Source organism: Actinoplanes sp. TBRC 11911 (genome assembly GCF_012933445.1).
GTDB lineage: Bacteria > Actinomycetota > Actinomycetes > Mycobacteriales > Micromonosporaceae > Actinoplanes.
This window is the reverse complement of sequence record NZ_JABBNC010000010.1, coordinates 114,050-170,953: the sequence shown is the minus strand read 5'-3', so window position 1 is coordinate 170,953 and position 56,904 is coordinate 114,050. Positions and strand designations below refer to the sequence as shown.

Below are 56,904 nucleotides of genomic sequence, written 5' to 3'. Positions count from 1 at the left end.
CAGACGGCATCATTGCGCGGTGGACGGACCATTTGTCATCGCGGCGATCCCGCAGGCGCGTTTGACCTCGGTCGAGGCGTTGCTGGACCGCTCGGTGCCTGCCTTCTACCCGCACACCGTCAACCAGCTGAGCGGGCGGCAGCCGTTCGCTGCGGACTGTCAGATCGTGCGGGCCGGGCCGATCACCGTCGCAGACGCCACGCCCGGCGCCGACATCCGGATGGACTTCTTCGAGGGCCGCACCGGGTACCACGTCAACATTCCGCTGTCCGGCGGCTTCCGGGCCCGCCACCGCGGTGTCGACCACGCCGCCGCGGCGCAGACCGCCGTGGTCTACCGGCCGGACGGCGAGGCGGTCGTCACCGACTGGACCGCCGGCACGCACCTCCTGGCGGTGAAAATCGACCGCGCCGCCGTTGAACGAACCCTTGACCACACCCTTCTCAGCCAGAGCGACATGGTCACGTCCAGCGTCGACGTGCGCGCCGGGCACGGCCGCAGCTGGTTACGGCTGCTGCGGCAACTGACCACGCAACTCGGTGACCCGGACAGCGTGCTGCACCAACCGGTCGCCGCGGCGCCGTTCGTGGAGACCGTCCTCAGCGGGTTCCTGATGATCGCCAGTCCGGCCTACCGCGAAGCCCTCGAGCGGCCCGCGGAACCGGCCCGGCCCGCCGCCGTACGCGACGCCACCGACATCATCGAGGCCGAGGCGCATCTGCCGTTGACCACCGCCGAGATCGCCCGCCGCTGCCACGTCAGCGTCCGCACCCTGCAGGAGGGCTTCCGACGCCACCTCGGCGTCGCCCCGATGGCATACCTGCGTTCGGTACGCCTCGCCCGGGCACACGCCGAGCTGAGCGCCGCCGACCCCGCCCGGCACACGGTCGGTACGATCGCCCGCCGCTGGGGCTTCACGACCTGACCCGCTTCGCCAACCAGCACCGCACCGCGTTCGGGGAATTCCCGGCCGCGACTCTTCGCCGCGCAGCCGTCGTGGATATCAGTGGCAAAGGGTCACCGTTCCGGAACCGGCGAGCGGGACCGCATCAACAGCGATGGTGATCGATACTGCATACATGACCGATTCCGCGGCCAAGTGGCACGGCCGTCCGTGGTGGCAGTTCGTCGGTGTGTTGCTCGCGGCCGCCGCGCTGGTGGTGGCGATCCTCCAGCTGGTGGCCACGCCCGGCGACAGCCCGCCACCGCTCGCCGCACCCGTGTCCGTGTCGGCGGCCACGCCGGTCGCCTCCGCGAGCGTGCCGGGCACCCCCGCCGCCGTGCCGGTCACCTCCGCGGCGACGTCCGCGCCGCCGGAGGGAACCGTCAGGTGGCAGGGGCCGATCACGTTCCGGGCCGAGTTCGACACCTCGACCGACCTCGACAAAGTGCCGCCCCGCAGCACTACGGTGGATGAGGAGGGCGACGTCCACGCGGGCGGGGTGAACGCGATGGAGGAGACTCAAGGGCCGGTCACCGACTACGACCAGGGGAGCCGGATCGCCGAGTGGACCGGGGACGGCCGGCCCGAATTCGCGGCCTGCCGGGATCGCGCGCTGGCCGGTGGCAGCACCGAGGTCACCGACGTCCACCGCGGCACCGTGTTGTGTGTGGCCACCGACAAAGGCAACGTCGCACGCCTCACGATCACCCGCGTGATCAAGTTCAAGGGTTTCGAGGCCGACGCCGTGGTGTGGAACGCCCCTCGGTAGGGCCGGATGAAGCCCCCCTTCACCCGGCCCTGCCGTCAAGCGGACAGAAGGGCCTTGGCCTGCTTCGCGTGGCCGTCGGCGAGGACCTCCTTGTCGCCCGCGGCGACGCCGTCCAGTCCCGCCTTCGCGATCGGGCCCGGGTCGCTCTTCAGCTCGTCCGGGACGAAGGCGGCGAGGTCGGTGAACATCCAGCCCATGAGCAGGGTGGTCAGGGTGATGCCGCGCGGTTCGAGCTCCTGGCGCAGCGAGTCGGCGGCGGCCCAGCTCGCCGCCTTCGCCGCGCCGTACGCGCCCTCGCTGACCGTGTGGTACCAGGACATCGCGGAGAGGACGTCGAGGATCGCCCCGCCGCCGTTGGCCTCGATCACCGGTACGAAGGCCCGGATCACCGCGAGCTGGGCGAAGTAGTTCGACTCCATCTCGGCACGGATCTCGTCCATCGTGCCGGTGAGCAGCGAGGTCTGGGTGAGGATGCCGGCGTTGTTGATGAGCAGCGTGACGTCGCCGGCGGTCGAGGCGGCGCGTTGCACGGCCGCCGGGTCGGTGACGTCCATCTCGACCGCGATGGCGCCGGTCAGGTCGAACGCGGCCGGGTTGCGCACGCCGGCGTACACCTTGGCGCCGCGTTCCAGTAGCTGGGTAGCGAAGTGGCGGCCGATGCCGCGATTGGCGCCGGTGATGAAAGCGACCGAAGAGGAAAGGTCCATGCCGGAAAAATTATGGCCGCCGGCCGTCGTGGTCGAGGCGACGGACGATCCGTGCAGGAAATGGCGCTGCCGACGAGAAAGTCATGCAGAAAACGGCGGCCGGTGGTCGTGCCGGAAACCGTCCGGCGTCGTCTCGAATCGCTGCTGGAAGGCGCGATAAAAAGTGCGGACGTTGGGGAAACCCGTCATCGCCGCGACCTGCTTTATCGAAAGCCCGGCCTGCGCCGGATCGGCCAGAATGTCGCGTGCCGTCCCGAGCCGCAGCGTGCGGACATAGGCGCCGGGTGTCGTGCCGGCGCGTTCGAAAAGGTGATAGATGTGCCGCGCCGAGACATGATGCAGACGGGCGAGATCGTCGACGGTGAGCGAATCCGCCAGATGATCGCGGACGTAGGCCTGCAGCAGATCCAGGAACACGGGATCGGACGCATCGGGCATCGCCGTCCGGGTGTCCCGCAGCGCCATGGTGAGCAGCACGATCGCCGCTTCGCCCGCGTCGGCCCGCTGCCGCGGGCTGAGACCGGCCGCGGACGCGTCCAGTTGGTGCAGATAGCGGCCCAGCAGGGCGGTCGCCGGGGAGCGGGTGCTCAGCCCGGGGCCGGTGTCGCCGACGTCTCGGGCCGCCGCCGGCAGCGCGTCGCGGGAGAATCTCAGGACCTGCGCCTGGCTGTCCCCGCGCATCTGCAGTTCCCACTCGTGGCCTGCCTGGTACAGAACCGCGGTCCCGGCGCTCAGCGAGGCGTCCCATCCGTCCTGACGGGCACGGAAGTCACCGCGCAGGCCCACCGATAAAATCATCATCTCGTTTCCGGTGGACGTCGCCGCGAGACGGGCGGTCCGCACCTTCCGGAAAGAACCGGTGGTCGACAATCGCGTCAGACCAATTGATCCACTGAGATCCTGATCCGTCATGCGAACGGTGCCGGCATCGCCGGTATACGCCACCACCGGAATGACGCATTCGCGAGCCTGCCGGTGGATATCGTCGTGGGAGAGGTACGCACTCTGCACGGCATCAAGAGTAGTCCGGCGGCGGCGGGTCACGGATTCTCGAGGCGGTCCCGTTGCGGCAGCACCGTGTACTTCGGGTCGCGCGCGGAATGCATGCCCGCTTCGAAGATGCCGAACCGCATCAGCGCGGACGCGGTCAGCAGCGACAGGCCGGACAACGCGGACACGACGCGGCTGCGGCCGCCGAGCGCGGCACCGGCCATCCCGGCCAGCGTCAGCGCGCGCCCGGTCCGCAGCAGCCGGCCCGCCCGGCCCTGGTGGTAGGGCTCGCTGAGCACGCCCTTGCCGGTCTCGATCTGGTGCATGCCGAGCAGTTCGAGCCCGCCGCCGAGCACCGCCATCCGCTTGGCCGGCGTCTCCGGCCCGGCGATCAGCCCGACGCCCGCACCGGAGGCGAGGGCGCTGCCGGCGAAGACGAAAGGCAGTTCCGGGTACGCCACGTGCCAGCTCGGCGTCGCGGTATCGGCCAGCAGCACCGCCGTATAGGTCGCCAGTGCCGGGGCGAGCCCGGCGGCCGCGTACCCGGCGGCCGACCCCACCGGCGGCAGCACCCGGCGCGCGAGGCCGAGCGTGCCACGCCTGGGCAGCATCGGCGCCGCCTCGGCGACCGCGGCCGCACCCGCCGCCGCGCCGAACGCGGACAGCACCCACGTGCCCACCGACATCGGCGAGGTCGGCTTGAACACCCGCAGCATGTGGTAGAACCGTTGCGGGCGGCCGAGGTCGTTGATCAGGAAGTACGTGCTCGCGAGCGTCCCGGCCATCGCGCCGGCCCGGCCCGCGCGACGCATCGCCGGCCGGCCGGTCAGCTGACCGCCCGCCGCGAGCAGCGCCGAACCCGCCGCCAGGCCACCGGCGAACAGGTACGCCGCGACGTCCTCGCGCCACGGTGCGGGCCGCACGATCGGACGGCCGTAGTAGGACCGGAACTGCGCCCTCGGCACCATCGGCCGGTCGCCGCCGCGGGGGCTCATCGACGCCGTCCCGCGAACGCGACGACCGCGGACGCCACCATCCCCAGCGCGGCCAGCCCGGCTCGTTTCCACATGTCCGGCAGATACTTCGTGGCCACCTCCGGGTCCGGCGGCAGCCCGTACACCTCCGGCTCGTCGAGCAGCAGGAAGAACGCGCCGTCGCCGCCGACCCCGTCGCCCTGGTCCTCGCCGTACAGCCGGGCGGTGGTCTCGCCCTGCTCCTGCAACGTGGCCAGCCGGGCGTCGGCGCGCTCGCGCAGCACGTCGAGCTCGCCGAACTGGATCGACTCGGTCGGGCACGCCTTCGCACAGGCCGGGGTCAGCCCGTCGCCGAGGCGGTCGTAGCACAGCGTGCACTTCCAGGCCCGGCCGTCGTCCTGGCGGCGATCGATCACCCCGTACGGGCAAGCGGGAATGCAGTAACCGCAACCGTTGCAGATGTCCTCCTGCACCACGACCGTGCCGAACTCGGTGCGGAACAACGACCCGGTCGGGCAGACGTCCAGGCATCCGGCGTGCGTGCAGTGCTTGCACACATTCGACATCATCAGCCAGCGGAAGTCGGTGCGTTCCCCGTCGCCGGAGCGGCCCGGCAGGTCGGACATCGGCATGCCGAGGAACTCGGGGCCGGCCGTGCCCGCGGCGGCGAGCGCGTCGACCGCGGGCCCGATCCCGGGCTCGGTGCCGGTCCGCACGTCGGTGCGCGCGGCGGCCACATTGGACTGCGGCGCGGCCGGCATGGTCGTGTGGGCCCGTGCGGGCTGCTCGATGAAGGCCACGTGCCGCCACGAGTTCGCGCTCAGCCCGCCGGTGTTGTCGTAGGACTGGCCGAGCAGGTTGAAGCCGTCGTCCGGGACCAGGTTCCATTCCTTGCAGGCCACCTCGCACGCCTTGCAGCCGATGCAGACCGAGGTGTCGGTGAAGAACCCCATGCGCGGCGGCGCGGCCTCGTAGCCGGCGTCGGTGGCCGGGTCGATCGGACCGAAGAGGCTATTGCTCGCCATGGTTCCCGTCCTCGCTGGTCGTCACGATCGGCGTGTGGTGGTCGGGGGCCAGGCCCGCCCGCTGCTGATAGTCGGCAACGTACCGCAGCAGCGCCGGACCGATGGGCCGCCGGCCGGGCTGGATGTCGCAGGTGCCGACCTTGCTCTCCTGGATCAGCACGTTCGGGTCCAGCGCGAGGCCGACCAGATCGTTCGCCGAATCGCCGGTCACCACGCCCTCGTTGCCCCAGTGGTAGGGCAGCCAGATCTGATGGATCGTGCGGTCCTCGATGCGCAGCGGGACCAGCCGATCGGTCACCAGCACCCGGGCCTCGATCGCGGTGCGCGCGGTGATGACGTGCGCCCAGCCCAGATGGTGCAGGCCTCGTTCCGCGGCCAGCTGCGGCGAGACCTCCACGAACATCTCCGGCTGCAGCTCCGCCAGATAGGGCAGCTGCCTGCTCATGCCGCCGGCCGTGTGGTGCTCGGTGAGACGGCTGGTGGTGAAGACGTACGGGTAGATCTCGGAATGGCGTTCCGGCGGGCTCGGGTTGGTCAGGTTGTCCGGCCGGTCGTAGACCTTACGGGTCGGGTTGGCCTGCTGTCCGTAGAGCGGATTACGCGCCGGTGACTCGGCGGGCTCGTAGTGCGTGGGCATCGGCCCGTCGATCAGCCCGCTCGGCGCGTACAGCCAGCCCTTCCCGTCGCCCTGCATGATGAAGGCGTCGTCGCCGGAGATCGCCTGCACCCCGGTCGCGTCCTCGGGCGGCCGGTAGGACGGCGGCTTCGTCTTCTCGAAGTCGGGCACGTCGTGGCCGGTCCACTCGTTGTTCTCGGTGTCCCACCAGACGTACGCCTTGCGCTCCGACCACGGGCGCCCGTCCGGATCGGCGGACGCGCGGTTGTAGAGGATGCGCCGGTTCGCCGGCCACGCCCAGCCCCACTCGGGGGCGACCCAGCTCTGCTCCTGACCGGGCCGGCGGCGCGCGGCCTGGTTGACCCCGTCCGCGAACACGCCCGTGTAGATCCAGCAGCCGCCCGAGGTGGACCCGTCGGGTTTCATCTGGTTGAACGTGGTGAGCAGCTGCCCGGTGGTCAGGTCGTACCCGTTGATCTCCTTGAGCACCTCGGCGGCGTCCGGTTCGTCGCCGCGCGCGCCGTGCATCGGGTAGTCCCAGGCCAGCTTGAGGATGCCCTCGTCGCGGGGCAGCGTCGAGCCGGCCAGGCGCTCACGGATGCGCCGGCCCAGGTGGAAGAAGAACCACAGCTCGCTGCGTGCGTCGCCCGGCGGTTCGACGGCCTGCTCACGCCACTGCAGCATGCGCTGCGTCTGGGTGAACGTGCCCTCCTTCTCGGCGTACGAGGCGGCCGGCATGAAGAAGACCTCGGTCCGGCACTCCTCGGTCTTGATCTCGCCGGTGGCGATCTCCGGGCCGCTCTTCCAGAACGTCGCGCTCTCGATCATGTACGGGTCGCGGACCACCAGCCAGTCCAGGTTCGCCATGCCGAGCCGCTGCGCCCGCCCGTGCGCGGACCCGACCGCCGGGTTCTGCCCGAGCAGGAAGTAGCCCTTGATCTTCCCGTCGATCATGTCCATGACCTGCTGATACGTGCCGTGGTCGCCGGTCATGCGGGGCAGCCAGCCGTACCCCCAGTCGTTCTCCGCGGTCGCCGCGTCGCCGAAATACGACTTCAACAGACTGACCGCGTACGCCTCGGCGTTGGCCCAGAAGCCCTTCTGCCCCGGATGGCGGATCGAGTCGACCCACTCCCGGAACGTCTCGTGCTGGTCGTACGTCGGCATCGGCAGGTAGCCCGGCAGCAGGTTGAACAGCGTCGGGATGTCGGTCGAGCCCTGGATGCTGGCGTGCCCGCGCAACGCCATTACGCCACCGCCCGGCCGCCCCATGTTGCCCAGCAGCAACTGGATGATCGCGCCGGTGCGGATGTACTGCACGCCGACGCTGTGCTGCGTCCAGCCGACCGAGTAGACCAATGCGGTCGTGCGCTCCCGGCCCGAGTTCCGCGTCCAGGCCTCGCAGACCTCCAAAAACTTCTCTTCCGGTACGCCGCAGATCTGCGCGACAACCTCAGGCGTGTAGCGCGCGTAGTGCCGCTTGAGCACCTGGTAGACGCAGCGCGGGTCCTGCAGGGTGTCGTCGCGCGCCACGTCACCGGGGATCGGCGGCCCGTGCGACTCCTGCTGCAGACCGGCAGCGGTCTCCCGCTCGGTGTGCGTCGTGCCGCCCAGCTCCTCCTCGTGCCCCTGATACGCCCAGCTGGACTGGTCGTACGTATTCGTCTCCGGGTCGTAGCCGGAGAACAGGCCGTCCAGGTCCTCGGTGTCCCGGAAGTCCTCGCTGACGAGCGTGGACGCGTTCGTGTACGCCAGCACATACTCCCGGAAGTCCTTCTCGTTGGTCAGGATGTAGTTGATCACCCCGCCGAGGATGGCGATGTCCGCGCCCGCGCGCACCGGCACGAAGGTGTGCGCCAGCGCGCTGGTCCGCGTGAAGCGCGGGTCGATGTGAATGACCTTGGCGCCGCGCAGCTTCGCCTCGACCACCCACTGGAACCCCACCGGATGGGCCTCCGCCATGTTGGAGCCCATGATGACGATGCAGTCGGAGTTGGCCAGATCCTGCTGGAAGGTGGTGGCGCCGCCACGACCGAAGGAGGTCCCCAGACCGGGGACGGTGGAGGAGTGTCAAATACGCGCCTGGTTCTCGATCTGGAGCGCGCCGATCGCCGTGAACAACTTCTTGATGATGTAGTTCTCTTCGTTGTCCAGCGTCGCGCCGCCCAGGCTCGAGATGCCCAGCGTGCGGTTGAGGGGGCGGCCGTCCTCGGCGTTGTCCTCCCAGGTCTGGTTGCGGGCGGTCAGGACCCGGTCGGCGATCATGTCCATCGCCGTCTCGAGATCGAGGCTCTCCCACTCCGTGCCGTACGGCCGGCGGTAGAGCACGTTGTTCACCCGGCGGTCGCTGGTGACCAGACTCTTGCTCGCCGACCCCTTCGGGCACAGGCGGCCGCGCGAGATCGGGCTGTCCGGGTCGCCCTCGATCTGGATGACCTTGCCGTCCTTCACGAAGATCCGCTGGCCGCAGCCGACCGCACAATACGGGCAGATCGACTTGGCGACCGAGTCGGCCTCCTCGGTGCGCGGGCTCAGCGCCTTGGACCGCGGTGACTGCGCCGCCGCGCCCCGGCCCAGCGGGTCGGTGCCCGTCAGCTGCCGGTAGACCGGCCAGCCCTCGATCCATGTCTTGACGCCCACGAGATCGACCATAGTCCAGGTCGCCGGGGGTCGCACCGCGTCATTTCTGTTCTGTGGATAACTTTCCGGGCCCCTCCGCCCGGCCCGCGTCCGCGGCGATGAGGGTGACCGTCATTTTTCCGCCGGCGTGGTCTCGACTCGTGTGATGAGCAGTTTCAGGCGTTCGATCTCCTGGGCGAGCGCGGTCCGGCCGGGCGCGGTGAGCGTGATCCAGGTGCGCGGGCGCCGGCCGGCGTAGCCCTTCTCGACCTCGACCAGGCCGGCCGCCTCCAGCACGCCGAGATGCTTGGACAGGTTGCCGGCGGTGAGTTCCAGCTGGGTGCGCAAGTATCCGAACTCGACCTGGCGTGCCTCGTGGGCGATGGTCAGGATGCCCAGGCGGACCCGCTGGTGCACCACGTCGTCGAGGCCGTTGACCGGGTGCGCGTCCGGGTCGGGTGCGTCGTCGACCGGGTGCGCGTCCGGGCCGGGTGTGTCGTCAACTGGGTGCGCGTCCGGGGCGGGTTTGCCGTTGGCCGGCTGTGCGTCCGGGTCGGGGGTGTCGGTCACGGCGGTCACCGGTGTCGCCGGCGGGCCAACGCGAAGCCGGCCGCGCCGAGCAGGAGCACGACGCCGTTGACGATCTGCGGCAGCGCGAACCCGGCCCGCAGGTTCCAGCCGGGCGGTCCCCACGCCACGTTCATCGGCGGCACCAGCAGCACCAGCGCGAGGTAGCCGGCGGCGAACAGCAGCAGCGCGACGTTGCGTTCCAGCCGGGCCAGCACCAGCAGCGCGACCCCGATCATGGCCCACGGCGCGAGCAGCCGGTCCAGCACGACCCCCCAGTACGGCAGCGGCTGGTCCGGCAACGGGTGGCGCGGGAAGTACAGCGCGGCGGCCACCCACGCGGCGGTGAACACGACCGTGGTGACGGCGCCGGTGATCGCGTACGGCAGGACCCGGGCACCCAGGCCCCGCGCCCGCGCGGCCCGCACGTAGAAGAACGCGATGGTGGCATAGGCGATCAGGAGTGCGGCCGGCCAGTAGTAGAGCACGCCCCGGCGCGCGAATTCGCAGCTGCCGTCGGGCCGGCAGTGCACCCGCATGCCGAACCAGTCGACGGGGATCCCGGCAAAGGTCACCGCGGCCAGAACCAGCAGCGCGACCCAGGTGAGGCGTTGGTCGAGGCGCACCCGATGGGCGAGGGTGCGCACGTCGGACAGGAGCCGGCGGGGGTCGCCGGTGGGCACCGATTCGGTGGTCATGCAAATAGGTTTCCATAGCAAACCTGTTTCCGCTAGTGCCCGCGAGCGACATTCGTCCACGACCGGCAGCCATCGACGCGCGGGTGGAGCCGGTCGCACGCCAGCCCGGGTCGCGGCCGAGAGCGGCTACGCCGACCAGTCCCACCTGTACCGCGAGGTCCGCGCGTCACCGGTCGCACGGCCGCCGCGGTGGCTGCCGCGCCGTGGCCGGCGACCGGGATCGCAGCGCGGGGTGGGCATTGCCGCGCTTCGCCGGGCAGGTCGCGTCAGTCGGCACCCGCCGTCGCCGTGCATCGCCATCATGTGGGATGCGCGTCCGTTGTGCGGGATTGGCGACCACATGGTGGCAGCGGGTCCACAACGTGAGAATGGCATCCACAGTGGAGCGCCTTTCCGCCGCTTTCATCCGCCTTTGGTCGGCCACCTTCTCTGTCGTTTCGTAGACCTTGGAGAGTTATGGCTCGCATATGGGCGCAAGTTTCCAAGGTCTCGACGAAATCCAGAATGTGGTCGGGATCGCCACATAGTGGGATGGATGGACGAGGAGCACGTCCCGCCAGGCACGCTGCGCGTCGACCGGCAGACATGTGCGGCTCGTCGGGCATGTCGGCGGCGGATGCCAGTCTCGGGCCGCGACTCGCAGAACTATTGCGGGTTGCTCGGCCCGTCCGGCATCGAGATCGGCCGCGGCCCGGCTTGGGAACAACGCGGACTCGGACCCCGACCCGGAAACCCTCTCTAGGAACGCATCGGCGGCAGCGGCAGCGGCAGGCCCGGCAGACCGTCCAAACTGGTCGCCACGTGCTCCTTCTTCTCGAAGTACGCGCCGAGTGACTCGTCGTCCTCCCGCTCGAACCGCCGGGCGTGCAGGTCACGGTCGCCGTCATAGGTCATCAGCGGTACGGCGTACCCGCACGTGTCCCGGATCAGCTCGGCGTGCACGACGATGATCGCCCGCAACCCGTGCAGCGACGCGTCGATCGACGGGAAGTGTGCGAGCAGCCCGGCCCAGCGCGGATCGTCGCGGAACACGGGCTCGCCGCGCCCGTGCACCCGCACGATGTTCGGCGGGCCCTGGAACGCGCACCACATCAGCGTGATCCGCCCGTTCTCCCGCAGATGCGCGATGGTCTCCGCGTTACTGCCGGCGAAATCCAGATAGGCCACGGTGAGCTCGTCGAGAACCACGAACGACCCGGTCAGCCCCTTGGGCGACAGGTTGACCGTGCCGGACGCGGTCAGCGGCGCGGTGGCGGTGAAGAACATCGGCTGCGCCTCGATGAAGTCGCGCAGCCGCCCCGAGATCGCTTCGTACGTCTTGCCCATCAGCGTTCCCCCAGCGACGGCTTCACGTCCACGATAGGCGTCCCGTCCAGCGCCTCCAGCCCGGAAACCCGCAGCCGCAGGCCGTCGATCTCCAGCACGGTCACCCGGTGCAGGCCCAGCGGATTCGGGCGGTCCGGCGAGCGGGTGCTGAACACCCCGGTCTCCGGGCGGTCCGGGTCATCTCGCGGCCGCGTCGACAACACATCCCGTACGGCGCGGTCCAGCCACGTGATGACCAGCATGTCCTGCCACTCGATGATGTCGCGCAGGCCCTCGGCGTACGGCTGATGGAATTGCAGCCACGCCTCGGGCGCACCCTCGTCACCCTGCTTGGGCGCGGCAGCCCGGTCCGTCAGCGGCGACTCGACGCGCCCGATCTCGACGAGCTCCATCACCGCACCTCCAGGGTCACGCCGCCGGACCGGGCGGGCACCAGCTCACCCACCACCGGATGGCCGGGCAGCTCGCCCGCCACCAGCAGCCCGCCCGAGGTCTGCGCGTCGGCCAGCAGCAGTAATTCGCCCTCGTCCGCGGTGCCCGGGTCGAGGTGCGGGCGCACCCAGTCGAGGTTGCGGCGGGTGCCGCCGCTGACGAAACCGTCCGCCAGCGCGGTACGGGCGCCGTCCAGGTAGGGGACCGCGGCCGCGTCGATCCGGGCGGTCACGCCGCTGGCCCGGGCCAGCTTGTGCAGATGCCCGAGCAGCCCGAAGCCGGTGACGTCGGTGGCGCAGCCGATCCCGGCGGCGAGGGCGGCCTCCGAGGCGGCCTTGTTGAGCGCCGACATCGCCGCCACCGCCTGTTCGAACACCTCGCCGGTCGACTTGTGCCTGCTGTTGAGCACGCCGATGCCCAGCGGCTTGGTCAGCGTCAGCGGCATGCCCGCGCGGCCGGCGTCGTTGCGCATCAGCGTGGCGGGGTCGGCGACCCCGGTGACCGCCATGCCGTACTTGGGTTCCGGGTCGTCGACGCTGTGCCCGCCCGCGACGTGACAGCCGGCCTCCCGCGCCACCGCCAGCCCGCCGCGCAGCACCTCGGCGGCCAGCTCCATCGGCAGCACGTCCCGCGGCCAGGACAGCAGGTTCACCCCCACCACCGGTTCGCCGCCCATGGCGTACACGTCGGAAAGGGCGTTGGCCACGGCGATGCGACCCCAGTCGTACGCGTCGTCGACCACCGGGGTGAAGAAATCCGCCGTGGCGACGATCGCCGTGCCGTTGCGGATCCGCACGACCGCCGCGTCGTCCCCGTCGTCGAGACCCACCAGCAGCTCGCCGGGCCCCTGCGGCAGCTCGGCGCCGATCAGCCCGGACACCACCGTCTCCAGCTCCCCGGGCGGGATCTTGCAGGCACAGCCGCCGCCGTGCGCGTACTGGGTCAGCCGAATCGTCTCTGCAGTCGTCACCCACCCCACTTTTCCACGATCAAGCCCGGTTAGGGTGGTTGGTGGAGGCGTTCAGGTGGCTGGTGCCCCTCGCAGTCTTCAAAACTGTTGCGGCCCGGCATCCGGGCCGGGCGGGTTCGATTCCCGTCCGCCTCCGCCAGCCAGCTCCAGGATGAGCTGTGCACATATGGCTCAGTCGTCATCGTGAGGGCCTTCCTGACCGCGGCCATTGCTGCGTTGTCAGCGCTCAAGCTCCTCAACCCAAAGCCCGACGTCAGTGGGCATACGATTGCGGCCCCGGCATCCGGCGGGTTCGATTTCCCTCCCTCCATATCTGCTCAGGGGGCCGAGGCCATAATGTGGGATCGGTGTCCGCTGTACGGGACCGGCGACCACATCGTGGCAGCGCGTCCACAATGTGAGATACGCGTCCATAGTGGAGCGTCTTTTCTCCGCTTTCGCGCCCTTTGTTCGGCCGGTTTTCCCGACGTTTCGTAGACCTTGGATACTTCGGGCTCGCATGTGGGCGCAACTCTCCAAGGTCTCCAGAAAGCCCAGGATGTGGCCGGGATCGCCACATAGTGGGATAGCGGGACGAGGCGCAGCGACGCGAATTCGGACCCCGACCCGGAGAGGTCTATTGCGAGGGCAGCTTGCAGCGCTGGTCGGCAAAGTTCAAGTAAGCAGCCAGCGCCTCCACGGCGTGGCGGGACCCTGCTCGTGGAGGCGCGAACCCGGGGCAGTCGGGACCGCTCAGGCCTTCCAGCAGCCGGATGATCTGCGCAAGACCTGACTTGATTTCGGAAGCATCGGCTTTGTGCTTGCCGTAGTGCTCGAGCTGAGTTTTGCGCAGCGCTGACAGCGCCCGAGTGTGTCCGCTCAGCTCAGCGCGATGCTCGGCAGTGTCCCTGTCGGCCGCGGCCTCCTGGCGTACAACGATTGGTTCGGCCTCCATCGCCGCGGTTCGCTGTTCAGGCTCTTCGAGACTGGCCACGACCAGAATTATTCTCTAACTACCGCTGACCCTGGACACCACCCTTAGTCCAAAGGGCTCCGCACCCGCGCGCGTCGCGGCGATGAAGGGCTGTATCCCTAAGGATCGCTGCCCTCCGCGCAGATGCTCGCCACCCGGTTGCCGGGCGGCGCACCGCCGTACGGGAAAACTCAGTTGATCGGTGGCAACTGCTGCGGGTGGTCGAGGACCTCGCGGAAGAGGTCACCCTGCGACGCGAGGCGGGGCAGGATCGTGCGCATCGTGAAACCGTCGGGGCGCAGGGCGGGGTCGTCCAGCTCGTCCCACGCGATCGGTGCGGAGACCGGGGCCTCGGGGGCGGGGCGTGGGCTGTACGGCGCGACGAGGGTCCGGTTGATGGCGTTCTGTGTGTAGTCGAGCCGGGCCAACCCCCCACGCTCGTCCTTCTGCCACTTCCAGCTGACCAGCGCGGGCAGGACGGCCCCGACCGTACGGGAAAGGTCATGCGCCCAGGCCCGGGTGTCGTCGAAGCTCAGCCCGGGCTCGACCGGCACCCAGATCTGGATGCCGCGCCGGCCGGTCACCTTCGCGCGGGCGGACACACCCAGATGCTCCAGCGCCGTCCGATGCAGCCGGGCCAGCGAAAGCAGGTCCTCCCAGCTCGTCCCGGTCCCGGGGTCGAGGTCGAGGAGCGCGTACGTGGGCTCGTGCGGCGAGTCGATCCGGGACGTCCACGGGTGCCATTCGAGGGCGCCGAAGTTCGCCGCCCAGATCAGCGCGGCGGGCTCGTCGACCACCAGGTAGGTCTGGGTCTCGCCGCGGGCGGCCTCGGGATTCGTCCAGCGGGCCAGCCACTCGGGTGCGTGCGACGGGAGCTCCTTCTGCCAGAAACCCTTCGTGCCGGCGCCGTTGGGGTAGCGGTGCATGTTCAGCGCCCGTCGCGTCAGGTAAGGGGTAACGGTGGGGGCGACACGGGCCGTGTAGTCGAGGAAGTCGCGCTTGGTGATCGGTGGGGAGCCGGGGAACAACACCTTGTCGAGGTTGGTGACGCGCAGCCGGCGCCCGAAGATCTCCCAGGTGCCGTTCGCGCCCAGGGAGTGCAGCGCGGCCAGCTCCTCCGCCGCCGCCTTGAGTGGAATCGACGCCCGCGCGGCCGGCAGGTCGGAGCGCCAGATCCGGTCCGGGTCGGCCTTCACCTGGTCGTTGGTGCGGCCGCTGAGCACCGAGTCGGGGTGGTCCTCGGCGTCCCAGCCGCTGACCGCGTACTCGTCGCGCTTGTGCAGCATCAGCCACTCGTCCTGCCCGGCCCGGCCGAAGCGGCCGCCGCGGGTGCGGACCAGCACGAACCGGCCGCGCAGCTTCGAGCCGTGGACGTCGAAGTGCAGCTCGCCGTTCTCGACCGCCCGGCCGGGGTCGGCGGCGTCCTGGTCGCGCGGCTCCCACGTGCCGGCGTCCCACACGATGACGTCGCCGCCGCCGTACTGCCCGGACGGGATCACCCCTTCGAAATTCTCGTACGCCATGGGGTGGTCCTCGACGTGGAAGGCGGCGCGGCGTACGGCCGGATCGAGCGTCGGGCCCTTGGGTACCGCCCAGCTGACCAGCACCCCGTCGATCTCCAGCCGGAAGTCGTAGTGCAGCCGCCTGGCCCGGTGCCGTTGCACGACGAAGCGCTTCTCAGCCACGTCGGATCAGATACCCCCTCAGCGGGCCGCGGAACGCCGGCCCGTCATACGTTGCCAGAGCCACCCCGACGGGACCACGCGTCCGGACAGCACGTATTCGCTGACGGTCCGGTCGGTCATCGTCTCCAGCAGGGCTCGCCGCGCCGACGGCTCCCCGGCGAACAGGATCTGATCGCCGGGCGCGAGGGTGACATCACCGTCCGGACCGAGCGTGACGTCGTCGCCGCGCAGCAGGAGCAGCGGTACGGCGGGTAGCGTCCGGCTCCGGTCGTACGGATCGTTGATCAGGTCCCCGAGCCGCGCCTCGCCCGCGTTCAGCCAGTGCAGGAGAGCGGGCGTGTCCTGCGGATTGAACGCCACCTTCCACAGCGTGCCCAGCCGGGTGCCGCAGTGGTCGAAGAGCTTGTCGATGATCCGCGCCGCCCACTCGTCGCCCTGTGCGGGCATGTCCTGCAGGAAGCGCCACAGCAGCGGCGTGCTCAGCTGCGCGTAGATCTCGCGCGTCACCACCTCGGCCGGCACCAGCAGCCAGTCGATCTCCATGGCGGCGAACAGCGGCGCGTTGTCCGGACGGTTCTGCCGGGCCGTGACGTACAGGCCCGGGTTGATCCGGCGGGCGGCGGCGACCAGGGACAGGTTGGTGGTGTCGTTCGCGGTGCCGGCGACGAACCCCACCGCGTCGGCCAGCTCCGCCCGCGCCAGCACGTCGGGGTCCGAGGCGTCGCCGACGACCAGCGTGAATCCCGGCTCCTCGCGGGCGTGCGGGTCGATCACGGTCAGTTCCAGGCCGCCCTCACGCAGATCCTCGACCAGCTCCCGCCCGAACCGTCCGTAGCCGCACACCACCCAGCGCCCGGTAGTCGGCGGCCGCTCCGGCTCGGGCAGCTCGACATCCGGCCCGCTCATCAACCAGGACATCAGCCGGTACGAGGCGGGCGCGTGCAAGGCCAGCCGTACGTGGTCACCGAAACGGTCGAACGGGTTCACCACGACCGGCGAGCCGACGGCGAGCATCCGGTGCTCGATCGCGGGCGAGACGGTCCGCGCCACCACCGGCAGCTCCGGCCGGACCAGCGCCGCCGTCATCGAGACCAGCAGGTTGGTCTCGTCGTCGTCGGTCAGCGCGAGCACCCCCTCGCACCACGGCTGCTCCAGCCCGGCCACCGCCAGCATGCGCGGATCCTGCACGTCGGCCACCAGCGCGGGCACATCGGCGTGATAGGCGCCGATGTCCAGCGAGTCGATGTTCCCGCTCGCCGTGTCCAGCACGACCAGCCGCCGTCCGATCAGGTCCAGCCGCTCGGCGAGCAGCCGCCCGGTCTGCCCGAACCCGACCATCAGCAGGAACGGCTCCCGCAGCCGCGCCACCGTCCGGGTGAACCGTTGCAGCGCCAGCGCCTGCCGGAACGTGCGGTCCTGCACCAGCGTCAACAACGACCCGATCCCGTACGCCCAGCCGATGACGGTCAGGTAGATCGCGAACATGACCCACATCCGCTGCGCCGCCGTGAACGGGTGCGGGAGCTCGCCGTACCCGATGGTCGTGGCCGTGTAGCTCATGAAGTAGAAGGCGTCGAACACGCTCATCCGGACGCTGTGCCCGGCCGCGTCCCGGCCCGGGATGAGGGTCAGGCCGAACACGCTGACCGCGAAGATGACGATCAGGACGATCAGCGGCGCCCGCATCCGGCGCAGCACCAGGAAGATGGTGGACGACGTCTCGGTGGAGGGCCCGAGCACGACCCGGCGGCGGTTCATCAGCGCCGGTGGAACGACACGGTCTCGATCACCAGCAGCACGACCGAGACCAGGTTGGCGAGCAGCGCGCCGCCGGACAACGACACCACGCTGGCCGTCGCCTTCTCGTCCAGCCCGGCCGACGAGATCTGCGTGGCGTACGCCCAGGACACCGACGCGGCGATCAGCTGCAGGTCGGCGACGAGGCTGGTGGCCAGGTGCACGGCGCCGATCTGGGTGCGGTCGCCGAACTTCAGCACCGTGGCGATCAGGCTCACCACCACGGCGGCGAACAGCTCGTACACGTTGTGCTTGGCCGGGTCGGAGAGGTCACCCAGGAAGAACCCGAAGTTGAGCGTCGCCGCCAGCAGGACGAAGAACCCGAAGACCACCTTCTCCATGCTCATGCCTGGCCGTCACCCCGAGAGTCACGCTAACCCGCGGTCCGGGTCGCTCGCAGCGTCATCGTGTCAGGTCCGGGGCCAGGACGTCGTGTACGTAGGTGTTCGGGTGCTTGCCGGTGAAGCGTTCGGCGCCCGGCCCGTACGCGGTTATCGGGACGTCCACGCCGGTGTGGCCGGTGGTGGCCCAGTCCAGGGTGAACCGCAGCGGGCTGCCGTGGATGGGGAATCGGGTGCCGCTTTCGATGGTGAGGCCGCCGGTCTCGTGGTCGCCGGTCACCACCATGAGGGTGCCGCGATGGGCCTGGGCGAAGTCCCGGGCCACCGCGACCGCCTTGTCCAGCTCGCCCATGGCCTGCAGCATCGCGCGACCGTCGTTCTGGTGTGCGGCCTCGTCGATGCCCTCCTCCTCGACGAACAGGAAGAAGCCGTCCGGGTCGGTGGAGAGGGTGGTCAGCGCCGTGCGGGTCATGGCGGCGAGGCCGTTGCCGGTCATCGCCTCGTTGGCGAACAGGCCGAGCAGTTTCCCGGGCTTAGCCCCGGCGAGCTGCGCGGTGTCGGTGACGTAGCGGTATCCCGCCTGGCGCGCCTGGGCGATCAGGTCGCCGTGGGTGCCCCGGCTGCTCTCGTCGTCGGCGGGCCGGTCGGGGTGGGCACCCGGGCGGCCGGCGGGCAGCCACCAGTCCTCGCCGCCGCCGAGGATCACGTCCGGGCGGGACACCTCGAGGTACTGCCGGGCGATGTCGTCCTGCGCCGCGCGGTCGGGGGCGTTGGCGAAGAACGCGGCCGGGCTGGCGTCGGTCACCTGCGCGGTGGTGACCAGGCCGGTGGCCTTGCCGGCCGCCTTCGCCCGTGTGCCCAGGGTGGGCAGGGGTTTGCGGTTGACGTCCACGCTGATCGCGCCGTTGTACGTGCGTTGGCCGGTCGCCCAGGCGCTGGCCCCGGCGGCGGAGTCGGTGACCAGGGTTCTGGGGTCGCGGGGGGTGGTGGTGAGCTGCCCGGAGTAGGGCAGCGAGTCCATTGCCAGGCGGCCGTCGAGACCGGCGTAGAGGCGGGCGGCTTCGCGCTGGGCCGCCGACATGCCGTCCCCGTTGATGAAGATGACGTTGCGGGCCTTCGCGGCGGTGGCCAGGCCGGGGCTTTCGGCCGTGGCGGTTCCGGGGTGGTCGCCTGTTGCGGCCCCGGTTGCGGCCCCGGGGTGGTCGCCCGTTGCGGTGGCCGCCCGGTCCTGGTCGCCGGTTTGTGGCCCGAGACGGTCCCGGGCGACGGTCAGACCGGCGACCGCCAGGACACCGGCGAGGACCGGCGCGGCGACCCTCCGGGTGGTGCGACCCTCCATGTCCCCTCCAGCGCGAGCGAAATGCCGGGCGGCCTCGCACCACCCGGCATACCCCGCTCAACGATTCAGGAACGCCGGTCGCCACCGGTTGTGCGCCCGCTGGGCCGCCCGCCGGCGACCCACCACGAGCGCGATCACCGAACCCACGACCACCAGCGCGGCGGCGACGGGCACGGGTTTGCGGCGCAGCACCCGCCGGGCTTTCGCCGGCACCGTCTCCGGGCCGGCCGTCGCGACGCTCTCGTCGATGCTCATGGCAGCTCCTTCCACCAGGGATGTTCGCCGCCTCATGCCCGGCCGCCCGGCCGGTCTAACGTCCGCTCCTGTTCATTCACGCCCGCAGCGCTCAGCTCTTTTCAAGGCCAATCCTTCGGCGCGGCGCAACGTCGTCCGAGCGTCGGGTCTCCGGCGACACCGCCGGGCCGGGGCGAACCGCGCGGCGGTCGTCCGGGAGGCGCTCGGTGACGCCGCGGTGGTCGAGCAGCTCCAGTAGTGGCACGGCGACACGGCGGGTGGTGTCGAGGGCGCGGCGGGCTTCGCTCAGCGTGAACGGCTGCGGTAGCGCCTTGAGGAGCTCGGCTGCCTGCTCCACGGCGCCGGCGCGAAGGACTACGCCGGGGGTGAGCTGGATCAGCTGGCCGGTGCGGACGGCGGCGGCGAGCTGGCGGGGGCCGAGGCCGCGGTCCGCGAGCGCGTACGCCTCGGGGGCGGCGAAGGGGGAGAGGCCCGCGAACGCGTCGTTGATCAGGTGCCGCAAGGCGTCCGGCAGGGCGTCGTCGCCGGTCGAGACGCGGCCTTGGCGGATCGTCAAGGGTGGGTGGACGAGCGCCTCGACCAGGGCGCGGTCGGGGAGGCCGAGCAGGTGGCGGAGAGCGTCGAGCGGGATGCCGGGTTCGAGCGGGTGCTCGCGGCGGTAGCCGGCGACGTGCTCGACCAGCTCGCCGGCCTTGTCGGCCCAGTAGGGCGGGTGGGCGTACCAGTCGGCGGTGACCGGTTGTGATCCGAGCTCGGGCACGCCCATCGCGGCCAGGTCGGCGGCGCGGATCAGGTGGCGGCGGCGCAGTTCGTCGGCCAGGTCGGGGGTGCCGCTCATGTTGGACAGGGTCTTGGCGCGGGCGGCGGCGGCACCGCGCCTCGACAAGCCGGGTGGGAGCACGTCGAGGACGGTGACGCCGCCGGCGACGTGGTGGCGGCCGGGGTCGCGGAGCAGGGCGCGGTCGCCGATCCGGAGCGGCAGCGGGCGGGCCAGGCGCAGGCGGCAGGTGTCGGTGCCGAGCGGGCGCAGGCGTACCGGAATGGCGGCGGAACCGGCATGCAGGGTGAGGGTGGCGGGGAGGTCGGCCACCGCGTCGCCGTGCACCCGGACGTCGATGAGGTCGGTGCGGCGGAAGCGGCCGGGGGTCAGCAGGGCGTCGCCGCGCGCGATGCGGTCCTTGGCGGCGCCGCGCAGGTTGACCGCCACCCGGGCCACCGCGGTGATCTCGTCGGCGGGGCGGCCCATGCTCTGCAGGCCGCGGACCCGGACCAGGTCGCCGCCCAGGTCGAGCTCGTCGCCGGTGCGGAGGCGGCCGGCGCCCAGCGTTCCGGTCACCACCGTGCCGGCGCCCTTGATCGTGAACACGCGGTCTATCCACAGGCGTACGGGGGATGTCCGATTTGGATCTGGAAGTTGGGTGACCAGGCGGTCCAGGGCGGCGCGCAGGAGGTCGAGGCCCTGGCCCGTCGCGCCGCTGACCGCGACCGTCTCGACGGCGCCCAGTGACGTCGCGGCGATCTCCGTCAGGGCCAAATCGGTGGCGGTTTCGGGGTCGGCGAGGTCGCTGCGAGTGACCACCAGGAGGCCGTGCCGCACGCCCAGGGCGTCCAGGGCGGCCAGGTGCTCGGCGGACTGCGGCATCCAGCCCTCGTCGGCGGCCACGACGATCATTGCGGCCGGTACGGGACCGACGCCGGCCAGCATGTTCGGGACGAAGCGTTCGTGGCCGGGGACGTCCACGAAGGCGACGGTCTGCCCCGAGGCGAGGGTGGTCCAGGCGAAGCCGAGATCGATGGTCATGCCGCGGCGGCGTTCCTCGGCCCAGCGGTCGGGTTCCATGCCGGTCAGGGCCCGTACCAGGGTTGACTTGCCGTGGTCGACGTGTCCGGCGGTGGCCAGGACGTGCATCGCTCAGCCCTCCGCGACGGCGATCACCGCGGCGATCAGGGCCGGATCCTGTACGGGCGGGACGCAGCGTAAGTCCAGGAGGAGCCGGCCCTTCTCGACGCGGCCCACTACGGGGGTGGCGGCCTGGCGCAGCGGGGAGGCGTACCGGCCGGGCAGGGCGATGGACCAGGACGGGAGGGTGACCTCGGGGGCGCCGCCGCCGCCCACCACCGCCGTCGACTCCGTCAGGGTGGCCTCGATGCCTGCGGCGGTGAGTTGCGTGAGGGCGTTCTTGGTGCGTTTGTGGAGTTGCGTGAGGTCGGTGTGCAGGGCCTGCCACGTAGGGGTGGGCGGGCCCGCTACGGTCGCCTGCAACGCGGACAGGGTCAGCTTGTCCACCCGCAGCGCCCGGGCCAGGGGGTGGCGGCGGAGGCGTTCGATCAGGCCGGCGTCGCCCAGCAGCAGGCCCGCCTGGGGACCGCCGAGGAGCTTGTCGCCGCTGGCGATGACCAGGTCGGCGCCCTCGCGCAGGGTGGTGGCGGCGTCCGGTTCGTCGGGGAGCAGCGGCTCGGGGCGCAGCAGGCCGGAGCCGATGTCGGCGACTACCGGGACTCCCAGCTCCGTGAGGGAGGCGATCGTGGCGGCGCTGGTGAAACCGCGTACGACGAAGTTGGAGGGGTGGACCTTGAGGATGAACGCGGTGTTCTCGGTGATCGCCTGCTGGTAGTCGGCGGGGGTTGTGCGGTTGGTGGTGCCTACCTCGCGCAGCTTGGCGCCGGTGGATTCGAGCAGCTCGGGCAGGCGGAAACCGTCGCCGATCTCCACCATCTCGCCGCGGCTGACGATGATCTCTCGCTGCTGGGCCAGGGCGGTGGCGGTGAGGACGAGGGCGGCGGCGCCGTTGTTGACCACGTGGACGGCGCCGGCGTCCGGCACGGCCGTCTGGAGGGCCGCCAGGGCGGTCCGGCCGCGGCGTGCCCGGCGGCCGGTGGTGAGGTCGAGTTCGACGTCGGTGTGGCCGGTGGACGCGAGGATCGCCTCGCGTGCGGCGTCGGAGAGCGCGGCTCGGCCGAGGTTGGTGTGCAGGACGACGCCGGTGGCGTTCAGGACCGGGCGCAGCCCGCCCGCGGTGGGTGGCAGGGAAGCGTGGGCGGCGTCGGCTACGGCGTCGGGATCGAGTGTGCCGTCGCGGACCCGTTGTTGCGCCGCTACGACGGCGGCCTTGACGACGTTGCGGCCGAGGCGCTCGCCGGCCGCGATCAGGCGCGGGTCGGCGAGTACGGCGTCGGTGCGTGGTACCTGTCGCCGCGAGTCAGTCGTCACGCGGTCATTCTGTACCGTTAGCGCGGTTTTTGCAGACGGGGCGGTGGGTGGCGGGGGTGCTGTGGGTCGCGGTTGGTGCGGCGGTTGACGCTCGTGCGGCGGTTGACGCTCGTGCCGTGGGCCGCGACATTTGGTTTGACGTCATTACGTTCGCCATGTTGATGCAGTCAACTCAAGTCAATGCAGTCAACTCAACGTCAACATGTCCAGTCAACATGTCAACTTGTCAGAGGTGTCGGGAGCGCGTGGCGCGGCCACCGTTATGACGTCTTCGGCTCCGCCTTGTGGGCGACGATGGCCACGGCTGTCAGGTTCGTGTGGTGGGTGCGGAACGTGCGGCGCATCGCCAGCACCCGCCGGCGGGCGTCGGGGTGGGTCAGCAGATTCCGGGCGAAGCGCGCGGTGCCGGCGACGCCCTCATCGGCCAGTACGCGCCGGGGCTGCAACAGGGCCATCGGGGCCGCGTCCACGTGGTCGATGACGAGGCCGTGCCGGGCCAGCAGCGCCTGCCATTCCACGATGGTCAGCGGGCGGGCGTTGACTCGCAGGGACCGGGCCAGTGCCTTCCGGATGGTGGTCTTGGTGGCGTCGTCGATCGTGTCCGGGGTCAGGGCCAGTTCGTGGATGGCGTACCGGCCCTGGGGCCGCAGCATCCGGGCCGCCTCGGCGACGATCGCGTGCTTGGCGTGGTCGCCCTGCATCGTGAGCATCGCCTCGCCGATCACGACGTCGGCGCAGGCGTCGGGCAAGCCGGTGGAAGCCGCGTCGGTGACGAGGAAACTGCCCTGGCGAGGCAGCGCGCGGCGGGCCGCGGCGATCGCGTCGGGGTCGTTGTCGATGCCGACGTACGAGTGTGGGTGCCGGTCCAGGATCTCGCGGGTGGTGCGGGCCCGGCCGATCGCCAGCTCGACCACATCGGAGCCGGTGAGCTCCGCGCGGGCGAGCAGGGTCTCGGTGAGTTCGGCGCCGCCGGGCCGCAGGACTCGTTTGCCCAGCCGGGCCAGCAACCCGTATCCGGCCACATGGGTGTCGTCGCGGCTCATCGGTCGCCTCCTTCGGTGATGGAATTTATACAAGCACCAGTTGTAAAAACCGGATAGGGTGACCTTCGTGATAGTTCGTGCTTCGGGGAGGGCCTAGTGAACGCTCGGGACGTCCTGCGTGTGCTGCGCGCAGCGGACCAGCCGATGAGCATCGCCGACATCGCCGCCCGGCTCGGCGTGCACCTCAACACGGTGCGGTTCCATCTCGACTCGCTCACCAGGGCGGGCCGGGTGGAGCAGGTCGCGACGGTGCCGACCGGGCCGGGCCGCCCGGCGCTGAGGTTCCGCGCGGTCCGCCGGATGGATTCCACCGGATATCGCGACTACCGCATGCTGGCGGAGATCCTGATCGACGGCTTCGCGCACGACCCCGATCCGGCCGCCAGCGCGACGGCGGCCGGACGGCGTTGGGGTCGGCGGCTGGGTCAAGCCCCCGACGGCGCAACCGGCAATCGGTCGATCGCCGCCGAGAACGCGAGCGCCGAGACCGTGACTGCCAAGGACGCGACCGCCGAGACCGTGACTGCCAAGGACGCGACCGCCGAGACCGTGACTGCCAAGGACGCGACCGCCGAGGACGCGAGCGCCAAGGACGCAACGGCTGAGGACGCGACCGCTGAGAGCGCGACCGCTCAGGACGCGACCGTCGGCGGGGCGGGTGGTGGTCGGGGTGGCGCCGGCCAAGACGCCAAAGACCAGGCCACCGCGTGGTTGGTTGAGCTGCTCGGCACGCTTGGCTTCGACCCTGAAATGCAGGCGCGGCGGATCGGTCTGCGGGACTGCCCGTTCCTTGAGCTTGTCGAGCGCGGCGGGGAGGTCGTCTGCGCGGTTCACCTCGGGCTCATGCAGGGTGCGTTGGAGGCCCGCAGTGCGCCGATCACCGTGCGGCGGCTCGAGCCGTTCGCGGAGCCGGACCTCTGCCTCGCCCACCTGAGCGAAGCGGGCCGGGCGTGACGGCCACGCGGCGGTGACGTTCGTTTGGCTCGGCATGGTTCTGGCCATCCCGTTTCTCGAGGCGCCGCTGAACAGCCTCGGTCAACCGGCACAGGCGTACCTGCGAGGCCCACAATGTGGGACTTGTGTCCGTCGTCTGGGACTGGCGGCCACATCGTGGCGGCTGAGTCCGCGATGTGAGACTCATGTCCATAGTGGAGGGCTATTCGTCCGCGCTTGCGGCATTTGTTCTGCGGCTTTCACCGACGTTTCGTAGACCTTGGAGAGTTGGGGCTCGAATGTGGGCGTAACTCGCCAAGGTCTCAAGGAAGTCCAGGATGTGTAACTGTTCAGCTGGTTCCGTCGGCCGGGAGCCCCCGTGCGAGGCGACGCCGCCAGGCCCGGGCAGGTCCCAGCTCCCCACAGTGGCCCCCCACCCGGGCGTGGGGAGCCGCGACGCCGGGAAGGTTGCGGTTGCCCACACCGCAGCCGCCCCCATCCAGGTGTGGGCAGTCGTGACGCCGAGGAGGTTGCGGTTGCCCACACCGCAGCCACCCCCACCCCCGTGTGGGCAGTCGTGACGCCGGGAAGGTAGTGGTTGCCCACACCGCAGCCACCCCCACCCCCGTGTGGGCAGTCGTGACGCCGGGAAGGTAGTGGTTGCCCACACCGCAGCCACCCCCACCCCCGTGTGGGCAGTCGCGACGCCGAGGAAGTTGCGGTTGCCCACACCGCAGCCACCCCCACCCAGGTGTGGGCAGCCGCCACGACCGGGAGGTCTCGGCTCCCCACAGCGACGGCCCGCGCAGGTCCTCCCCGCAAGGCCAACTCATCGGAGCGTAAGCGGCGCGAGAAACAGCTGAACAGTTCCAGGATGTGGTAAGGGCCTCCACATAGTGGGATCGATGTACGAAGCGTCCGCCGGCCTGGAGACATGCGAAGCGCGTTGAGCGTCTCGGCGGCGGAACGGATCTACCCCCCGACGTGGCGGAGGACGGCCAAAACGCGGCGGTTGTCGCTGTCCGAGGACGGCAGGCCGAGCTTCGCGAAAATGTTCGCCACGTGCTTCTCCACCACCCCGGGCGTGATGGCCAGCGCACCCGCGATCCCGGCGTTCGACCTACCCTCGGCCATCAGCGACAACACCTCCCGCTCCCGCGGAGTAAGCGACCCCAACCCCGCCGTGTCCCGCCCGGCCCGCATCAGGTGTCCGACCACCTCCGGATCCAGCGCCGTCCCCCCGGAAGCCACCCGCGTCAGCGCATCCACGAAATCCGCCACGTCTGCCACCCGGTCCTTGAGCAGGTATCCGACCCCCGCCGGCCGGTCGGCGAGCAGCCGCGCCGCATAACGCGTCTCCACGTACTGCGAGAACACCAGCACCCCCACCCCGGGATGGTCCCGCCGGATGTCGAGAGCCGCCCGCAGCCCTTCATCGGTGTGCGTAGGGGGCATCCGAATGTCGACGATCGCCACATCGGGCACCATCTCCGCCACCGCGACCCGCAACGCCGCAGCGTCCGCCACCGCCGCGCACACCTCGAACCCGCGATCGGTCAGCAGCCGCACCAGGCCCTCCCGCATCATCGCGGCATCCTCCGCGATCACCACCCGCATTCAGTGAACCTCCCTTCACACGTGCGTAGGCAGCTCGATCGAGACAAGCGTCGGACCACCGGCCGGGCTGAAAACCCGCATCCGCCCGTCCACAACCGCAATCCGGCGGGCCAGCCCGGACAGCCCCGGCCCGTCCGGATCCGCCCCACCGGCCCCATCATCCGAAACCGTCACGGTCAAATGGGCGCCCGACCCGCTGACCCCCAGCCCGATCCGACCAGCCCGGCTGTGTTTCGCCGCGTTCGCCAGCAGCTCGGCGGCACAGAAATACGCGATCGTCTCGATCGCCGGCGCCGGCCGCGACGGCAGCGAAACCTCCACCTCCACCGGAATCGCACTACTCGACGCGAGCGTAGCCAGCGCGTCCCCAAGCCCGTTGTCGAGCACCGGCGGATGAATCCCGCGCACCAGATCGCGCAGATCGGCGAGGGCGTCCTTGGCCCCGCGATGCGCCAGAGCCACCAGCTCGCGGGCCTGCGCGAGATCCGGCGGCGGCCCTTCGGCACCGAGCTTCTCGGCCGCCATGCCGAGGTTCATCGCGAGGGTGGCCAGCCGGATCTGCGCGCCGTCGTGCAGGTCGCGTTCGAGCCGGCGCATCATCGCGGCCGCGTCGTCGATCGCCCGGGCCCGGCTGACCTGCAGCTCACGGACCCGCTCGGCCAGCCCGCGCGGCCCGAGCAGCCGGCGCATGGCGGCCACGTCCATCGCTATGCCGGCCCGCATCAGCCACGGCGCCACCAGCAGCATGCCGAGCCCGGCCGCGGCGATCAGGAACGTGCCGCCGAACGTGCGTGTGTCGAGGGTGCCGAACGGCGTCAGCGCGTGCACCGGCCCGAGGGTCGTCCCGGGTGGATGGTTGCGGAACAGCGGCCACCACACCGGGTAGCTCAGGTTGACCACCCCGAACACGTAACAGAAAGCGCCGTACCCCTCGGGAATGGCCAACGGCACCTTCAGCAGCCCGTACGCCACGGCACGCCACCCCGGCCCGTCGGACACCAGGGAGCGCCTGGCGGGCGGGCCGTCCACGCGCACGCCGAGCAGCCGATCCGCGAGCCCGCGATGCACCCGAGAAAGCCCGCGCCCGAGCGGGGCGGCCAGCACGACCAGCAGCACCAGCGTGAGCGGCAACAGCACCAGGAACAGCGGTGCGACGGGCCGGTCGGACGTGGCGCCGGTCGCCCAGACGACGAGCGCCCCGAGGGCGGGCAGGATCGCCGGCACGGCCAGGATCACCGCGGCACTGACCACGCCGGCGACACAGAACACCACCTGGCGCAGGGCCAGTGCCGTGAACGGTGCGCGCAGCGCGGTCATCGGCCCATTCTCTCCGCTCACGCGTCCCGGCGGCGCAACAGCACGCCACCGATCAGGATCGCCACCGCCGCGTACGCGCACATCAGCAGCGCGCTGACCCAGCCGGAGAACAGCCCGGGCACCGGCGAGGTCACCGCTATCGAGTTGAGCAGCATCAGCAGCGGGATGAAGCGGCCGACCGCGACGCCGTCCTCGCCGAACAGGCCGGCCACGATCATCGGGACGAACAGCAGAGCGAACAGTGTGCCGATCGCCGCGCCCGAGTGCCGCAGGATCGTGCCGGCGCCGACCCCGATGAGCGCGGTGACGCCCAGGTACACGCCGGTCAGCACGACCGGCCGCAGGATGTCCGCGTCGCCGAGGGAGGCGGCCGGGATGGCGGTGCCGCGGATCGCGAGCTGCCCGCCGAGGTAGCCGGCGAAGCTCGCGACCAGACCCACCAGCAGCGCCGCGGCCCCGCACACGGCGACCTTCGCGGCCAGCACGGTCCGGCGGCGTGGGACCGCGGCGAGCGTGGAGCGGATCATCCCGGTGCCGTATTCGCCGCTGACCACCAGCACGCCGAGCGCCCCGAGGAGCAGCTGGGCCCCGATGGCACCGCCGAGGCTGTTGTTGAGTATCTGCGCGGCGGTGGCGACCGGGCTGTGCGACCGATACCCGAGACCCACCCCGGTACCGACCGCGCCCATCAGCACCACCGCCGCGATCGCCAGCCACCATGTCGACCGGACGCTGCGCAGCTTGATGCGTTCCATCCGGGTGACCTGCCGTAGTCCGTACCCGCTCATGACGCTCCCACTCCGCGATAGTCGGTGTCCTGCGAGGTGAGCCGGAAGAACGCGTCCTCCAGGCTGTCGCCGCCGGATTCGAGCTCCGCGACGGTGGTCTCGGCGAGCAGCCGGCCGCGGCCGATGACCACCAGCCGGTCGGCGGTCAGCGCCATCTCGGCGATCAGGTGGCTGGACACGAACACCGTGCGGCCTTCGGCGGCGAGCCCGCGCAGCAGGTCCCGGATCCAGCGGATGCCTTCCGGGTCGAGGCCGTTGACCGGCTCGTCGAGCAGCAGCACGCCCGGGTCGCCGAGCAGGGCCACCGCGACGCCGAGCCGCTGGCGCATGCCAAGCGAGTAGGTGCCGGCGCGCCGCGCCGCCACGTCGGACAACCCGACGACGCGCAGCACCTGCTCGACCCGGGAACCGGGGATGTCGTTGCTCGCGGCCAGCGCGGACAGGTGCGCGCGGGCGCTGCGGCCGGGATGGAACGCCCCGGCGTCGAGCAGCGCGCCGACCGCCCGCAACGGCCAGCCCAGCTTGGCGTAGCGGACACCGTCGATCAGTGCCGCGCCGTGGTCCGGGGCGTCCAGACCGAGGATCATCCGCATCGTCGTGGACTTCCCGGACCCGTTCGGGCCGAGGAAGCCGGTCACCACGCCGGGCTGGACCCGCAGGCTCAGCCCGTCGACGGCGACCCGCTTGCCGTAGCGTTTCGTCAGCTCACGTAGTTCGATCACACCAAGGACGCTAGGGACGGCGGCGCTCGCTCAGAAGCCGGGAACCGCCCGGGGGTTTTCCACCATCACGGGCGTACGGCCTTGGCATGAAAGAATTGGCTTCCGTACGGCACGTCCTGCGATGTGTAGGTGATCTTACCGGCGCACAAGCCCCGCGCGGCCAGATCCTTGGCGATCAGCGGCACCGCGTCGATGGTGGCCGGCGGCCAGTCGTGCATGAGGATGATGCCGCCGGGCTGCAGGGTGTGCGCGGCCGCCGCGATCGCGTCCGGGGTGGCGCCGTTCCAGTCCTGCGAGTCGACCGTCCACAGTACTTCGAGCACGCCGATCCGGGCCTCGGCGGCGCGTACCGTGTCGTCGGTCTCGCCGAACGGGGGACGGAACAGCGTGGGCTCGCGTCCGGTGATGTCGCGCAGCACCCACTGCGTACTGGAAATCTCCTGGAATGTGGCCGGGGCGCCGATCTGCGGCAGGTGGGGGTGGGTGAAGGTGTGGTTGCCCACCCACATGCCGGCCCGCAGCTCGGCCTTGACCTGGTCGGGCCGGTCCAGCGAGTTGTTGCCCTGGTTGAAGAACGTAGCCCGCAGGTGGTTGGCGCGCAGTGCCGCGAGCAGTTGCGGCGTGGTCGCGCTGGGGCCGTCGTCGTAGGTCAGTCCGACGTAGCCGTTGCGGCACGGGCCGCCGTGCGACCGGGTGGAGCCGGTGAACCCGGTCAGGCCGGTGAGGGCGAGTGCGGAGGCGGCGAACAGGGTGATCAGCCGGAATCTCATGAAGACCTCGCAGGTGAAAGTATCGATGGACTTTCGCCTATGCACGCTAGGGATAGCGTCGATGGACGTCAATATGGTGACCGGAAGTTTCGATGGGTAAGGTCAACACCATGAAGGAGCGCCAGGTCGTACGCGCCGTGGTCCTCGACGTCCGCGGCCGGGTCCTCCTGCTGCACAGCCGCGACCTGTCCCGCCCGCACATCGGCACCTGGTGGGAGCTGCCCGGCGGCGGCCTCGACCCGGGCGAGTCCCACCAGGACGCGATCATCCGCGAGCTGGCCGAGGAGGCCGGCCTGACCGTCACCGCGGCGCAGGTCGGCGCGCCCACGTGGCGGCGGAACTCGACGTTCCTCTACCGTGGCGAACGGCGGCTCAACCACGAGGTGGTGGTGCCGGTGCGGCTCGCCGTGGACGCCCCGGACGTCGACGGCGCCGGGCAGGTCGACTTCGAGGCCGAGGACTACTTCGGCTTCCGGTGGTGGCCGGTCGGCGAGGTGGTGGCCAGCGCCGAGGTGTTCTACCCGGGACCGCTGCCCCGCCTGCTGGTGCCGTTCCTGGACGGCGAGCCGATCGACGAGCCGTTCGAACGATGGTCGTAACGGGCGACAAGTCGGACGTATAGGCCGCGCCGTGGCGGGTACGCCGGGGTGATGACCACTCATCCGATCCACCGCGTCACGGCGGGTGCGGCCGCCCTCGACGGCGACCTCACCGTGCCGGGCGGGGCGACCGGCTTGGTGCTCTTCGCGCACGGCAGCGGCAGCTCGCGGTACAGCCCGCGCAACCGGATGGTCGCGTCCCTGATGCACGAGCGCGGGCTGGCCACGCTGCTGGCCGACCTGCTCACCTCGGACGAGGAGGTCCGCGACGCCCGCACCCGGGACCTGCGCTTCGACATCGGGATGCTCGCGGACCGGCTGATCGGCCTGATCGACTGGGCGGGCGGCGACCCGGAGACGCGGGACCTGCCGATCGGGCTGTTCGGGGCGAGCACCGGCGCCGCCGCCGCGCTGGTGGCCGCCGCGGCCCGCCCCGACGAGGTGCACGCCGTCGTCTCCCGCGGCGGCCGGGCCGACCTGGCCGGTCCCGCGCTGGTGCAGGTCGCCGCGCCGACGCTGATGCTGGTCGGGGAGCGGGACGTGCCGGTGCTGGAGCTCAACGAGCAGGCCCGCCAGGCGATGACCGTGACCACGCAACTGACGATCATCCCGGGCGCCGGGCACCTGTTCGAGGAGGAGGGCGCGCTCGACACGGTCGCGGGGGAGGTGGGGCGATGGTTCACCACATATCTGGCTTCGTGAGCCGCACGCACGCGGGCGAGTTGCTCGCGGGCGCCATAAGTCACGATAAATCGGATAAATCCTTGGTTTTGGCACTGCCGCGTGGCGGCGTGCCCGTCGCGGTGCCGGTCGCCGAACGGCTCGGCGCCGACCTCGACATCGTGGTGGCCCGCAAGATCGGGGCACCGGGACGCGAGGAACTCGGGGTGGGCGCCATCGCCGAGGACGGGCCGCCGGTCTTCGACGAGGACACCCTGGTCCATTTCGGGCTCACCCCCGACGACCTGGCCGGCACCGTCGCCCGGGAACGCGAGGAGATCGCCCGCCGGGTACGCCGGTACCGCGCCGGCCGCCCGGCCCCCGACGCGACCGGCCGGACCGTGATCCTCGTCGACGACGGGCTGGCCACCGGCGTCACCGCCCGCGCCGCCCTGCGCTGGCTCCGCGGGCAGCACCCGGCGCGGCTCGTCCTGGCCGTCCCGGTCTGCTCCTGGCCGGCCCGCGACGCGATCGCCGGGGACGCCGACGAGATCGTCTGCCTCAGCACCCCGCCGTCGTTTCGCGCGGTCGGCGAGTGGTACGAGGATTTCCGTCAGCTGAGTGACCACGATGTCGAGCTGGCCATGAAAAACTACGTCTGAACCTCGGGGCGAACCGAACCGGGCCGCCCTACGTGTGGTACACGCAGGCAACACCCCATACAGAGGTGCCCGGGGAGAGACGATGACAGCGGTGACCACCCAGCCGAAGACCCACAGACCCACCCACTCGGACCGCGTCGCACACGCCGTGCTCTGGGCCTTCCTGCTTGCCAACCTCGCGATCGTCGAGCTGATGTACGCCACGGGCCAGCCACCGGCGTACAACACGTTGCACGCGATCGGCCGGTTCTTCGGCCTGCACCTGGCGTTCGTGATGGCGCTGCAGCTGCTGCTGATCTCCCGCCTGCCCTTCCTCGAGCACCACATCGGCATGGACCACCTGACCCGCTGGCACCGCTGGACCGGTTTCAGCCTGTTCTGGCTGGTCCTGCTGCACCCCACGTTCGTGCTGCTGGGCTACGCCAAGCTCGACAAGATCTCGTTCTTCGCCGAGATCCCGAACCTGGCCGGTCAGACCCCCGTACTGCTCGGCATGATCGCCGCCGGCCTCGTCGTGATCACCGCCGCGGTCTCGGTGCGCGCCGTGCGCCGCCGCCTCTCGTACGAGGCGTGGCACGCGATGCACCTGGTGGTCTACGTGATCGTCGGGCTCGGCATCATCCACCAGCTCTACGAGGGCAGCGCCTTCAAGACCAACGCGCTCACCGAGGCGTACTGGTGGGCTCTGTGGGCTTTCGCCATTCTCTCCGTGATCAGCGGGCGCTTCATCGTGCCGCTGATCCGCAACGCCCGGCACAAGCTGAAGGTCGCCGCCGTGATCCCCGAGTCCGACGACGTCGTGTCGGTGCACATGACCGGCCGCGAGCTGCACCGTCTCCAGGCTCGCGCCGGTCAGTTCTTCATGTGGCGCTTCCCCGGCCACAACGGCTGGTGGCAGGTCAACCCGTTCTCGCTGTCCGCGGCGCCGGACGGCCGCTCGCTGCGCCTGACCGCCAAGGGCATCGGGCTGACCAGCTCCGGCCTGCGCAACCTGCCGGTCGGCAGCAAGGTCTACGCGGAAGGCCCGTACGGCGCGTTCACCGCGGCCCGCCGCACCAAGGACCACACGCTGCTGATCGCCGGCGGCATCGGCGTCACCCCGATCCGCGCGCTGCTCGAGGACGGCGACCTCACCGGCGACATCGTCCTGCTCTACCGGGTCAGCACCCCCACCGACGCGGTCCTGCTCGGCGAGATGCAAAACCTCGCGGCCGTCCGCGGCGCCCGCCTGCACCTGCTCACCGGCCGCACCGGCCAGGGCGTCCCACCGAACGAGCCGTTCACCCCGGAAAACCTCAAGGCCCTCGTCCCCGACATCACCGAACGCGACGTGTTCGTCTGCGGCCCCGCCCCGATGACCGCCGCCGTGCTCAAGAGCCTGCGCACACTCGGTGTCCCCGCCCGCCAGCGGCACGCCGAGATCTTCCGCCTGGCCAGCTGAAAATTCCTCATCCCGTACGGCGTGCGAAGAGTCCCGTGGCACCCGCCCGGCTGAGTGCCACTCCCTCTCCGCGCGCCCGACCGGGCTGTCCCACGCCCTGGCCAGCCAAAATGCTCTAGCGTCAGCGGTCGATACGCGCGACCATCAGACGATGCTCATCACGTTCCTCCGCCCGCCGGGGCGGTCGACGATCGCGACGTTCCGCCGCCGCGACGGCGTCGTGCTCGAGCTCGGCGGCTACGACCGCAAGTTCCGGGTCCCGCACGACCTCGCGCACGCCGTCACCGAACGCGAGCTCGGCATGGACCGCGGCGTCTTCGGCTCGATCGCCGGCGGCGCCGTCTTCGACAGCATGCGCGTCATCGACGGCCGGCAACGCCACGACGCCGCCGACCGCAGCCGCCGCATCCTGGCCGCCAACAAGACCACGCTGGGCATCGCCGAGGTGCTCTCCGGGGTGGTGCACGACGCCGTCGAGATCAACGACCCCGCCTCGGTGCCCGAGCGCTGCCGCAGCGGCTGGGGCACGTTCAGCACCGAGCCGTTCCCGTGGGCCGAGGAGGAACTGGCCACCGCGTGCGCGACCCTGGCCGAGCTGACCGCCGAGATGGGCATCGCCGGCAAGGTCACCCTGACCTGGCCGGACCGCCTGATCAGCCCGGTGCCGGAGGCCAGCGGCGGCCCGAAGCGCGGCCGCCGCGGCCGGGTCTAGCGCCGGTAGCGCTCGGCCACCGCGCCGGGGCCTGCGATCGTGGCTGCTCCGGGGGCCGTGAGCGGTCCGGGTGCGCCGTGAGTTGCAGAGGTCGCAGGGCCTGAAGGCGCTCCGGGTGCTGTAGGTGCCCCGGGCGTGATTGCTTCGGGCGGCGTTGGCGATCTCGGCGGTGCGAGCGCTCCGGGCAGCACCGCCACGCCCGGGGAGACCCCGAGAACGGCGGCGACAATCACGTTCGCGAATGGGGGAGGGGTCATGCAAGACCGGTCTACACCACCCTCCCCGAGATCGCAGCGCGTCGCGCGCCCGTCCGCCGGGCGGGCAGCGCGCCCGGCCACGCGGCTCGCAGCGCACACGGCGTCGTGAACGGTCCGGCTCGCTTCCACGCCTCCGCGACTTGCATCGCCGAAACGCTCGCTTCTGCGGATGTCCGATATTTCGGGAGAAGGGAGGGGCCGGCGAAATGTCGTGGCAGGCGTCCGACCAAAAATAGGTCGCGGCGAGATCCATTGCGGCCTTTCGCGGTCCATTAAGTGGGAAAGGGTCCCGCTATCCAGGAATGCTGCCCACATTGTGGAGGCGCGCCCATAAGTTGGGACGGGAGTCCACTATGGAGGTACTTTTCTCCTGCGATATGGCTTTCGTTCGCCAGCCTTTCTCCGGCAGACGCGGACCTTGGAGAGTTATGGCTCGTATGTGGGCGCAACTCTCCAAGGTCTCGAAATCGAGCGGAAAATGGATGCGCAAAAGCGGGTGATAGAGTGTAAATCAACCGTCCTGTTTGGACGAATGTCAGTATCACGGTTTGCGGGCTGTCCGGCACCATTCACAACGCGCTCAGCGGAAGGGGAAGGGGAAGGGGTCGGGGGCTATCTCCGCTCGGCGGGATCAAGGCGCGCGTCAAGTGCGTTCTCGGACCTTCGACCGCCTTCGCCGAGGCCTTCGAGCTCGCGTCGCTGGCCTTCGAGCCCGCGTCGCTGGCCTTCGAGCGTCGGCCGCGCGCGCCGGACCGGGTGGAACGTCGCGCGAGGTCGGCCACGACCATGTCCGCGTGTTCCGCCGGCAGCGTTGGTGCGGGCACGTCGTTTTGCCGGTGCGGGGACGACGGCCGGGCCTGCTTGCGCTCGGGCCTGCTGGTGGGCGCGCGGGGTGGGGTTGGGGTTGGGCTGGGGGCTCACTCAGGTCGCCGGGGTGGGGGGAGTGGTTTGGGCGCGCCAGCGGCCTGCTCCGCCCGGCCCGGCCCTCGACGTGAGTTGCGGTCTGTATCACCCACCCGGCTACGACATCGGTGTTGGGCTTTGGGGGTGTGCCCGGATGGTGGGCTGACCCGGCGTGGGCTAGGACACGCAAACCCCGGTTCACGCGACCGGGTCGCCGAGATGCCGCGAACGGTCGCTCTGGCTGCGGAAGGGGGAGAAACGGCAGGTCAGGCAGGGGATGCTGGGGGGTGTGGGGCCGGGCCGGGTGAGGGAGGGCACACGCGGGGGGCGCTCAGGACTACGGGACGTGACGCCGCACTCGGTGGACAAGCTGGCTGGTCCGGGGAAGGCTGAATGTGCGATCAAGTTTCTCACCGAGGAGCAATGAAAATGCAGTACCGCCAACTCGGCCGCTCCGGCCTGCGGGTCTCCGCCTACACGCTCGGCACGATGGGCTTCGGCGGGACCGGATGGGCCGCTCCGGTCGGTAACGTCGACGTCGACGGGGCCCGCGAGGAGATCGCGATCGCCAAGGACGCCGGCGTCAACATGATCGACACCGCCGACTCGTATTCGGACGGGCTTGCCGAGGAGATTCTTGGGAAGGCGCTCGGCGCGTCGCGGGACCAGTGGCTGATCTCGACCAAGGTGTCGCAGCCGACGGGGGACACGCAGAACGACTACGGCGCGTCGCGGTATCACATCATCAAGGGTGCCGAGGGAAGCCTGCGGCGGCTGGGCACCGACTATATCGACGTCTACTACATGCACGGCTGGGACGGGCAGACGCGGCTCGAGGAGACCCTCGGCGCGCTGGACGAGCTGGTGCGCAGCGGCAAGGTGCGTTACATCGGCTGCTCCAACTACGGCGCGTGGCAGATGGTCAAGGCGCTCGGCGTGTCCGACGCGAACGGCTGGGAGCGGTTCGCCGCCAACCAGATCTACTACTCGATTCAGGGGCGCGAGGCCGAGACGGACATCGTGCCGGCCTCGATCGACCAGGGCGTGGGTGTCACGGTGTGGAGCCCGCTCGCCGGTGGCCTGCTCAGCGGCAAGTACCGGCGCGGCGTCGTGCCGGACAACAACCGCCGGCAGCTTGGCGACTGGGGTGAGCCGCCGGTGTACGACGAGGACAAGCTGTACGACACGATCGAGGTGATCGTGAAGATCAGCGAGACGCACGGGGTGTCGCCGGCGCGGGTCGCGCTCGCGTACACGTCGCAGAAGCCGGGGATCTCGTCGCTGATCGTCGGGGCCCGCACGCCGCAGCAGCTGCGCGACAACCTGGCCTCGGCCGACCTCGTGCTCACCGCCGAGGAGATCAAGTCGCTGGACGAGATCAGCAAGTACCCGCTGCCGTACCCGTACTGGCACCAGTTCAACAACCAGGCGAAGGTGCGCTGGTCGGAGGCCGACCGGACGCTGTTCAGCTACTTCCTGTAGGAGGCCTGGCGTGGTGCCGCCCTCGGAGGTTCTCCGGGGGCGGCACTCGTTTACGCGAGGGCTTCGGCGATCTCGACCGACTCGATCCCGAGCGCGGAGCCGACCGACGCGTTGGTGAGCCGGCCGTCGTGCGTGTTCAGGCCGAGGGCCAGCGCCGGGTCCTGCCGCAGCGCCTCGCGCCAGCCCAGGTCGGCCAGGCGCAGCGCGTACGGGAGGGTGGCGTTCGTCAAGGCGTACGTGGAGGTGTTGGGCACCGCGCCGGGCATGTTCGCGACGCAGTAGAAGACCGCGTCGTGCACCCGGTACACCGGGTCCTGGTGCGTGGTGGGGTGCGAGTCCTCGAAGCAGCCGCCCTGGTCGATCGCGATGTCCACCAGGACCGCGCCCGGCTTCATCCGCTTGACGAGCTCGTTCGACACCAGGGTCGGGGCCTTCGCGCCGGGCACCAGGACGGCGCCGATCACCATGTCCGCCTCCAGGACCGACTGCTCGATCGCGTACGAGGAGGACATCAGGGTCTTCACCCGGCCGCCGAACTGGACGTCGATCTGGCGCAGCCGGTTGATGTTCAGGTCGAGCACGGTGACCTCGGCGCCCATGCCGAGCGCGATCGTGGCCGCGTTGACGCCGGAGACGCCGCCGCCGATCACGGTCACCTTGGCCGGGGCGACGCCCGGCACCCCGCCGGGCAGCACGCCGCGGCCGCCTTCGTTGCGCATCAGCGTGTACGCCCCGACCTGCGGCGCGAGCCGGCCGGCGACCTCGGACATGGGGGCCAGAAGCGGCAGCGAGCCGTCCGCGAGCTGCACCGTCTCGTACGCGACGGCGGTCGTGCCACTGGTCAGCAGCGCCTTGGTCCCGTCGGCGTCGGCGGCCAGGTGCAGGTACGTGAACAGGACCTGCCCGGCGCGCAGCCGGTGGTACTCGGCGGCGATCGGCTCCTTCACCTTGAGCAGCAGATCAGCCTTCGCCCACACCGTGTCGGCGTCCGGCTCGATGGTGGCGCCCGCGGTCGCGAAGTCGTCGTCGGTGATCGCCGAGCCGTTGCCGGCGCCGGCCTGCACGACGACCTGATGGCCGCGGCGCACGAACTCCCTGACTCCGGCCGGGGTGATGGCCACCCGGTACTCGTGGTTCTTGATCTCGGTCGGAACGCCGATCCGCATGACTCGTCCTCTCCTTCTCCCGTCGATAGATTGAAGGATGTGCAGGAGAGCCGCAATATTGACGAATGATATTCTGTGTCCTTGTCGTACGGCTGAAGAATCGGCGAGGTGATCTGTTCTGGTGAGCGACGCACCGAAGGATGTTCGGGGGCTCGACCCGGTCGATCGGGAGCTGCTCGCGCTGCTCGAGGCGGATGGGCGGATGCCGAACAACGCGCTCGCCGAACGCGTCGGGATCGCGCCGTCGACCTGTCTGGCCCGGGTGCGGCGGCTGCGCGAGATCGGGGCGATCCGGGGCTTTCACGCCGACGTGGATCCGGCCTGGATCGGGCGGCCCATCGAGGCGATGATCGCGGTGCGGATCCGGTCCGAGTCGCGCGACCAGATCGGACGGTTCGCCGCGTCGCTGGCCGGGATCCCGGCGGTGCGGGACGTGTATTTCGTCTCGGGGTCGTACGACTTCCTGCTGCACGTGGCGGCGGCGGACGTCGAGGATCTGCGGGCGGTGATCACCGAGCGGCTCAGCGGGACGCATCTGGTGGCGGTGACCGAGACGTATCTGATCTTCGAGCATCGGCGGGGTAGCTGAAACCCGTTTGGGCAGATGTATAAGCGCTGTTACATTCGGCGGGTGGATCTTCTCGACAGCAGTACCTGGGGTGAGCTGCACGCCCTGCTCGCCGAGCTGGACCGGGACATCGCGGCCGTCTACACCGACGCGGGCATCGACGGGATGCGCACCCGGTTCGTCGGCCCGTGCGTCGACCTGCACCGGTTCGGGCCGCAGACCATCCGCCAGCTCGCCGACCGTCGCTCGGTGTCGCACTCGGCGATGAGCCAGACGGCGGCCGCGATGCGGCAGGCCGGGTTCGTGGAAAGCGCGCCCGGTGCGCAGGACGCGCGCACCCGCCGGATCCGGCTCACCGCGCGGGCCGAGGCGGTGGTCCCGCTGATGATCGACGAGTGGCGGGCCACCGAGGCGGCCGTGCAGGCCCTGGACGCCGAACTGCCCTACTCGCTCACCCGCGTCACCGCCGACCTGCGGGCGTTGCTGGACCGCAAACCCTTTCCCGTACGCCTCCGGGAGCACCTGTGAGAGCGCTGGTCGACATCGGGCCGTTGCGTTCCAGCAGCACGTTCCGCCGGTTGTGGCTGGGCACCACCGCGTCCGGGCTGGGCGGCCAGTTCGGGTCGTTCGCGGTCATCTTCTACATCTGGGACCGTACGCACAGCGCCGCGCTCGTCGGGCTGGTCGGGGTCGCGTCCGGCGTCCCGCTGATCGTGCTCGCCCTGGCCGGCAGCGCGTTCGCCGACCATGTGGACCGTCGCCTGCTGGCACTGCGCTGCACGTACGGGTCGATCGCCGTCACCGCCGGAATGACCGTCGTGGCGTTCAGCGGCCAGGGCGGCGTGCCGGCGATGCTCGTGCTGTGCGCCGCGCAGTCCGGGTTCGCGGCGGTCGGCGGACCGGCGCGGCAGACGTTCGTCCCGGCGCTGCTGGCCGGTGAGCGGCTCGCCGCCGGGCTCGCCCTCAACCACATGTCGTTCCAGCTCGCCATGCTGATCGGGCCGGCGCTCGCCGGGGCGCTGACCGGGGTCGTCGGCGTGGGCTGGTGCTTCGCGATCGACCTGGTGACGTACGCGGCCGCGCTGATCGGGCTGTCCGGTCTGCCGGCCGGGGTGCCGTCGGCGGCGGGCCGCTCGGGCGTGCCCGCCGTGCTGGCCGGGATCCGGTACGCGGTGCGGACGCCGGCGGTGCGCGGTGCCTTCCTCGCGGACCTGGCCGCCACCACCCTGGCGATGCCGACGGCCCTGTTCCCGGTGGTGAACCAGGAGAGGTTCGGTGGCCGGCCGGAGATTCTCGGGTTGTTCACCACGGCGGTGGCGGTCGGCGGGGTGGCGGCGTCGGTCCTTTCCGGACTGGCGACCCGGCGTGCTCGTCCCGGGGTGGTGCTGCTGTGCTGCGGCTCGGTGTGGGCGGCCGGGCTCGGGGCGGCCGGGCTGCTGCCGGCGCTGCCGCTGGTGCTGGGTGCGCTGGCCGTCGCCGGGGCCGCGGACACGTGGGCGGTGGTGTCCCGGGGGACCGTGGTGCAAACGGCGGTGCCCGAGGCGTACCGGGGAAGGATCTCGTCGTTGGAACACATCGTCGGGGTGGCCGGTCCGCAGGCCGGGAATGTGCGTGCCGGGATGGTGGCGGCGCTCAGCTCGGGCGGGGCGGCGATGGCCGTCGGAGGGTTGACGGCGCTGCTCGGGACGGCGTTGATCGCGGTGGGAACGCCGGCGTTGCGGGAGTTCACCGTGGACGCGACCGCGGCGCCTGTCCGTGATTTGGCTGACAGCGCGTGAAGGTGGGGTGACGCTGCGCCTGGAGGGATGATGGGTTTTCTGGCGCGGCTCACCCGCACGACCCTGGCCGTCCTGGCGTTCGCGGCGGCCGGGACGGTGAATGCCGCGCGGGTTGCGCCGGAGCCGCCCTTCACCGTCGACGACACCGGAATTGTCCAGGTCACGGCGACCCGAGTCGCGGGGATGCCGGGCGAGACCGTCACCGTGGCGTTCACGGTGAAGTACATGAGCAACTGCGAGGTCTACTTCGCGACGGCTCCGCGGGACGCCAAGTTTTGCCGGGGCAGGAACGCGGTCACGCTGGCGGTGCCGGAAGGCGCGGGTCCCACGCAGGTGATGTGGAGGGTCGCTGCCGACCAGGAGCCCCAATATCTGTCCGGCGACTTCGCCTTCACCGTTCTCGCCAAGGTCACGGCCACCGTCAAGCCCGATTTCGCGGAACGTGGCAAGCAGATCTCCGTCACCCTGGACAACCCGGACGCGCTCGAGTTCAGCTCGTGCACGGTTCGGCTGCGCGACGGCGAGGCGGCGGCGTGCGACACGGGCGTCGCCGTGCTGCCCGTCCCCGCAAACCCGCCGGGCGATCCGCTGGTGGTCTCCGTCGATTTCGCCTACACCTACCGGCACGACTACACCTTCCCGGACCAGAGCCCGGTGACCGTGAAGGACACCGGGGCGGGACGCGACAGTGTGCGCGTGCCGCTGTCACCGCCTCTTCCGGTCTTCGACGCGCAGCCGCAGACCCGGACGGCCGCGCCGGGGTTGCCGTTCGTCGTGGTCTTCCAGAGCCTGACGCCCGGAGTGACCTTCAAGGACTGCGTGGTGCGATTCCACGGCGAGGTGCGCTGCAGTCCCTCGGGCGTCGCGGTGGTCGACATCCCTCGGGACACTGCCGTCGGGAGCACGATCGCGATGCACTGGCAGGTCTTCTACACGAGTACGCGGCCCGGTGAACTGCCCGGTCCGGTCGAGGGCGACATCAAAGCGAAGGTCGTGGCCAGTCAGCCGGACGTGATCGTCACCGTCCAGCCTGCACAGGGCGAACCCGGGGACGAGGTTACCGTCGCGCTGCAACCGGTGGACGAGGACGTCACCCTGCTCGACTGCATGACGTTCTTCCCGCATGGGCCGGGGGCGATCTGCCAGCGCTCGCCGGAACGGTGGTTCACCCGCACGATCGTGCCGCCGGACGCGTTGCCCGGGATCGCGTTGCTGCGGTGGGGAGTGACGTCGCTGACCGCCGGGGAGCGGCGTGCCACACCGACCGGCGGTGTGCCCTTCAAGGTGCTGAAACGTGTGGACAAGCCGACGACGAAGCCGCCGGTCGACGGGCCCAGCCTACCGCCGACCGGTGGCCCCACGCCGCCGCCCACCGCGTCCACACCGGACAATCCGCAAGAGCAGCAGACGCAGACCACGCCGCCCGTACCGCCGGTGTTCGTCGCCGTCACCGACCCGGAAGGGGCGGATCCCGGCCAACCCGTGTCGGTGACCATTCAGCCGCTGACCGCGGGCACGACGATCACCGGCTGCCGGGCGGCGTTCGACGGGACCGAGACGGCCACCTGCCGCCCGGCCGGTGGCAACTGGACCGCCCGGGTGACCGTCCCGGACAACGCCGCGCCCGGGGACCTGCCGCTGCAGTGGGACGTCACGGACACCGGCGGGCAGGGCGGCGGCGGGACCATCAACTACCGGGTGCTCGGCGCGGGGATACCGCCGCAGGTGCGCGTCGTGCTCGACCCGACCGAGGCGAAGGCCGGCGGCAACGTCAAGGTCACCCCGTACATCGACGACAAGACCGTGACGATCACCGGGTGCCGGGCCGCCTACCTGCCGGACGGCAAGCTCGCCGAGTGCCACAACGACGGGCGGGGCTGGGTGGCCGACGTGCCGTTGCCGCAGGACGCGCCGGGTGGCAGCGCGACCCTGTTCTGGCGGGTGGCGTACGCGCGGTCCGGCGGTGACGGCGCCACCGACGGGAACGTGACCATCCCGGTGGTGGCGGATCAGCGGTCCTGGTGGGACAAGCTGGTCGGCGTCCTGTGGCCGCGCGGCGCCGGGGCGCTCGGGCTGCTGACGGCGCTGGCGGTGGCGGGCTACCAGGGATGGCGGCGGCGGCAGCGCGCCCTGCGGCAGGAGCGCGACGATCCGGCGGCCGGATTCTCGGTCGACCTGAAACGGCTGCCCGGTGCGACCGCCACGACGACCGGGGACGGTGACGCCCCGCCGCGCCTGGTCGTCCGGCTGACGCTGCACCGCGGGGTGTCGTACATCAGAGGGGAGGAGCGGCGATGACACAACCGACCCTGCGCGGGTTCTTCTTCACCCGGCCCGCCGACGCCGAGGCGGAACTCGCCGGTGCGGCCGAGTCCGGGGCGGGCAGCGACGGGCTCGGCCGCCCGGCGATCCGGGGCGCGGTGTTCGCGCAGATCGGCGAGAAGGCCGCCGGCGTGCTCGACCGCTCGTACTCGGAGATCTTCCAGGAGGTGTGGGGCCGGCACGACGCGCTGCGGCAGTCGGCCGCGAACACCCGGGACCGGCCCGGGTCCGAGGAGATCGTGGAGATGACCACCTACGACGTGTCGTACCAGGACCGGCCCGTGATCGAGGTTCAGATCGGCGAGCTCGAGCCGGTCCCGCTCGAGATCGAGGTGGTCCTTCGGATCACCGTGCGCGGATTGATCGCGGTGATCCGCGACGCCCGCCTGGTCGCGCTGCGAGCCGGGACCGCCGACGTCTCCGGCACGCTGTCGTTCGCCGGGACGCAGGTGGCCGCCAAGCAGGCCACGCTGGAGCTGCCGGGCACGATCCTGCTGGGCCGCGGCGTCCCGCTGCTCGGCGACAAGGACCCGCCGACGCGGACCGGAACCCCCGGGCGCCACCGCGATCCCTAGATCGAGCGCGGTACAGGTACGTTGTGTCCGGCGCGAGCTTCGATCGCGCGGAGGGGGTGTACGCGATGACGTCGGACCGGAGCCGGGCCACGGGGAGACCGACCCTGGAGCAGGTCGCGCTGCGGGCCGGCGTGGGGCGCGGCACGGTGTCCCGGGTGGTGAACGGGTCGGCTCAGGTCAGCCCGCGCGCCCGGCAGGCGGTCGAGGACGCGATCGACGAGCTCGGCTACGTCCCGAACCGCGCCGCCCGCACCCTGGTGACGCAGCGGACCGACTCGATCGCCTTGGTGATCTTCGAGTCCGGGGAGCGGTTCTTCGCCGAGCCGTTCTTCGGGCGCATCGTGCAGTCGATCTCGTCCGTGCTGGTGGCGCGCAACCTGCAGATGGTCCTGATGATCGCGCAGGCGCCCGACGAGCGGCGCCGCCTCGAGGGCTATCTGACCCGCCAGCACGTCGACGGCGCGCTGCTGCTGTCCCTGCACGGCGACGACCCCCTGCCGTCGGTGCTCGAGGAGCGCGGGGTGGCCACGGTCCGGGCGGGGCGTCCCACGTACGCCGAGAGGGGCACCTTCGTCGACGCGGACAACCGTGGCGGGGCACGAGAAGCCGTCGCGTATCTTCGGGACCACGGCCGTAAGAACATCGCGGCGATCACCGGTGCGCTCGATATGGCGGCGGGCATCGCGCGTCTGGACGGCTACCGCGACGTGGTCGGCGACGGCCCGGTCGCGTTCGGCGACTTCAGCGAGGAGAGCGGGGCGGCCGCGATGCAACGCCTGCTCGAGCACCACCCCGACGTGGACGCGGTGTTCGCCGCCTCGGACATGATGGCGGCCGGCGCGCTGGGCGTGCTCCGCGAGCACGGCAAGCGGGTCCCCGAGGACGTGGCGCTGATCGGCTTCGACGACTCGGTGATCGCGCGGCACACGCAGCCCGCCCTGACCAGCGTCGACCAGCCGATCGCCGAGATGGGCCGCGAGATGGTCCGGCTGCTGCTCGCCAAGATCGCCGGCGAGGAGCCGGGCGACAGCGAGATCGTCCTGCCGACGCGCCTGGTCATCCGCGCCTCGGCCTAGCGTCCGGGAGACTCCTGGGTGCGCGCGCACGGCGTCGGGCCCGAAGCTCGGGGCGCGCCCCTGGCTACGTGTACGCGCGCGTCCTCAGGCCCAAACCCCTCAGGGAGCGCCTCCGACCATCCGCATATATCCGATATTTCCGATGATGGCTCGGCCGCCGGGGTGGCTAGATGGCACGGCGCCTCCACTATGTAGGACGGATGCCCGCCTGCTGAGATAGGTGACTGCATCGTGGACTCGCCTCCCGCCATGTGGGACTTACGTTCACTGTGGACAGAATTTCCTCCGGTAATATGGCCTTTGTACGGCAGGCTTTTCCGGCCGCACGTGAACCTTGGAGAGTTATGGCTCGTATGTGGGCGCAAGTCTCCAAGGTTCACAAAAAGTCCACGATGTGGTTCCGGTGTCCGCATAGTGGGACCTCCGGCTGGGCGAACAGACCGCTGCGGTCATGACGAGCCGTGCGGACGCGGCGGACGCAAAGGTGAACCGGTTTCACGTCAGTGGTGTCAGCGGCCTGGTCGAGGTGCGCGGGGTGCGGTGCGGGCCGTTCAGGGGTGTCAGCGGCTTGGTCGAGGTCCGGAGTGCGGTGCGGGCCGTTCAGGGGTGTCAGCGGCTTGGTTGAGGTGCGCGGGGTGTGGTGCGGGCCGTTCAGGGGGTGCCGGCGGCCTGGTCGAGGTCGGTCAGGCGGGCGCGGAGCAGCTCGGCGCGCTCCGGTTGCAGGCCGCCCTCGCCAAGCCGTTCGGTGATCTTCCGGCGCAAGTGGGCGACCTGTTCGGCCACCACCCTGCTGTCGGCGGCGGACAGTGGGCGGATCAGGTTCAGGAAGTCGACCGCGACATCCGCGCGGATCTCGCCGTCGGCCGCGCCCTCCTCCACCGCCGACTCCATGCGGCTCACCGCCTCCGCGAGCACCAGCGGTGGCGTGGGCGACGTCGTGGGCACGGGCGGGTTGGCGGCCGGAGCGGGTGGCACCGCGACCGTGCCGCTCGGCGCCGGCCGGGCGTCCACTGTGTTCTTTCGCTGCCAGGTCACCAGCGCGAAGACCCCGGCCACCGCGACCGCCAGCGCGATCAGCGCCACGGTGACCGCGACCCGCCGCGCCGGCGGCGACGCCATCGGCAACGTCGAGGCGACAGCACGCCCGGGCCGATAGGGCGGGGTTCCGGCGGCAGCAGCAGGGGCGTGGGTGATCTCGCCGGGGCCGGCTGGGCCATGCATGATCTCGACGGGGCCGGACACTCCGGGTGGGCTGTGGCCGGGCCCCGGGTCGCTTGTCGCAGCCGGGCCCTGCCAGATCGCCGCCGCCGGGGCCGCCGGCGCCACCACGGCGGACCACGACGCCGAGCGCTCCGCCAGCCACAACGCCGTCAGCGCGAAGCGCACCTCGTCGGCCGACGGGCGCGCTGACGGGTCGTCGTTGAGGCAACGGCCCACCAGCGTACGGAAATCGGCCGGAAGGGACGCGGGAAGCGTGCCCGGCCCCGACGCCCGCGCCTCGGCCAGCTCCTCCCACGTGTCCACCGGATACGGCGGCGCCCCGGTGACCATCTCGAACAGCAGCACGCCCAGGCCGTACACGTCGGTCGCCGGGACCGCGGGCATGCCGTCCAGGCGCTCGGGGGCCACGTACGCCGGGGTCCCGAACGTCGCGCCGGTGTCGTCGAAGTCCTCCTCGCCGGCCGGGGCGCTGATGCCGAAGTCGAGGATCTTCACGCCGTTCGGGGTGAGCATGACGTTGCCGGGCTTGATGTCGCGGTGCACCACCCCGCCGGCATGGGCCGCTGCGAGCGCCCCGGCCACCGCCGCCCCGACGCGCGCCGCCTCGTCGAGCGACAGCGGGTCGCGGACCAGCCGGGCCGCGACCGTCTCGCCGGCCAGCAGCTCCAGCACTACGAACGGTGCGACCGTGCCGTCCGGCCGCACCGCCTCGCGATAGTCGTGCACCGCCGCGATCGAGGGATGCGACAGCTTCGCGGCCATCCGCGCTTCCCGCCACGCCACGTGCGCGCCATTCGGAAGTTTCACCGCGACCGGCCGGCCGAGCAGCTCGTCGTCGGCACGCCAGACATCGGCCATGCCGCCGGTCTCGAGGCGTTCAGCCAGGCGGTACCGTGCCGCCAGGAGGATCCCGTTGCTCGGCCAGTCAACGCTCATGCGGGAACATTCGCCCGGAAACTTCCGGGTGTCAATGCCTTCTACCAGTCGAACCCATCGACGTTGATGGCTACGTAGTCGATGTCGCCGGCGAAGTAGTCGCAGCCCACCTCGATCTGGTCGCACTCGGTCTTGCCGCCGATCGACACCGGCCAGGAGTTGTCGATCGAGCCGGTGCGGCCCCACTTCCCGGCCACCGTACGCCCGTCGACGCGTAACGCCACCCCTTCGCGCGAGCGATCGCAGCGCACCACATGCCATCGGCCGTCGTTGATCTTATCGGGGGCGGTGACCAGGACCGACCCGGCCGACCCGCGGAACCAGCACTGGACGTGCCCGTTCGGGATCTGCATCTTGAAGCTGCCGCCGGAGACGGTGGCCTGGCCTTTCTGGATGATGTTGCCGAACTGGTACTTCGTGCGCAGCCGCATGGTGATCGCGTAGTCCCGGGTGCCGGGGTCGAGTTCGTCGTCGTCGGGCACCACGACCACGTGCTGCGGGTGCGCCGGCGGCGTGTCGGGCTCGAGCTTGCCGAAGCCGTACGTGTCGCCGGTGCGTTGGACCTCGCGCCCGACGTGGCCGTCGAACCCGTTGCCGGTGCTGTCGTACATGATCCGGGACCGGTCGTCCATCTTCCACAGCGCGATGGTGTGGTCCGCCGAGGCCACCGCCGGCGTGCCCGCCAGCAGGGTCGAAGCCGCCAGCGCGGCGATACCGAGGTGCCGTTTGCCCATGCTTCATCCCCACTGACCGTTATTTCCCTAATAGCAACTACATCATGCTATCCGTCCCAAAAGGTGGCTGTATGCCGAAGTAACGAACGGGTCAGCCGCAGGCCTTACCGCGTTGGACGGGAGCCGCGCTGATGTCATGATGACTGCGACTGCTCGCTGGGGGAGGAAGGGCGGCATGGCGCAGTTCGCGGCTCAGACCACCGAACAGGACGGACTCGTCCGGGTCGCCCTGGCCGGCGAGTGCGACCTCGCCGTGTGCGCCCAGCTCGACGAGGTGCTCAGCGAGGCGCTGAGCCGGGCCGCGGTCGTCGTCGTCGATCTCGCCGACCTGATGTTCCTGGACTCGAGCGGCGTGCACGGGCTGATCGTGGCCCACCACGCGGCCCAGCAGCGGGGCGGGCGCCTGGTCGCGGTGAACGCGCGCGGCGCGGTGGCGACCGTCCTCGACCTGACCGGCGTCGGCGAGCTGCTCGGCCCGCCGCGCGACGGGTTCACCCGGGACGAGGGGTGACCCGCGTGCTGCGCGTGCGAGAACCCGCCGAGATCGCCTACAGCCAACCCCAGGACCTTGCCCTCGTACGCCGGTTCGTGCGCACCGAGGCACATCGGCTCGGCCTGTCCCCGGCCCGCGCCGACCTGCTCACCATCGCGGTCAGCGAGCTCGCCACGAACACGTTGCAGCACACCGGCGGCGGTGGCCGGGTGCGGGTGTGGGAGCTCGACGGGCGCGTCGAGTGCGAGGTGATCGACGGCGGGAAGCCCCGCGAGTTCGGCCGCGCGATGCCGGACGCCCGCGAGCCGCGCGGCCGGGGCCTGGCGATCGTCGAGCGGGTCTGCGACGGGGTCACGGTGAGCGACGCCGACGACGGCACCCACGTCCGCCTCACGATGATCCGGTGAGCGACGAGCTGCGTTTCGCCCGCACCGAGGACGGTGTCACGCTGGGCTACCAGGTCTTCGGGCGCGGCCCGGTGCTGGTGTGGATGCCGTCGCTGAGCAACATCGTCGCCCAGTGGCGGGTCCCGGCGTTGCGGGCCGCCTACACCGCCCTGTCCCGTGACCTGACCGTGGTGCTCTACGACGGCCGGGGCACCGGCAGCTCGGACCGGCGCATCGACCCGGACGACCTGGGCGTCGAGGCGCACCTGCGCGACCTGCGCGCGGTGCTCGACCACGCCGGCATCGCCAAGGCCTCGCTGCTCGGTTATTACCACTCGGTCGCGACGGCGATCGCGTTCGCGGCCCGCGAGCCGCAGCGGGTCGAGCGGCTCGTGCTGTTCGGCGGGGCGGCCCGGATGCGTGAGGCGATCAGCCCGGCCCAGACGCAGGCGCTGCTGTCGCTGGTCGACCAGGACTGGACGCTGTTCGCGGACGCCGCGGCCATGGCCTGGCTGGGCTGGGACGCGACCGCGACCGGCCGGCGGGTCGCCGAGATGTTCCGCACCGCCACCACCGCGCCGATCGCGAAGGCCTGGTTCACCGCGGCGGAACACATCGACGTCACCGCGGACCTGCCGCACGTGCGGGCCGCCACGCTGGTGCTGCACCGGCAGGGTGAGCACCAGATCCCGGTCGAGGTCGCGCGGCGCCTGGCCGTGGCGCTGCCGGACGCGCGGCTCGTGGAGCTGCCCGGCTCGACACCCACCCTGTTCGTCGAGGGCGCGGCCGGCGATCTGCGGCTGGTCGGCGACTTCGTGCGCTCCGGGCGGGTGCACGCGAGCGGCCGGGCGACGGGCGTGCTGACGGCCCGCGAGCGCGACGTGCTCGAGCTGCTCGCGGACGGCGGCTCGAACACCGAGATCGCCGGGCAGCTCGGCATCGCGGTGCACACCGTGGAACGGCACCTGGCCAGCATCTATCGCAAGATCGGCGCGCGCGGCCGCACCGACGCCGTGGCGTACGCGCTGGGCGGCATGACGGAAACCCGCCACGATCTCTGACGGATCGCCGGGACGCGGGCCGCGGCGTCCCGGATCGATGATCACGGGTATGAACAAGTTCCGGTTTGCCCGTGCCACCGCGCCCGTCGCCCGGGTGATGGCGGGCCGGCGTCTCATCCCGCTCTGGGCGGTCGTCCATCATCGTGGCCGGGTCAGCGGCTGCGATCTCGCGGTGCCGGTCGCGGGGTCCCCACCGGCGACGGCTTCATCATCAACCTGCCGTTCGGCGCGCGCACTAACTGGGTGCGCAACGTCGTCGCGGCCGGCGGCTGCACGATCCGCTGGAAGGGCGTAGACCACCGGATGGACGCGCCGCGCATCCTCGGCGCGGCGGCGGCGCGGCCCTACTACACCCGCTTCACCTGGGCGGCCGGGCAGCGGCTCTTCCCGGCGGACGCCTGGCTGCTGTTACGCGACGTGGACCGCGAGGGTGCAGGTGTCGTCGTCGGGGCTGGGCCGCTGCAGACCGGCGACCAGGCGGGTGAGGCCCCCGTCGGTGGACGCGTCCGCCAGTAGGGTCAGGATCTCGCTCAGCACCGGCGGCCCGCCCCGGCGCTCGACCAGGCCGTCGGTGTAGAGCAGCACCAGGTCGTCCGGGGAAAGCGGCACGGTGCGGGTCTCGTACGACGAGGTGCGTTCCGCGCCCAGCAGCAACCCGGGCGGCGCGTCGAGCGGGGCGGCCGTGCCGGAGCGGCCCAGCAGCGGCGCCGCGTGCCCGGCGCGGCCCCACACCAGGGTGTGCGTCGCGGGGGTGTACACGCCGAGCACCGCCGTGCCGGTCAGCCGCAGCTGGAAGCACAGCCGGTTGAGGTGGGCGAGCAGCTGCGCCGGGTCGTCGATGCCGATCGACAGCCAGGCGATCAGCGCGAACCGCAGATGCGCCATGCCGCTGGCCGCCGCGAGGCCGTGCCCGGCCATGTCGCCGACCGCGAGCAGGACCGTGCCGTCCGGCTGCGGGGCCGCGTGATACCAGTCGCCGCCCACCCGGACCGTGCTCTCGGCGGCCAGGTAGCCGGCCTTGACCAGCAGGCCGGGCAGCGCGACCGGCTCCGGCGGCACCGGCTGGATCATGTGCTGCAGCTGCCCGGCCAGGCGGTGCTCGGCCAGCGCGGTCATCTCCCGGGTGCGCACCTGGTCGCGCAGGACCTCGATGGCGCTGCGCGAGTCGACCCGCGCGGTCACGTCCTGCACCACCGCGTTGATCTTCAACGGCCGGCCGGTGGCGTCGGCCACCACATCGGACAGGATGCGCAGATATTTCACTTTGTCGTGGACGCGGAACCGGACCGTGACGTCGGACGTGGCGCCGCTGTCCAGGGTCTGCCACGCGGTCTCGGCGATGCCGCGATCCTCCGGGAGCATCGCGGCCGCCTGCTCACCGCGGCTGAGCGGGCCGAGCGCCGGGTCGCGCTCGAAGATCCGGTAGATTCCGGGGGACCAGTCGGTGATGCCGGTCAGCACGTCGTACTCGGTCCAGCCCAGGGTGCCGAGCATCTCGATGCGCCCGGCGCGGCGACGGTCCTCGTCGACCCGGGCGAAGGTGACCAGCAGCCCGCCGAGCACCCGGCTCACGCTGACGTCGAACAGCGACTCGGCCACCACGCCGGCCCGCTTCTCCTCGTACCGGAACTCGCTGACCTCGGCGGGCTCGCCGGTCCGGAACACGTCGAGGTAGACCCGCCAGAGCTTGCCGCCGACGATGCTCGGGTAGAGCCGGCTGAGCAGCTCGTCGACCCGGCTGGTGCCGCGGTGGTAGAGGTCGTGGCGGCGGCCGCTGGCGGCGGCGACCCGGAAGTCGGTGATCGTGCCGTCGGCGGAGCGCACCGGCAGCAGCCAGGAACAGCCGGCCGGGATGACCGCCAGGATCTCCCGGATCGCGGACGCCACCTCGTCGTCGCCCATCCGCTCAGCCTACGGGGCGAGGCCGGTGGAGTCCCGGATCGTGAGGTGCGTGGGCAGCAGAACCGTCCGGCGGCCCGGGCCCGGACCGGCCGGCACGAGCCGGGCCAGCAGCATCGACACCGCGGTGCGTCCGGCCTGCTCGATGGGGGCGGTGAGGGTGGTCAGCGGCGGGTTGCAGAAGTCGGCGCCGAAGATGTCGTCGCAGCCGACCACGCTGACGTCGCCCGGCACCCGCACGCCGCGTTCCCGCAATCGGGTGAGGATGCCGATGGCGAGCAGGTCGTTGAACGCGATGAACGCGGTGGCGCCGGTGTTGAGCAGCGCGTCGGCGGCGGCCGAGCCGAACGCCCGGCCGCGCGGGAACGGCCCGACCCGCACGAACGGATGGCCGTAGCGCACCCCGGCCGCGCGCAGGGCCTGCCAGCGGGCGCGGTTGGACCACGAGTTCTCCGGCCCGTAGGCGTACGCGATCCGCCGATGCCCCAGCGAGAGCAGGTGCTCGACGGCCAGGTCGATACCGGCCGGCGTGTCGATCACGACGCTGGGCACCCCGCGCACGTTGCGGTTGACCGTGACCAGCGGGATCTCCTCGGCCAGCGCGGCCAGGCGCCGTTCCGGCAGCCGCGAGGCGGCCAGGATCGCCCCGTCCAGCGAGCGCCGCATGCTCAGCAGCATCTCCGCCTCGTGGTCGCCGGAGTCCTCGGTGTCGATCAGCAGCTGGGCGCGCCCGGCGGCCTTGAGCTGACGCTGGGTGCCGCGGATCAGTCCGAAGTAGAACGGGTTGGTGACGTCCGAGACGAGCACCGCGATGGTGCCGGTACGGCCCGAGCTCAGCGCCCGCGCCTGCGAGTTCGGCACGTAGTTCAGGCGCCGCGCGGCCTCCTCGACGCGCTCGCGGGTGGCGGCGCTGACCCGGCCCGGGTTGTGCAGCGCGCGCGACACCGTGGACGGCGCCACCCCGGTGGCCGCCGCGACATCGGTGATGGTGACCGCGCGACGCGCCCGCATGGCGCCCAGGGAAACACGGGAGAACCGCGAAGTCGAGCGCCGTGGCAAATTCTGGCAAACGATTGCCATTCAAATTGATCGATTGTTAACGTCCGGCGAAACGCGGAGGTGTCCGACATGCGTAAACAACTGGCTGCGGTGGCCGGCGCACTCCTGATAACGGCCGTCCTGCAAGGATGCGGCGGCGACGACGACAGCGGCGGCGGCGCCGGGCAGACGATCAACGTGCTGATCGGTGCCAACACCATCTACCCGGATCAGCAGCGCCAATGGTTCACCGAGGTGTCCGACCGGTTCGCCAAGGAGAACGGCGGCGCGACGGTCAAGTTCGAGACGTTCGCCTCGCCCAACGACGAGCTCACCAAGATTCAGACGTCGGTGCTGTCCAACCAGGGCCCCGACGTGTACGCGCTGGGCACCACCTTCACCCCGACGGCGGCGGCGACCGGCGCGTTCGAGACGCTCGGCGCCGACCAATGGGCCAAGATCGGTGGCCGCGACCGGTTCGTGCCGGCGACACTGGGCATCTCCGGTCCGGACCCCGAGCACGAGGTCGGGATCCCGTTCGCGCAACGGCCGTTCGTCATGGCGTACAACAAGGACATGCTCGCCGCGGCGGGCATCGACAAGCCCGCCGACAGCTGGGACGGCCTGCTGCAACAGGCCAAGAAGATGACCGGCGACGGCAAGTTCGGCATGGCGATCTCGTACGCCGACGGCTTCGACCCGTGGAAGTTCATCTGGGCCATGTCGATCCAGGCCGGCAACCCTCTCGTCGACGGGAGCACGGCATCGCTGAACGACCCGCGCACCCTGCTCGCCTACCAGACGTATCTGAGCTGGCTGGCCACCGACAAGGTGGTCGACCCGGCCGCGGTGGGCTGGAAGAGCGCGCAGTCGATCGCGGCGTTCGGCCAGGGCAAGGCCGCCTACCTGCCGATGGTCTCGGCGTCGTCGCGGGTCACGCTGGACAAATCATCGGTCGCGGGCAAGTACGCGTACGCGCTGATGCCGGTCATCCCGCCGGGCGCGACCAGCACGCCGGCCGGGGGCAAGCCGGCGGCCAGCATCCTGTCCGGCGACAACCTGGTGGTGGCGAAGTACTCCAAGCACAAGGACCTGGCGTTCGCGCTGGTGAAGATGCTGACCGAGGCCGACTCGCAGCAGTCGTACTACAAGACCTTCGGGGAGATGCCCACCAACACGCAGGCCGCCGAGGCGCTCAAGTCCGACCCGCTGGTCGCGCCGATCATCGAGTCCGCGCAGAAGTCCGTCGGCACCCCGTTCACCGGCGCCTGGAGCCAGATCCAGCTCGCCCTGCTCAACGTGGTGGTGCAGACGATCCCGGACCTCTCGGCCGGCAAAGTCGACCAGGCCAAGCTGAAAGGACTGGTCGATCAGGCGCAGACCACCGCGCAAGGCGCCCTGGACAAAGCCAAGTGACCGATGTGAAAACGCAGCCGCCGGCGACCACCCGGGTCGCCGGCGCGCCCGTGCGTGCCGGCCGCCGGCACCGGCCGCTGTGGATGCTCATCCCGGGTGCCCTGCTCACCCTCGTGGTGATCGTGATCCCGCTGCTCACCGCCGCGTACATCTCGCTGACCGACCTCGACCAGTACACGATCCGCGAATGGATCAGGTCGCCGTTCGCCGGGATCGGCAACTACACCGAGGCACTCACCGACTCGCCGCTGCTGCACGCGGTGGCGGTCAGCGCCGGCTACGCGGCGATCGTCACGGTGATCACGCTGCCCATCGGGGTCGCGGCGGCACTGGCGACCCAGGACAAATTCCGCGGCCGGGGCCTGGTGCGCTCGATCTTCCTGATCCCGTACGTGCTGCCGGCGTTCGTGGTGGGCACCGTGTGGCGGGTCATTTTGCAGCCGGACGGGGTGGTCGACGGCTGGTTAGGCACCGACCGCACGCTCTGGCTCAACGGGCCGAAGAGCTTCTGGGCGCTGATCATCGTGCAGACCTGGGCGTCCTGGCCGCTGATCTATCTGCTGGCGGTCTCCGGGCTGCAGGCGGTCGACCCGGACGTGCACGAGGCGGCGGCACTGGACGGCGCCGGCTGGTGGGCGAAGCTGTGGCACGTCATCTTCCCGTACCTGCGCGGGCCGGTGTCGCTGGCGCTGGTCATCGCGTTCCTGCACAACGTCAACAACTTCACGCTGCCGTTCGTGCTGTTCGGCATCCCGGCCCCGCACGACGTCGAGACCCTGCCGGTGCTCACGTATGTGGAGAGCTTCCAGAACTTCCGGTTCGGGCTCAGCGCGGCGATGGCGGTGCTGTCGCTGCTGCTGGTCGCGGTCCCGATCGTGGCGTATCTGCGGGCGGTGCGTCTGACCACGGGGGAGGAGAGTTGACCCTGCTGCCCCGGCCGCTGCGCGCGGTCGTGCTCGTGGTGCTGTTGCTGCTGGTGCTGTTCCCGGTGGCGTACATGTTGTTCGCCTCGGTCTCCTCGGACCTCAGCGTCGCGGCCGGCCACTTCTGGCCGGACCGGTTCGACCTCGGCAACTACGGCCGGATCTGGTCGACCACGCCGCTCGGGCGCGGGCTCGCCAACAGCATCGTGGTGGCCGGCGCGGTGGCGGTGCTCTGTGCGTTTGTGTCGCTGCTGAGCGCGTACGTGCTGGTGCGTTTCGCCTTTCGCGGCCGGTTGAGTGTGCTGCGCGGGTTGCTCGCCCTGCAGAGCGTGCCGGGGACGCTGTTGTTGCTGCCCGTGTTCGTGCTGTTCTCCAGCACCGCGACGCTGCTCGGGATCCAGGTGATCGGGACGCGGTGGGCGCTGTTCCTCACTTACCTCACGTTCGCGTTGCCGTTCAGCACCTGGGTGATGGTCACCTACCTGCGGGGGCTGCCGCGTGAGCTGGACGAGGCGGCCCGGGTCGACGGCGCCAGCTCGTGGACCGTGCTGGTACGCATCGTGCTGCCGCTGAGCCGCCCCGGGCTGGTGGTGGCGGCGATCTTCGCGTTCCTGCTGGGCTGGAACGACGTGCTGTTCGCGTCGGTGCTCACCGATCCGCAGACCCGGACGGCGGCGGTGGCGCTGCAGGTGTTCGGGTCCACTCAGGAGGGCGGGGCGATCCCGGTGTACGGGCAACTGATGGCCGCGGCGCTGATCTGCGCGGTGCCGGTGGTCGCGCTTTACTTGATCTTCCAGCGGTATCTGCTGAGCGGGTTGACCTCGGGAGGAGTCAAGTGACGTCGTGGACGTTGTCCGGGTTCGGCGACGAGATCGATGCCGATCCGGTGGTGCAGCTGGCGGTGTTGCGGGCGCTCGGGGCGCGGCACATCGAGGTGCGTAGTGCCTGGGGTACCAATGTGGTCGCGTTGCCGGCCGCGGATCTTGATCGGCTGGCTCGGTTGATCAAGGCGCGGGGGATGGCGGTGTCGGCTGTCGCGTCGCCGATCGGGAAGTCGCTGATCACGGATCCGGTGCCGGCTTTCGACGCCGCGGTCGCGGCCGCGCACCGGCTCGACACGCGATATATCCGGATTTTTTCCTTTTATCGCCCGGCTGGCGTTTCGGTGGAGAGCGTGCGTGACGAGGTTCTGCGCCGTATGTCCGCGCTGGCCGCGATCGCCGCCCGGGAAGGGCTGATCCTGCTGCACGAGAACGAGAAGGAGATCTACGGCGACGTTCCGGCGCGCGTGCTGGACATCGTCGAGTCGGTCGGCTCGGACGCGCTGCGGGTCGCCTGGGACAACGCAAACTTCGTCCAGGTCGGCGTCAAGCCGTACACCGACGGTTATCGGCTCCTGCGCCCACATCTCGAATACCTGCAGGTCAAGGATGCCCTGTCCGAGACCGGCACGGTCGTCGCGGCGGGCCTGGGCGACGGCGAGCTGCGCGAGACACTGACCGCGCTGCGCGACGACGGGTACGCCGGTTTCGCCTCCCTCGAACCACATCTGGCCGAGCAGAGCGCGCTGGGTGGCTTCTCCGGGCCGGCCGAGTTCGGGGTGGCCGCCCGCGCCTTCGCCGCCCTCACCGACAAGATCGGAGTCCAGCTGGTATGACCGACCGTCCCTGCTCGAACGCACGGGTACAGCCATGACCTTCACCGTCGGGCTCGCCGGCGCGGGCATCATCGGCCGCAACCACGTCGCCGCCATCGGCCGCCTGCCAAACCTGGAGATCATCGGGATCGCCGACCCGATCAGGCCGGCCGCCGCCGAGCTCGCCGCAACCCTCTCACACACCCCTCCCACGTACGCCTCCCTGCCCGGCCTGCTCGACGCCACCACCCCGGACATCGTCGTCATCTGCACCCCCAGCGGGCAGCACGTGGAGCAGGCGCTGCGGGCCGTCCGGGCGGGAGCGCACGTGGTCGTCGAGAAGCCGCTCGACGTGACGGTGGCGGCGGCCCGTCCGCTGCTCGGCGCGGCCGCACCCGGCCAGGTCGTCTCGGTCATCAGCCAGCACCGGTTCGACCCGGCCACCGTCACGGTCGCCGGCGCGATCGCGGACGGGACGCTCGGCACCCTCACGTCGGCCGTCGCGTCGGTGCCGTGGTTCCGCAGCCAGGAGTACTACGACCAGGCCTCGTGGCGCGGCACGCTGTCGATGGACGGGGGCGGCGCGCTGATGAACCAAGGTGTGCACACCGTCGATCTGCTGGTGCATCTCATGGGCGTACCGCTGGAGGTCTTCGCCTGGACCGGCCTGGTGGCGCATGAGAACATCGAGGTGGAGGACGTGGTGGCCGCGGTGCTGCGGTTCCCGTCCGGGGCGCTCGCGACGTTGCACGCGACCACCGCGGCGTATCCGGGGACCGGGGTGCGGCTGGCCGTGCACGGCACCGGGGGCAGCGCGGTCATCGAGGACGACGTGCTGGCGTACTCGTCGATTCCGTTGCCGGCCGCCGGCCCGGACCCCGATTTCGTGGCCGGGCATCTGCGCCAGTACGAGGACGTGCTCGCCGCCATCGAACACGGCCGCCCGCCCGCCGTCGGGGTGCCCGAGGCGCTCGACGCGCTCGCCGTCGTCGAGGCCGTCTACCGATCCGCCGCCACCGGCCGTCCGGTCGGACTCAAGGAGATCCTCCCGTGAAGTTCTCGGTTTTCACCGCCTCCACCCCCGACTGGACCCCGGCCGAAGCCGCGAAGACCCTGGCCGCGCAGGGCTGGGACGGCATCGAATGGCGGATCGTCGACCAGGAACCGGCCGACCCGCCGGGCTTCTGGGCCGGCAACCGGGCGACGTGGCCGCTGACCGGCCTCGAAGAAGCGCTGCCGTCGATCGCCGCCACCACCCGTGACGCCGGCCTCGAGTTCTCCGGGCTCGGGGCGTACGTGCGCATCGACGAACCTTCGAATGTGGAGCGTATTCTCGCCGCGACCGCCGAGCTGGGCGCCGGGCGCACCCGGCTGCGGATGCCGGAACTGGGGGAGGACCGCTATCCGGCGCTGTTCGCGCACGCCCGCGCGGCGCTGGAGCAGGCCGTGCGGCGGGCCGCCGCGCATGACGTGAAAATCCTGGTAGAGCTTCACCATCGCTCGGTGGTGGCGTCCGCTTCCGCCGCCGTACGCCTCACCGACGGCCTCGATCCG

Annotated in this window: 53 protein-coding genes and 1 tRNA gene (1 of these 54 running past the window's edge); 25 read left to right on the top strand and 29 right to left on the bottom strand. The window is 70.9% G+C overall.

The features are described 5' to 3' along the window. Positions 1-19 precede the first annotated feature (19 nt). Positions 20-925: an AraC family transcriptional regulator gene (locus HH310_RS16840; protein WP_169176493.1), complete on the top strand. Its 906-nt coding sequence runs from the start codon at positions 20-22 to the stop codon at positions 923-925. Between the two features lie 154 nt (positions 926-1,079). Continuing rightward, on the top strand, positions 1,080-1,712 hold the full coding sequence (locus HH310_RS16835; RefSeq protein WP_169176492.1) for a hypothetical protein: 633 nt from the start codon (positions 1,080-1,082) through the stop codon (positions 1,710-1,712). A gap of 35 nt (positions 1,713-1,747) precedes the next feature. On the opposite strand, the gene HH310_RS16830 is transcribed toward HH310_RS16835, so the two are convergent. From HH310_RS16830 to selD, 10 genes are all read right to left on the bottom strand, one after another. Then, the gene (locus HH310_RS16830) at positions 1,748-2,419 is read right to left on the bottom strand and encodes an SDR family oxidoreductase (RefSeq protein ID WP_169176491.1); all 672 of its coding nucleotides are present in this window, start codon (positions 2,417-2,419) and stop codon (positions 1,748-1,750) included. Positions 2,420-2,500: 81 nt separating this feature from the next. Next, entirely contained in the window at positions 2,501-3,331 is an 831-nt protein-coding gene (locus HH310_RS16825) for an AraC family transcriptional regulator (RefSeq protein ID WP_248294091.1), read from the bottom strand. Between the two features lie 128 nt (positions 3,332-3,459). Continuing rightward, positions 3,460-4,404, bottom strand: a complete 945-nt coding sequence (nrfD, locus tag HH310_RS16820; RefSeq protein WP_169176489.1) for an NrfD/PsrC family molybdoenzyme membrane anchor subunit — start codon at positions 4,402-4,404, stop codon at positions 3,460-3,462. Next, the gene (locus tag HH310_RS16815) at positions 4,401-5,408 is read right to left on the bottom strand and encodes a 4Fe-4S dicluster domain-containing protein (RefSeq protein ID WP_169176488.1); all 1,008 of its coding nucleotides are present in this window, start codon (positions 5,406-5,408) and stop codon (positions 4,401-4,403) included. The genes nrfD and HH310_RS16815 overlap by 4 nt, the downstream gene beginning before the upstream one ends. After that, a complete protein-coding gene (gene fdh, locus HH310_RS16810) occupies positions 5,395-8,664 on the bottom strand; it encodes a formate dehydrogenase (RefSeq protein WP_312034141.1) in 3,270 nt (1,089 codons plus the stop codon). Before fdh ends, HH310_RS16815 begins: the two co-directional genes overlap by 14 nt. Positions 8,665-8,775: 111 nt before the next feature. Beyond that, complete coding sequence (locus HH310_RS43175; RefSeq protein WP_312034150.1) at positions 8,776-9,063, bottom strand: transcriptional regulator; 288 nt, start codon at positions 9,061-9,063, stop codon at positions 8,776-8,778. 155 nt (positions 9,064-9,218) lie between these two features. Further along, entirely contained in the window at positions 9,219-9,908 is a 690-nt protein-coding gene (locus tag HH310_RS16795; protein WP_169176485.1) for a hypothetical protein, read from the bottom strand. 738 nt (positions 9,909-10,646) lie between these two features. Further along, entirely contained in the window at positions 10,647-11,234 is a 588-nt protein-coding gene (locus HH310_RS16790) for a pyridoxamine 5'-phosphate oxidase family protein (RefSeq protein WP_169176484.1), read from the bottom strand. Continuing rightward, a complete protein-coding gene (tsaA, locus tag HH310_RS16785) occupies positions 11,234-11,626 on the bottom strand; it encodes a tRNA (N6-threonylcarbamoyladenosine(37)-N6)-methyltransferase TrmO (RefSeq protein WP_169176483.1) in 393 nt (130 codons plus the stop codon). The genes HH310_RS16790 and tsaA overlap by 1 nt, the downstream gene beginning before the upstream one ends. Continuing rightward, positions 11,626-12,636 (bottom strand): selenide, water dikinase SelD, encoded by a 1,011-nt coding sequence (gene selD, locus HH310_RS16780; protein ID WP_169176482.1) that lies wholly within the window; start codon positions 12,634-12,636, stop codon positions 11,626-11,628. Before selD ends, tsaA begins: the two co-directional genes overlap by 1 nt. Before the next feature lie 43 nt (positions 12,637-12,679). On the opposite strand from selD, the gene HH310_RS16775 reads away from it, so the two are divergent. Then, a tRNA-Sec gene (locus tag HH310_RS16775) sits at positions 12,680-12,775 on the top strand. A gap of 477 nt (positions 12,776-13,252) precedes the next feature. On the opposite strand, the gene HH310_RS16770 is transcribed toward HH310_RS16775, so the two are convergent. The 9 genes from HH310_RS16770 to HH310_RS16730 all read right to left on the bottom strand — a co-directional run bounded on the left by HH310_RS16770 (position 13,253) and on the right by HH310_RS16730 (position 23,259). Next, positions 13,253-13,609 carry a hypothetical protein gene (locus tag HH310_RS16770; protein ID WP_169176481.1) on the bottom strand — a complete coding sequence of 119 codons (357 nt, stop codon included), beginning with the start codon at positions 13,607-13,609 and terminating at the stop codon, positions 13,253-13,255. Positions 13,610-13,779: 170 nt separating this feature from the next. Beyond that, positions 13,780-15,273: a DNA polymerase domain-containing protein gene (locus HH310_RS16765; protein ID WP_169176480.1), complete on the bottom strand. Its 1,494-nt coding sequence runs from the start codon at positions 15,271-15,273 to the stop codon at positions 13,780-13,782. A gap of 18 nt (positions 15,274-15,291) precedes the next feature. Beyond that, the gene (locus HH310_RS16760; protein WP_169176479.1) at positions 15,292-17,031 is read right to left on the bottom strand and encodes a TrkA family potassium uptake protein; all 1,740 of its coding nucleotides are present in this window, start codon (positions 17,029-17,031) and stop codon (positions 15,292-15,294) included. Then, complete coding sequence (locus HH310_RS16755) at positions 17,031-17,417, bottom strand: DUF6394 family protein (RefSeq protein ID WP_169176478.1); 387 nt, start codon at positions 17,415-17,417, stop codon at positions 17,031-17,033. Before HH310_RS16755 ends, HH310_RS16760 begins: the two co-directional genes overlap by 1 nt. Before the next feature lie 55 nt (positions 17,418-17,472). Beyond that, complete coding sequence (locus HH310_RS16750) at positions 17,473-18,750, bottom strand: alkaline phosphatase (RefSeq protein ID WP_169176477.1); 1,278 nt, start codon at positions 18,748-18,750, stop codon at positions 17,473-17,475. Positions 18,751-18,807: 57 nt separating this feature from the next. Beyond that, complete coding sequence (locus HH310_RS16745; RefSeq protein WP_169176476.1) at positions 18,808-19,005, bottom strand: hypothetical protein; 198 nt, start codon at positions 19,003-19,005, stop codon at positions 18,808-18,810. 91 nt (positions 19,006-19,096) lie between these two features. Continuing rightward, positions 19,097-20,914: a selenocysteine-specific translation elongation factor gene (gene selB / locus HH310_RS16740; RefSeq protein WP_169176475.1), complete on the bottom strand. Its 1,818-nt coding sequence runs from the start codon at positions 20,912-20,914 to the stop codon at positions 19,097-19,099. Between the two features lie 3 nt (positions 20,915-20,917). Beyond that, positions 20,918-22,216: an L-seryl-tRNA(Sec) selenium transferase gene (selA, locus tag HH310_RS16735; protein ID WP_169176474.1), complete on the bottom strand. Its 1,299-nt coding sequence runs from the start codon at positions 22,214-22,216 to the stop codon at positions 20,918-20,920. 260 nt (positions 22,217-22,476) lie between these two features. Further along, positions 22,477-23,259, bottom strand: a complete 783-nt coding sequence (locus HH310_RS16730) for a class I SAM-dependent methyltransferase (protein ID WP_169176473.1) — start codon at positions 23,257-23,259, stop codon at positions 22,477-22,479. 96 nt (positions 23,260-23,355) lie between these two features. Here HH310_RS16730 and HH310_RS43170 point away from each other — a divergent pair, with 96 nt between their 5' ends. Then, the gene (locus HH310_RS43170; RefSeq protein ID WP_211192215.1) at positions 23,356-24,213 is read left to right on the top strand and encodes a metalloregulator ArsR/SmtB family transcription factor; all 858 of its coding nucleotides are present in this window, start codon (positions 23,356-23,358) and stop codon (positions 24,211-24,213) included. 951 nt (positions 24,214-25,164) lie between these two features. On the opposite strand, the gene HH310_RS16720 is transcribed toward HH310_RS43170, so the two are convergent. The 5 genes from HH310_RS16720 to HH310_RS16700 form a co-directional block, all read right to left on the bottom strand. Then, positions 25,165-25,809, bottom strand: coding sequence for a response regulator transcription factor (locus HH310_RS16720; RefSeq protein ID WP_169176472.1), 645 nt, complete (start codon positions 25,807-25,809; stop codon positions 25,165-25,167). Between the two features lie 15 nt (positions 25,810-25,824). Then, a complete protein-coding gene (locus HH310_RS16715) occupies positions 25,825-27,126 on the bottom strand; it encodes a sensor domain-containing protein (protein WP_169176471.1) in 1,302 nt (433 codons plus the stop codon). A 17-nt stretch (positions 27,127-27,143) separates the two neighbouring features. Beyond that, on the bottom strand, positions 27,144-27,914 hold the full coding sequence (locus HH310_RS16710; RefSeq protein WP_169176470.1) for an ABC transporter permease subunit: 771 nt from the start codon (positions 27,912-27,914) through the stop codon (positions 27,144-27,146). Continuing rightward, complete coding sequence (locus HH310_RS16705; protein WP_169176469.1) at positions 27,911-28,636, bottom strand: ABC transporter ATP-binding protein; 726 nt, start codon at positions 28,634-28,636, stop codon at positions 27,911-27,913. The genes HH310_RS16710 and HH310_RS16705 overlap by 4 nt, the downstream gene beginning before the upstream one ends. A 65-nt stretch (positions 28,637-28,701) precedes the next feature. Then, positions 28,702-29,406 (bottom strand): polysaccharide deacetylase family protein, encoded by a 705-nt coding sequence (locus tag HH310_RS16700; RefSeq protein ID WP_248294064.1) that lies wholly within the window; start codon positions 29,404-29,406, stop codon positions 28,702-28,704. A 110-nt stretch (positions 29,407-29,516) separates the two neighbouring features. On the opposite strand from HH310_RS16700, the gene HH310_RS16695 reads away from it, so the two are divergent. From HH310_RS16695 to HH310_RS16670, 6 genes are all read left to right on the top strand, one after another. Then, positions 29,517-30,005: an NUDIX hydrolase gene (locus tag HH310_RS16695; protein WP_248294063.1), complete on the top strand. Its 489-nt coding sequence runs from the start codon at positions 29,517-29,519 to the stop codon at positions 30,003-30,005. A gap of 51 nt (positions 30,006-30,056) precedes the next feature. After that, complete coding sequence (locus HH310_RS16690) at positions 30,057-30,707, top strand: dienelactone hydrolase family protein (RefSeq protein ID WP_169176467.1); 651 nt, start codon at positions 30,057-30,059, stop codon at positions 30,705-30,707. Then, a complete protein-coding gene (locus HH310_RS16685; protein ID WP_312034140.1) occupies positions 30,704-31,327 on the top strand; it encodes a phosphoribosyltransferase family protein in 624 nt (207 codons plus the stop codon). The genes HH310_RS16690 and HH310_RS16685 overlap by 4 nt, the downstream gene beginning before the upstream one ends. A gap of 82 nt (positions 31,328-31,409) precedes the next feature. Then, positions 31,410-32,768, top strand: coding sequence for a ferric reductase-like transmembrane domain-containing protein (locus HH310_RS16680; protein WP_169176465.1), 1,359 nt, complete (start codon positions 31,410-31,412; stop codon positions 32,766-32,768). Positions 32,769-32,919: 151 nt separating this feature from the next. Further along, on the top strand, positions 32,920-33,480 hold the full coding sequence (locus HH310_RS16675; protein ID WP_169176464.1) for a hypothetical protein: 561 nt from the start codon (positions 32,920-32,922) through the stop codon (positions 33,478-33,480). Between the two features lie 1,589 nt (positions 33,481-35,069). Further along, positions 35,070-36,122 carry an aldo/keto reductase gene (locus HH310_RS16670; protein WP_169176463.1) on the top strand — a complete coding sequence of 351 codons (1,053 nt, stop codon included), beginning with the start codon at positions 35,070-35,072 and terminating at the stop codon, positions 36,120-36,122. A 50-nt stretch (positions 36,123-36,172) separates the two neighbouring features. Here HH310_RS16670 and ald read toward each other — a convergent pair whose 3' ends face one another. Further along, on the bottom strand, positions 36,173-37,288 hold the full coding sequence (gene ald, locus HH310_RS16665) for an alanine dehydrogenase (protein ID WP_169176462.1): 1,116 nt from the start codon (positions 37,286-37,288) through the stop codon (positions 36,173-36,175). A 121-nt stretch (positions 37,289-37,409) separates the two neighbouring features. Here ald and HH310_RS16660 point away from each other — a divergent pair, with 121 nt between their 5' ends. The 6 genes from HH310_RS16660 to HH310_RS16635 all read left to right on the top strand — a co-directional run bounded on the left by HH310_RS16660 (position 37,410) and on the right by HH310_RS16635 (position 43,607). Beyond that, positions 37,410-37,877, top strand: coding sequence for an Lrp/AsnC family transcriptional regulator (locus tag HH310_RS16660; protein ID WP_169176461.1), 468 nt, complete (start codon positions 37,410-37,412; stop codon positions 37,875-37,877). Between the two features lie 42 nt (positions 37,878-37,919). Beyond that, on the top strand, positions 37,920-38,384 hold the full coding sequence (locus tag HH310_RS16655) for a MarR family transcriptional regulator (protein ID WP_211192214.1): 465 nt from the start codon (positions 37,920-37,922) through the stop codon (positions 38,382-38,384). Next, positions 38,381-39,634, top strand: coding sequence for an MFS transporter (locus HH310_RS16650; RefSeq protein ID WP_169176459.1), 1,254 nt, complete (start codon positions 38,381-38,383; stop codon positions 39,632-39,634). The genes HH310_RS16655 and HH310_RS16650 overlap by 4 nt, the downstream gene beginning before the upstream one ends. A gap of 30 nt (positions 39,635-39,664) precedes the next feature. Then, positions 39,665-41,932, top strand: a complete 2,268-nt coding sequence (locus HH310_RS16645) for a hypothetical protein (protein WP_169176458.1) — start codon at positions 39,665-39,667, stop codon at positions 41,930-41,932. Further along, entirely contained in the window at positions 41,929-42,531 is a 603-nt protein-coding gene (locus HH310_RS16640) for a hypothetical protein (RefSeq protein ID WP_169176457.1), read from the top strand. Before HH310_RS16645 ends, HH310_RS16640 begins: the two co-directional genes overlap by 4 nt. Before the next feature lie 65 nt (positions 42,532-42,596). Further along, entirely contained in the window at positions 42,597-43,607 is a 1,011-nt protein-coding gene (locus HH310_RS16635) for a LacI family DNA-binding transcriptional regulator (protein WP_169176456.1), read from the top strand. A gap of 651 nt (positions 43,608-44,258) precedes the next feature. Here HH310_RS16635 and HH310_RS16630 read toward each other — a convergent pair. Beyond that, entirely contained in the window at positions 44,259-45,764 is a 1,506-nt protein-coding gene (locus HH310_RS16630) for a serine/threonine-protein kinase (RefSeq protein WP_169176455.1), read from the bottom strand. A gap of 41 nt (positions 45,765-45,805) precedes the next feature. Continuing rightward, positions 45,806-46,498, bottom strand: coding sequence for a laminin G domain-containing protein (locus HH310_RS16625; RefSeq protein WP_169176454.1), 693 nt, complete (start codon positions 46,496-46,498; stop codon positions 45,806-45,808). 175 nt (positions 46,499-46,673) lie between these two features. Between HH310_RS16625 and HH310_RS16620 the strand changes: the two genes are divergently transcribed. Genes HH310_RS16620 through HH310_RS16610 form a run of 3 tightly spaced genes read left to right on the top strand, consistent with a single transcriptional unit; the run spans position 46,674 to position 48,438 of the window. Further along, the gene (locus HH310_RS16620) at positions 46,674-47,009 is read left to right on the top strand and encodes an STAS domain-containing protein (protein WP_169176453.1); all 336 of its coding nucleotides are present in this window, start codon (positions 46,674-46,676) and stop codon (positions 47,007-47,009) included. Between the two features lie 5 nt (positions 47,010-47,014). Continuing rightward, a complete protein-coding gene (locus tag HH310_RS16615; RefSeq protein WP_312034139.1) occupies positions 47,015-47,398 on the top strand; it encodes an ATP-binding protein in 384 nt (127 codons plus the stop codon). After that, positions 47,395-48,438, top strand: a complete 1,044-nt coding sequence (locus HH310_RS16610; RefSeq protein WP_312034138.1) for an alpha/beta fold hydrolase — start codon at positions 47,395-47,397, stop codon at positions 48,436-48,438. Before HH310_RS16615 ends, HH310_RS16610 begins: the two co-directional genes overlap by 4 nt. A gap of 408 nt (positions 48,439-48,846) precedes the next feature. Here the strand turns inward: HH310_RS16610 and HH310_RS16605 are convergent, their stop codons facing one another. Both HH310_RS16605 and HH310_RS16600 read right to left on the bottom strand, forming a co-directional pair. Continuing rightward, positions 48,847-50,340 carry a PP2C family protein-serine/threonine phosphatase gene (locus tag HH310_RS16605; RefSeq protein WP_169176452.1) on the bottom strand — a complete coding sequence of 498 codons (1,494 nt, stop codon included), beginning with the start codon at positions 50,338-50,340 and terminating at the stop codon, positions 48,847-48,849. Between the two features lie 9 nt (positions 50,341-50,349). After that, positions 50,350-51,348, bottom strand: coding sequence for a LacI family DNA-binding transcriptional regulator (locus HH310_RS16600; protein WP_169176451.1), 999 nt, complete (start codon positions 51,346-51,348; stop codon positions 50,350-50,352). A 117-nt stretch (positions 51,349-51,465) separates the two neighbouring features. Here HH310_RS16600 and HH310_RS16595 point away from each other — a divergent pair, with 117 nt between their 5' ends. The 6 genes in view from HH310_RS16595 to HH310_RS16570 are tightly spaced (at most 34 nt apart) and all read left to right on the top strand, a layout consistent with a single transcriptional unit that may run on beyond the window. Next, on the top strand, positions 51,466-52,791 hold the full coding sequence (locus HH310_RS16595; RefSeq protein WP_169176450.1) for an ABC transporter substrate-binding protein: 1,326 nt from the start codon (positions 51,466-51,468) through the stop codon (positions 52,789-52,791). After that, positions 52,788-53,714 (top strand): sugar ABC transporter permease, encoded by a 927-nt coding sequence (locus HH310_RS16590; RefSeq protein WP_312034136.1) that lies wholly within the window; start codon positions 52,788-52,790, stop codon positions 53,712-53,714. The genes HH310_RS16595 and HH310_RS16590 overlap by 4 nt, the downstream gene beginning before the upstream one ends. Further along, on the top strand, positions 53,711-54,553 hold the full coding sequence (locus HH310_RS16585; protein WP_248294062.1) for a carbohydrate ABC transporter permease: 843 nt from the start codon (positions 53,711-53,713) through the stop codon (positions 54,551-54,553). Before HH310_RS16590 ends, HH310_RS16585 begins: the two co-directional genes overlap by 4 nt. Beyond that, positions 54,550-55,371, top strand: coding sequence for a TIM barrel protein (locus tag HH310_RS16580; RefSeq protein WP_169176449.1), 822 nt, complete (start codon positions 54,550-54,552; stop codon positions 55,369-55,371). Before HH310_RS16585 ends, HH310_RS16580 begins: the two co-directional genes overlap by 4 nt. Positions 55,372-55,405: 34 nt before the next feature. Continuing rightward, positions 55,406-56,404, top strand: a complete 999-nt coding sequence (locus HH310_RS16575) for a Gfo/Idh/MocA family protein (RefSeq protein ID WP_169176448.1) — start codon at positions 55,406-55,408, stop codon at positions 56,402-56,404. After that, a protein-coding gene (locus HH310_RS16570; RefSeq protein WP_169176447.1) for a sugar phosphate isomerase/epimerase crosses the window boundary here: on the top strand, positions 56,401-56,904 show its 5' portion. 339 nt of this gene lie beyond the right edge of the window; 504 of the gene's 843 nt are visible here — the first part of the coding sequence; the start codon lies at positions 56,401-56,403; its stop codon lies beyond the right edge, outside the window. The genes HH310_RS16575 and HH310_RS16570 overlap by 4 nt, the downstream gene beginning before the upstream one ends.

What these genes read in the sequence shown, in the direction of transcription:
- HH310_RS16625 (WP_169176454.1), bottom strand. Translation starts at nt 46,498, where the DNA reads ATGGGCAAACGGCACCTCGGTATCGCCGCGCTGGCGGCTTCGACCCTG.
- HH310_RS16680 (WP_169176465.1), top strand. Translation starts at nt 31,410, where the DNA reads ATGACAGCGGTGACCACCCAGCCGAAGACCCACAGACCCACCCACTCG.
- HH310_RS16760 (WP_169176479.1), bottom strand. Translation starts at nt 17,031, where the DNA reads ATGAACCGCCGCCGGGTCGTGCTCGGGCCCTCCACCGAGACGTCGTCC.
- HH310_RS16755 (WP_169176478.1), bottom strand. Translation starts at nt 17,417, where the DNA reads ATGAGCATGGAGAAGGTGGTCTTCGGGTTCTTCGTCCTGCTGGCGGCG.
- HH310_RS16575 (WP_169176448.1), top strand. Translation starts at nt 55,406, where the DNA reads ATGACCTTCACCGTCGGGCTCGCCGGCGCGGGCATCATCGGCCGCAAC.
- HH310_RS16825 (WP_248294091.1), bottom strand. Translation starts at nt 3,331, where the DNA reads ATGACGGATCAGGATCTCAGTGGATCAATTGGTCTGACGCGATTGTCG.
- HH310_RS16830 (WP_169176491.1), bottom strand. Translation starts at nt 2,419, where the DNA reads ATGGACCTTTCCTCTTCGGTCGCTTTCATCACCGGCGCCAATCGCGGC.
- HH310_RS16640 (WP_169176457.1), top strand. Translation starts at nt 41,929, where the DNA reads ATGACACAACCGACCCTGCGCGGGTTCTTCTTCACCCGGCCCGCCGAC.
- HH310_RS16815 (WP_169176488.1), bottom strand. Translation starts at nt 5,408, where the DNA reads ATGGCGAGCAATAGCCTCTTCGGTCCGATCGACCCGGCCACCGACGCC.
- ald (WP_169176462.1), bottom strand. Translation starts at nt 37,288, where the DNA reads ATGCGGATCGGCGTTCCGACCGAGATCAAGAACCACGAGTACCGGGTG.
- HH310_RS16700 (WP_248294064.1), bottom strand. Translation starts at nt 29,406, where the DNA reads ATGAGATTCCGGCTGATCACCCTGTTCGCCGCCTCCGCACTCGCCCTC.
- HH310_RS16795 (WP_169176485.1), bottom strand. Translation starts at nt 9,908, where the DNA reads ATGACCACCGAATCGGTGCCCACCGGCGACCCCCGCCGGCTCCTGTCC.
- HH310_RS16835 (WP_169176492.1), top strand. Translation starts at nt 1,080, where the DNA reads ATGACCGATTCCGCGGCCAAGTGGCACGGCCGTCCGTGGTGGCAGTTC.
- HH310_RS16710 (WP_169176470.1), bottom strand. Translation starts at nt 27,914, where the DNA reads ATGAGCGGGTACGGACTACGGCAGGTCACCCGGATGGAACGCATCAAG.
- HH310_RS16730 (WP_169176473.1), bottom strand. Translation starts at nt 23,259, where the DNA reads ATGAGCCGCGACGACACCCATGTGGCCGGATACGGGTTGCTGGCCCGG.
- HH310_RS16595 (WP_169176450.1), top strand. Translation starts at nt 51,466, where the DNA reads ATGCGTAAACAACTGGCTGCGGTGGCCGGCGCACTCCTGATAACGGCC.
- nrfD (WP_169176489.1), bottom strand. Translation starts at nt 4,404, where the DNA reads ATGAGCCCCCGCGGCGGCGACCGGCCGATGGTGCCGAGGGCGCAGTTC.
- HH310_RS16600 (WP_169176451.1), bottom strand. Translation starts at nt 51,348, where the DNA reads ATGCGGGCGCGTCGCGCGGTCACCATCACCGATGTCGCGGCGGCCACC.
- HH310_RS16675 (WP_169176464.1), top strand. Translation starts at nt 32,920, where the DNA reads ATGCTCATCACGTTCCTCCGCCCGCCGGGGCGGTCGACGATCGCGACG.
- HH310_RS16695 (WP_248294063.1), top strand. Translation starts at nt 29,517, where the DNA reads ATGAAGGAGCGCCAGGTCGTACGCGCCGTGGTCCTCGACGTCCGCGGC.
- HH310_RS16790 (WP_169176484.1), bottom strand. Translation starts at nt 11,234, where the DNA reads ATGGGCAAGACGTACGAAGCGATCTCGGGGCGGCTGCGCGACTTCATC.
- HH310_RS16605 (WP_169176452.1), bottom strand. Translation starts at nt 50,340, where the DNA reads ATGGGCGACGACGAGGTGGCGTCCGCGATCCGGGAGATCCTGGCGGTC.
- HH310_RS16645 (WP_169176458.1), top strand. Translation starts at nt 39,665, where the DNA reads ATGGGTTTTCTGGCGCGGCTCACCCGCACGACCCTGGCCGTCCTGGCG.
- selB (WP_169176475.1), bottom strand. Translation starts at nt 20,914, where the DNA reads ATGCACGTCCTGGCCACCGCCGGACACGTCGACCACGGCAAGTCAACC.
- HH310_RS16720 (WP_169176472.1), bottom strand. Translation starts at nt 25,809, where the DNA reads ATGCGGGTGGTGATCGCGGAGGATGCCGCGATGATGCGGGAGGGCCTG.
- HH310_RS16745 (WP_169176476.1), bottom strand. Translation starts at nt 19,005, where the DNA reads ATGAGCATCGACGAGAGCGTCGCGACGGCCGGCCCGGAGACGGTGCCG.
- HH310_RS16620 (WP_169176453.1), top strand. Translation starts at nt 46,674, where the DNA reads ATGGCGCAGTTCGCGGCTCAGACCACCGAACAGGACGGACTCGTCCGG.
- HH310_RS16635 (WP_169176456.1), top strand. Translation starts at nt 42,597, where the DNA reads ATGACGTCGGACCGGAGCCGGGCCACGGGGAGACCGACCCTGGAGCAG.
- HH310_RS16750 (WP_169176477.1), bottom strand. Translation starts at nt 18,750, where the DNA reads ATGGAGGGTCGCACCACCCGGAGGGTCGCCGCGCCGGTCCTCGCCGGT.
- HH310_RS16690 (WP_169176467.1), top strand. Translation starts at nt 30,057, where the DNA reads ATGACCACTCATCCGATCCACCGCGTCACGGCGGGTGCGGCCGCCCTC.
- HH310_RS16715 (WP_169176471.1), bottom strand. Translation starts at nt 27,126, where the DNA reads ATGACCGCGCTGCGCGCACCGTTCACGGCACTGGCCCTGCGCCAGGTG.
- HH310_RS16630 (WP_169176455.1), bottom strand. Translation starts at nt 45,764, where the DNA reads ATGAGCGTTGACTGGCCGAGCAACGGGATCCTCCTGGCGGCACGGTAC.
- tsaA (WP_169176483.1), bottom strand. Translation starts at nt 11,626, where the DNA reads ATGGAGCTCGTCGAGATCGGGCGCGTCGAGTCGCCGCTGACGGACCGG.
- HH310_RS16670 (WP_169176463.1), top strand. Translation starts at nt 35,070, where the DNA reads ATGCAGTACCGCCAACTCGGCCGCTCCGGCCTGCGGGTCTCCGCCTAC.